General features: G+C 46.5%; 45 protein-coding genes and 1 pseudogene (1 of these 46 only partly in view). 26 read left to right on the top strand and 20 right to left on the bottom strand.

The window, feature by feature from the left end:
* On the bottom strand, positions 1-4,200 hold a 4,200-nt coding region (locus tag QUA01_RS13035; protein WP_333133081.1), incomplete at its 3' end, for a cadherin-like domain-containing protein.
* Between the two features lie 1,534 nt (positions 4,201-5,734).
* Between QUA01_RS13035 and QUA01_RS13030 the strand changes: the two genes are divergently transcribed.
* The 4 genes from QUA01_RS13030 (at position 5,735) to QUA01_RS13015 (ending at position 10,242) form a co-directional block, all read left to right on the top strand.
* On the top strand, positions 5,735-5,989 hold the full coding sequence (locus QUA01_RS13030; protein WP_194008558.1) for a hypothetical protein: 255 nt from the start codon (positions 5,735-5,737) through the stop codon (positions 5,987-5,989).
* 4 nt (positions 5,990-5,993) lie between these two features.
* The gene (locus QUA01_RS13025) at positions 5,994-7,658 is read left to right on the top strand and encodes a CHAT domain-containing protein (RefSeq protein WP_194070009.1); all 1,665 of its coding nucleotides are present in this window, start codon (positions 5,994-5,996) and stop codon (positions 7,656-7,658) included.
* A gap of 1,616 nt (positions 7,659-9,274) precedes the next feature.
* Complete coding sequence (locus QUA01_RS13020) at positions 9,275-9,685, top strand: AbrB family transcriptional regulator (RefSeq protein WP_194008561.1); 411 nt, start codon at positions 9,275-9,277, stop codon at positions 9,683-9,685.
* A gap of 89 nt (positions 9,686-9,774) precedes the next feature.
* Positions 9,775-10,242 carry a regulatory protein RecX gene (locus QUA01_RS13015; protein ID WP_333087002.1) on the top strand — a complete coding sequence of 156 codons (468 nt, stop codon included), beginning with the start codon at positions 9,775-9,777 and terminating at the stop codon, positions 10,240-10,242.
* Positions 10,243-10,475: 233 nt separating this feature from the next.
* Here QUA01_RS13015 and QUA01_RS13010 read toward each other — a convergent pair whose 3' ends face one another.
* From QUA01_RS13010 to QUA01_RS13000, 3 genes are read right to left on the bottom strand one after another with little or no spacing between them, the layout of a single operon-like run.
* Positions 10,476-10,991: a DUF4385 domain-containing protein gene (locus tag QUA01_RS13010; protein WP_333087001.1), complete on the bottom strand. Its 516-nt coding sequence runs from the start codon at positions 10,989-10,991 to the stop codon at positions 10,476-10,478.
* Entirely contained in the window at positions 10,988-11,413 is a 426-nt protein-coding gene (locus QUA01_RS13005) for a DoxX family protein (RefSeq protein ID WP_333086999.1), read from the bottom strand. Before QUA01_RS13005 ends, QUA01_RS13010 begins: the two co-directional genes overlap by 4 nt.
* A gap of 13 nt (positions 11,414-11,426) precedes the next feature.
* Complete coding sequence (locus QUA01_RS13000) at positions 11,427-11,789, bottom strand: hypothetical protein (protein ID WP_333086998.1); 363 nt, start codon at positions 11,787-11,789, stop codon at positions 11,427-11,429.
* 472 nt (positions 11,790-12,261) lie between these two features.
* Here QUA01_RS13000 and QUA01_RS12995 point away from each other — a divergent pair, with 472 nt between their 5' ends.
* The 7 genes from QUA01_RS12995 (at position 12,262) to QUA01_RS12965 (ending at position 16,097) form a co-directional block, all read left to right on the top strand.
* Positions 12,262-12,753, top strand: a complete 492-nt coding sequence (locus QUA01_RS12995; RefSeq protein ID WP_333086997.1) for a DUF4168 domain-containing protein — start codon at positions 12,262-12,264, stop codon at positions 12,751-12,753.
* A gap of 256 nt (positions 12,754-13,009) precedes the next feature.
* Positions 13,010-13,447: an urease accessory protein UreE gene (ureE, locus tag QUA01_RS12990; protein ID WP_194070002.1), complete on the top strand. Its 438-nt coding sequence runs from the start codon at positions 13,010-13,012 to the stop codon at positions 13,445-13,447.
* A gap of 16 nt (positions 13,448-13,463) precedes the next feature.
* Positions 13,464-13,586: a hypothetical protein gene (locus QUA01_RS12985; protein ID WP_333086996.1), complete on the top strand. Its 123-nt coding sequence runs from the start codon at positions 13,464-13,466 to the stop codon at positions 13,584-13,586.
* Between the two features lie 150 nt (positions 13,587-13,736).
* Positions 13,737-14,450, top strand: coding sequence for an urease accessory protein UreF (locus QUA01_RS12980; RefSeq protein WP_333086995.1), 714 nt, complete (start codon positions 13,737-13,739; stop codon positions 14,448-14,450).
* Between the two features lie 148 nt (positions 14,451-14,598).
* Positions 14,599-15,195 (top strand): urease accessory protein UreG, encoded by a 597-nt coding sequence (ureG, locus tag QUA01_RS12975; RefSeq protein ID WP_333086994.1) that lies wholly within the window; start codon positions 14,599-14,601, stop codon positions 15,193-15,195.
* Between the two features lie 55 nt (positions 15,196-15,250).
* The gene (locus QUA01_RS12970) at positions 15,251-15,700 is read left to right on the top strand and encodes a Panacea domain-containing protein (RefSeq protein WP_333086992.1); all 450 of its coding nucleotides are present in this window, start codon (positions 15,251-15,253) and stop codon (positions 15,698-15,700) included.
* Positions 15,684-16,097, top strand: coding sequence for a hypothetical protein (locus tag QUA01_RS12965; RefSeq protein ID WP_333086990.1), 414 nt, complete (start codon positions 15,684-15,686; stop codon positions 16,095-16,097). Before QUA01_RS12970 ends, QUA01_RS12965 begins: the two co-directional genes overlap by 17 nt.
* A gap of 39 nt (positions 16,098-16,136) precedes the next feature.
* Here the strand turns inward: QUA01_RS12965 and murG are convergent, their stop codons facing one another.
* A complete protein-coding gene (gene murG / locus QUA01_RS12960; protein ID WP_442921511.1) occupies positions 16,137-17,228 on the bottom strand; it encodes an undecaprenyldiphospho-muramoylpentapeptide beta-N-acetylglucosaminyltransferase in 1,092 nt (363 codons plus the stop codon).
* A 185-nt stretch (positions 17,229-17,413) separates the two neighbouring features.
* Here murG and QUA01_RS12955 point away from each other — a divergent pair, with 185 nt between their 5' ends.
* The gene (locus QUA01_RS12955) at positions 17,414-18,361 is read left to right on the top strand and encodes a nuclear transport factor 2 family protein (protein ID WP_333086987.1); all 948 of its coding nucleotides are present in this window, start codon (positions 17,414-17,416) and stop codon (positions 18,359-18,361) included.
* Between the two features lie 325 nt (positions 18,362-18,686).
* The gene (locus tag QUA01_RS12950; protein WP_333086986.1) at positions 18,687-19,475 is read left to right on the top strand and encodes an SDR family oxidoreductase; all 789 of its coding nucleotides are present in this window, start codon (positions 18,687-18,689) and stop codon (positions 19,473-19,475) included.
* 805 nt (positions 19,476-20,280) lie between these two features.
* Here the strand turns inward: QUA01_RS12950 and QUA01_RS12945 are convergent.
* On the bottom strand, positions 20,281-20,502 hold the full coding sequence (locus QUA01_RS12945) for a hypothetical protein (RefSeq protein ID WP_194008573.1): 222 nt from the start codon (positions 20,500-20,502) through the stop codon (positions 20,281-20,283).
* Positions 20,499-22,268 (bottom strand): S8 family peptidase, encoded by a 1,770-nt coding sequence (locus QUA01_RS12940; RefSeq protein ID WP_333087479.1) that lies wholly within the window; start codon positions 22,266-22,268, stop codon positions 20,499-20,501. Before QUA01_RS12940 ends, QUA01_RS12945 begins: the two co-directional genes overlap by 4 nt.
* 255 nt (positions 22,269-22,523) lie before the next feature.
* Between QUA01_RS12940 and QUA01_RS12935 the strand changes: the two genes are divergently transcribed.
* The 3 genes from QUA01_RS12935 to QUA01_RS12925 all read left to right on the top strand — a co-directional run bounded on the left by QUA01_RS12935 (position 22,524) and on the right by QUA01_RS12925 (position 25,355).
* On the top strand, positions 22,524-22,940 hold the full coding sequence (locus QUA01_RS12935) for a hypothetical protein (protein WP_333087478.1): 417 nt from the start codon (positions 22,524-22,526) through the stop codon (positions 22,938-22,940).
* 495 nt (positions 22,941-23,435) lie between these two features.
* A complete protein-coding gene (locus QUA01_RS12930; RefSeq protein ID WP_333086985.1) occupies positions 23,436-25,145 on the top strand; it encodes a pentapeptide repeat-containing protein in 1,710 nt (569 codons plus the stop codon).
* A gap of 78 nt (positions 25,146-25,223) precedes the next feature.
* A complete protein-coding gene (locus QUA01_RS12925) occupies positions 25,224-25,355 on the top strand; it encodes a hypothetical protein (RefSeq protein WP_333086984.1) in 132 nt (43 codons plus the stop codon).
* 62 nt (positions 25,356-25,417) lie between these two features.
* Here QUA01_RS12925 and QUA01_RS12920 read toward each other — a convergent pair whose 3' ends face one another.
* From QUA01_RS12920 to QUA01_RS12900, 5 genes are all read right to left on the bottom strand, one after another.
* Positions 25,418-26,371 carry a hypothetical protein gene (locus QUA01_RS12920; protein ID WP_333086982.1) on the bottom strand — a complete coding sequence of 318 codons (954 nt, stop codon included), beginning with the start codon at positions 26,369-26,371 and terminating at the stop codon, positions 25,418-25,420.
* Positions 26,372-26,694: 323 nt separating this feature from the next.
* Complete coding sequence (locus QUA01_RS12915) at positions 26,695-28,821, bottom strand: HEAT repeat domain-containing protein (RefSeq protein ID WP_333086981.1); 2,127 nt, start codon at positions 28,819-28,821, stop codon at positions 26,695-26,697.
* A gap of 219 nt (positions 28,822-29,040) precedes the next feature.
* Entirely contained in the window at positions 29,041-29,247 is a 207-nt protein-coding gene (locus QUA01_RS12910) for a hypothetical protein (protein ID WP_333086979.1), read from the bottom strand.
* 66 nt (positions 29,248-29,313) lie between these two features.
* Entirely contained in the window at positions 29,314-30,102 is a 789-nt protein-coding gene (locus QUA01_RS12905) for an ABC transporter permease (RefSeq protein ID WP_333086977.1), read from the bottom strand.
* Between the two features lie 247 nt (positions 30,103-30,349).
* Positions 30,350-31,330, bottom strand: coding sequence for an ABC transporter ATP-binding protein (locus QUA01_RS12900; RefSeq protein ID WP_333086975.1), 981 nt, complete (start codon positions 31,328-31,330; stop codon positions 30,350-30,352).
* A 103-nt stretch (positions 31,331-31,433) separates the two neighbouring features.
* Here QUA01_RS12900 and QUA01_RS12895 point away from each other — a divergent pair, with 103 nt between their 5' ends.
* Positions 31,434-32,243: a calcium-binding protein gene (locus tag QUA01_RS12895; RefSeq protein WP_333086972.1), complete on the top strand. Its 810-nt coding sequence runs from the start codon at positions 31,434-31,436 to the stop codon at positions 32,241-32,243.
* Positions 32,244-32,284: 41 nt separating this feature from the next.
* On the opposite strand, the gene QUA01_RS12890 is transcribed toward QUA01_RS12895, so the two are convergent.
* The 3 genes from QUA01_RS12890 to mnmG all read right to left on the bottom strand — a co-directional run bounded on the left by QUA01_RS12890 (position 32,285) and on the right by mnmG (position 37,247).
* Entirely contained in the window at positions 32,285-33,319 is a 1,035-nt protein-coding gene (locus tag QUA01_RS12890; protein ID WP_333086971.1) for an NAD(P)-dependent alcohol dehydrogenase, read from the bottom strand.
* Between the two features lie 350 nt (positions 33,320-33,669).
* A complete protein-coding gene (locus QUA01_RS12885; RefSeq protein WP_333086970.1) occupies positions 33,670-34,464 on the bottom strand; it encodes an SDR family NAD(P)-dependent oxidoreductase in 795 nt (264 codons plus the stop codon).
* Positions 34,465-35,330: 866 nt separating this feature from the next.
* Entirely contained in the window at positions 35,331-37,247 is a 1,917-nt protein-coding gene (gene mnmG / locus QUA01_RS12880) for a tRNA uridine-5-carboxymethylaminomethyl(34) synthesis enzyme MnmG (protein WP_333086967.1), read from the bottom strand.
* A gap of 179 nt (positions 37,248-37,426) precedes the next feature.
* Between mnmG and QUA01_RS12875 the strand changes: the two genes are divergently transcribed.
* The 6 genes from QUA01_RS12875 (at position 37,427) to QUA01_RS12850 (ending at position 43,899) form a co-directional block, all read left to right on the top strand.
* The gene (locus tag QUA01_RS12875) at positions 37,427-39,079 is read left to right on the top strand and encodes a DNA methyltransferase (protein ID WP_333086965.1); all 1,653 of its coding nucleotides are present in this window, start codon (positions 37,427-37,429) and stop codon (positions 39,077-39,079) included.
* Between the two features lie 218 nt (positions 39,080-39,297).
* Positions 39,298-39,627 carry a hypothetical protein gene (locus tag QUA01_RS12870; protein ID WP_333086962.1) on the top strand — a complete coding sequence of 110 codons (330 nt, stop codon included), beginning with the start codon at positions 39,298-39,300 and terminating at the stop codon, positions 39,625-39,627.
* Positions 39,628-39,824: 197 nt separating this feature from the next.
* Entirely contained in the window at positions 39,825-41,354 is a 1,530-nt protein-coding gene (psbB, locus tag QUA01_RS12865; RefSeq protein ID WP_333086960.1) for a photosystem II chlorophyll-binding protein CP47, read from the top strand.
* A 143-nt stretch (positions 41,355-41,497) separates the two neighbouring features.
* A complete protein-coding gene (locus QUA01_RS12860) occupies positions 41,498-41,593 on the top strand; it encodes a photosystem II reaction center protein T (protein WP_083622085.1) in 96 nt (31 codons plus the stop codon).
* A 266-nt stretch (positions 41,594-41,859) separates the two neighbouring features.
* Positions 41,860-42,417, top strand: coding sequence for a transcriptional regulator NrdR (gene nrdR / locus QUA01_RS12855; protein WP_333087476.1), 558 nt, complete (start codon positions 41,860-41,862; stop codon positions 42,415-42,417).
* A 267-nt stretch (positions 42,418-42,684) separates the two neighbouring features.
* Positions 42,685-43,899 carry a 30S ribosomal protein S1 gene (locus QUA01_RS12850; RefSeq protein ID WP_333086958.1) on the top strand — a complete coding sequence of 405 codons (1,215 nt, stop codon included), beginning with the start codon at positions 42,685-42,687 and terminating at the stop codon, positions 43,897-43,899.
* Between the two features lie 456 nt (positions 43,900-44,355).
* Here the strand turns inward: QUA01_RS12850 and QUA01_RS12845 are convergent, their stop codons facing one another.
* Positions 44,356-46,341: a HAMP domain-containing sensor histidine kinase gene (locus QUA01_RS12845; RefSeq protein WP_333086956.1), complete on the bottom strand. Its 1,986-nt coding sequence runs from the start codon at positions 46,339-46,341 to the stop codon at positions 44,356-44,358.
* Positions 46,342-46,605: 264 nt separating this feature from the next.
* On the opposite strand from QUA01_RS12845, the gene QUA01_RS12840 reads away from it, so the two are divergent.
* Positions 46,606-46,809: a hypothetical protein gene (locus QUA01_RS12840; RefSeq protein WP_333086953.1), complete on the top strand. Its 204-nt coding sequence runs from the start codon at positions 46,606-46,608 to the stop codon at positions 46,807-46,809.
* 319 nt (positions 46,810-47,128) lie between these two features.
* A pseudogene (locus tag QUA01_RS12835) lies at positions 47,129-48,297 on the top strand (RNA-guided endonuclease InsQ/TnpB family protein).
* A 47-nt stretch (positions 48,298-48,344) separates the two neighbouring features.
* Here the strand turns inward: QUA01_RS12835 and argJ are convergent.
* From argJ to QUA01_RS12820, 3 genes are all read right to left on the bottom strand, one after another.
* Complete coding sequence (gene argJ / locus QUA01_RS12830; RefSeq protein WP_194070209.1) at positions 48,345-49,586, bottom strand: bifunctional ornithine acetyltransferase/N-acetylglutamate synthase; 1,242 nt, start codon at positions 49,584-49,586, stop codon at positions 48,345-48,347.
* A 321-nt stretch (positions 49,587-49,907) separates the two neighbouring features.
* Complete coding sequence (locus tag QUA01_RS12825; RefSeq protein ID WP_194009217.1) at positions 49,908-50,048, bottom strand: hypothetical protein; 141 nt, start codon at positions 50,046-50,048, stop codon at positions 49,908-49,910.
* A 64-nt stretch (positions 50,049-50,112) separates the two neighbouring features.
* Entirely contained in the window at positions 50,113-50,307 is a 195-nt protein-coding gene (locus tag QUA01_RS12820) for a hypothetical protein (RefSeq protein ID WP_194009216.1), read from the bottom strand.
* 445 nt (positions 50,308-50,752) lie between these two features.
* On the opposite strand from QUA01_RS12820, the gene QUA01_RS12815 reads away from it, so the two are divergent.
* Entirely contained in the window at positions 50,753-51,847 is a 1,095-nt protein-coding gene (locus QUA01_RS12815) for a Get3/ArsA fold putative tail anchor-mediating ATPase NosAFP (protein ID WP_333086947.1), read from the top strand.
* A 212-nt stretch (positions 51,848-52,059) separates the two neighbouring features.
* On the opposite strand, the gene QUA01_RS12810 is transcribed toward QUA01_RS12815, so the two are convergent.
* Positions 52,060-53,521 carry the 3' portion of an elongation factor G gene (locus QUA01_RS12810; RefSeq protein WP_333086945.1) on the bottom strand. Its footprint extends 590 nt past the window's final position, so the window shows 1,462 of its 2,052 coding nt (coding positions 591-2,052); its start codon lies off the right edge, out of view — the gene reads right to left on this strand; it ends in the stop codon at positions 52,060-52,062.

The following is a 53,521-nucleotide window of genomic DNA, read 5'->3' as shown; positions in this document are numbered from 1 at the left end:
GGAATTGCTAATCGAACCAGTAAACAAAAAGTCTGCCGAGCCCAAACTTCCTGCTGCTGTACCCAAATTCGCAATTAGGGTAGAACCGCCCGCTAAAGTGCCGTTCGAGTCAAAATACAATACAGTCTCGTTCGACGCATTCGTAAAGGCGAAGAAACCAGCACTTGTAGAACTGCCGATGGCAGACGCTTGTGCAGCTTCCAAAGAGGCATAACTGCCGCCGGTGAAAATCACCAATTCTTTGCCAGTAATGTCAGGAGTTGAACCCGTCACACCGTCAAAGTTAGTAGTAGTCAAATTGCCAAATTCGCTGGCAGCAAACTGGAATTTATCAACCCCAAAGGTAAAGTCAGTAATCGTATCCGCGCCGTCGCCGGGAGCCTTGTAACCAAAGATATCTGCACCGGAACCGCCAGTGAGAATATCCGCACCTCCACCACCAGTGATGATGTCAGCAAATTCAGTACCGGTGACGCTGTTAGCACTCGCATCTCCGGTAAATAAAACAGGAGTGCTGAAATTGTAACCGCCAGCACCAGAACCGAAGTTGTTAAAGGCTACGGGGAAAGTGTTCCCAGCAGCAGTTAAATCGGCAACGCTACCTGAGTTGGTAGTAGTACCAGTTGGGGAATTGCTAATTGAGCCAGTAAACAAAAAGTCTGCCGAGCCCAAACTTCCCGTAGCAGTACCCAAATTCGCAATTAAGGTAGAACCGCCCGTCACCGTACCGTTCGAGTCAAAATACAACACCGTTTCGTTCGACGCATTCGTAAAGGCGAAGAAACCAGCACTCGTTGAACTGCCGATGGCAGACGCTTGTGCAGCTTCCAAAGAGGCATAACTGCCGCCGGTGAAAATCACCAATTCTTTGCCAGTAATGTCAGGAGTTGAACCCGTCACACCGTCAAAGTTAGTAGTAGTCAAATTGCCAAATTCGCTGGCAGCAAACTGGAATTTGTCAACCCCAAAGGTAAAGTCGGTAATTTTATCGCCGCCTTCTTTAGTTGTCGCGTAAACAAACAGATCCGCACCGCTGCCGCCGCTTAAGACATCCAAACCGAGGCCGCCGGTGATGGTATCGTTGCCGTCGCCGCCCTTGATGGTATCGTTAAAATTGCTGCCGACAATGTTGTCGTCGCCTCCTAAACCATCGAAATTAACGGCGGCAGGATAAGTGCCGAAATTAACATTGTCAGCGCCGGCAGTACCGACAGGAACATTTAGCGACGGGCCGCTGAAGACAAAGTTACTGACTTGCAAACTAAATGTCAGCGAGAAACTGGTGACAATTTCAAAGCGCGCCCCAACAGAAAATACCAGCACGGAACGGCCGGTAGTGGCATCTGTAAACTGACAGAAAACAGGTGCGTCGGTGTTGCCGCCCAAAGCTGCAAACCGCGCTTGCAAAGTGGCGATGCTGGTAACGCTGATATCCGCACTAAAGTCGAGCAAGTTAGCGCTGCCGATCGAGCCAACAGCAGAATTAGCAGTAATCGCCAGTCTCGTCAAGCTAGAAACGCTGAGATTACCAAAAGCTGCCGTAGAAAGCTCTAAAACATCGTCATTGACATTAAAGTCAGTAATTAAGTCAGCTTCTACAACTGTTTGAATCTCTTGGCGGGAAACCAGATAAATAAAGCGATCCTTTCCAGCACCCCCAGTTAGAGTATTGGTTCCTACGCCGCCGTCAATCTCGTCATCATCATCGCCGCCTTTAATTTTGTCGTTGCCCAAGCCTCCTTTTATTTTGTTTTTGCCTTTACCGACTTCGATATCGTCATCGTCATCGCCACCGTCGATATCGTTATCGCCATCGCCGCCTTTAATTTTGTCCTTGCCCAAGCCTCCTTTTATTTTGTTTTTGCCTTTACCGACTTCGATATCGTCATCGTCATCGCCGCCGTCGATATCGTTATCGCCATCGCCGCCTTTAATTTTGTCCTTGCCTTGGCCGCCGATGATTTTGTCATTGCCGCTACCGCTTGTAATGTCATCGCTGCCGTCGCTGCCTTGGATGTTGTTATTTAGCGTCGCCGAACCGACAATAACTTGAGGCGCTGTATTGCCCGCAAAATTAAAGACATTTTGCTCGACTTTCAAGCTAAAAGTCTGGTTGGCGAGTACATTTTTCCCGTCGCTAACTTCAAAACCAAAACTAGCGGCACCGACAAAACCTATGGCGGCTTGGAAAGTTAACAAACCGAGACTAATGTCTGCTTGAGTGAAGCTTAAACCAACTTGGGTTACGGCTACTCCCTTAAAGAATAGTTGCCCGGTTGTAGCATCAGGCAACTGCGTTACCTTAAAGACTGTGCCGCTAGCATTTGTTTCGCTATCGACAAACTTCAAGAAGTCAGAAGTAATAGTTATTTGGTTGCCGTCGGAACCGACAGTCAAACTCTTATTAGCTTCCGATCGCGGAGGGGCATTAACTACCGGGAGAGTTGGAATTCGAGTTGGAGTTGGAGTTGGAGTTGGAGCTACAGGAGTACCGTTAGCTCCCAAAAAGTCGCTAGCATCGAGAATTGTAGCGCTGACATTTAATAACAGCGCTAGCACAAAGCTATTGCTGCCCCGAATTTCGGTATTGATGCCGACTTGCACAAACGACAAGCTGCTAAAAATCAAGTCGCCAAATAGCAAAAACCTGTCGCTGCCGTCTGTGTAGTCAGTGATGACTGAACTGCCGGGACTGGTGGTGTTACTCATGACAAAAACGTCATTTCCAGCACCGCCGATACAGGTATGGTTGCCAGTACCGCCAACGATCGTATCGTTGCCGTTATTGCCCATCAAGGTGTCGTTGCCATTGCCGCCGCCGACAACGCTGTCGTCGCCGTCGCCACCGTCTGCCATATCATTGCCGTCGCCAGTCATGAGGGTATCGTTGCCGGCACCGCCCATCAAGGTGTCGTCGCCGGTGCCAGCGACAACGCTGTCGTCGCCGTCGCCGCCATCGCAAACGTCGTTGCCCGCGCCACCCATTAAGGTGTCGCCGCCGTCGCCGCCCATCACGCTGTCGTCGCCGTCGCCGCCATCGCAAGCGTCATTGCCCGCGCCACCCATCAAGGTGTCGCCGCCGTCGCCGCCCATCACGCTGTCGTCGCCGTCGCCGCCATCGCAAACGTCATTGCCCGCGCCACCCATCAAGGTGTCGCCGCCGTCGCCGCCCATCACGCTGTCGTCGCCGTCGCCACCATCGCAAGCGTCATTGCCGGCACCGCCCATCACGGTGTCGTTGCCGGTGCCGCCCATTACGCTGTCGTCGCCGTCGTCGCCGTCGCAAACGTCGCTGCCGGCACCGCCCATCACGGTGTCGTTATCTTTGCCACCGTTAACGATGTCGTTGCCTTCGCCACCGTTAACGATGTCGTTGCCCCGATCGCCCCTGACGGTATCGTTGCCTTCGCCGCCGTCGCACTTGTCGTCGCCTTTGCCGCCGTACACGCTATCGCTACCTGCGCCGCCGTCAACCTCATCATTTCCGTCGTTGCCGTTTACCCAGTCATCGCCGTCATCGCCAAAACAAGTATCTTGGTCGCTGCCGCCCAAAATAGTATCGTTGTCTTTGCCGCCATATACCTTGTCGTCACCTTGGCCGCCGTCGCAAATGTCGTTACCGCGATCGCCTCTTATTTCATCGTCACCATCGCCGCCGTCGCAATCATCGTCATCTTTACCTCCGTAAAGCCGATCTTTGCCACCGTTTCCTCTCATTCTGTCTCGGCCTTTTTTGCCGAATATCACCTCATCAGCGCTGGTGCCGACAATTAAGTCATCGTCATCGGTACCTTCGAGAGTCTGGCGAACGCTGCCGCTGCCATCTTCTGCGTCATCTGTGCGACCGGCACTTTCTTCGGGCATAGCGTTAAATTCAGCCATTGTGCTGTCATCCTCAGCAGTTGTTTCGGATCTGCCGTTAGACTGATTCGGAACTTGGCTGTTACTGTTGCTAGGGGTGTTTTCGGCGATTGCATCGTCAATTAACTTGGCTAAGTCGCTATCAGAATCGATCGCGCTGGCGCTGCGGAAAGCCGCGAGTCGATCGAGTTCGCTGGCGGAAAGCCCGAACTCTGGTTCTTCGTCATCTAGGGCGATCGGTGCAAACAAATTGGTTTCTGTCAAGTCAGAGATTTGTGTTCGATCGCGATCGGGAAAAAGTGTTCCCGATACATTTCCCAACAACATTTCTTCTTCCATCGTTAATATTCTCTCCAAAAGATTGAGATTCTTAGAATCAGTTTATCAGCAAGGAGGAGACAGCAGAACAACAAATTATAATTTTATATTTTGTCTGCTCTAGTGGCTGCTTTTCCACCTTTTTGTTATAGATGCTATTTAAACTGCCAGGGGTTATTTTGCTGTTTCTGCGAGTTCTCTCTCCGGCAATCGCGCACAAAAATAACTGAGCCACCACATACACAGCAAGTTTTGTACCGAAGTTCAGCTTGCTTTTGATGTTCTCCGTAATTTCTACAGTAAGCTGCGTATACTTGCGCTTAAGGGTAGATTTTCTACGTATTTTTACCGTGATTTAGCCTAATTTAAACTCGCAGATCGCAACTCCTAGACAACTACCTAAAATTTTTGTACCCCAAATTTTCCCCTGGCTTTTCTGGCGATCGAGCCTGGTGCGCTGAAGTTTTGTAACACTTCCAGCTCTGACAAATCCTTCCCTGACTTAAGGATTTGAATTCTTGATGTAAGTGACTGTACGCTTCTAATTTTAGTTCCTGATGATTAATTACAATTTTAAATAATTCGCCGTCGCAAATATTTGTTTTAATTTTCAGTCCGGCAATTCGATCTCGATCGCCCCGCTGCGATCGAACTAAAAAAAATATTTTTCCTGCAATATAAACAACTTAGCAAAAATCTATCTATCTTAAGACTGATTTGAAAAATCAGCAACCAACAGCAATCAAGGCAGGAGTTGTTTTTAGTGAAATTGACAAGCACAAAGAGACATTGCGATCGCAAATAATATCGTGTTGGCTCGCTTAAGCACAGTAATATTCGATGTGCTTGCGGACTTAAAGTCCGCACTACAAACCATATTGACTAGGCTTCGTTTTATCAACGATCAAAATGATTGTTGTTTGAAATTATGGGAATAATTTTATGAGAGTTGTATTGTTGAAAATTAAGATTTTTTAGCTTGCTCTTTTCTATTTAAATCTAAATACATTAATAGATTTTGATAAAGGAGAATATCATAAAAGTGGTAAAATAGCAACCCTCAATTAGAAATTATCGATAGTCGCTCTATCGATTGCCGATCGCCCCTGAGAGATCCCAGAAACAAGTACCGTGTCGCGTACTTCTGTCGGGAAGTCTCCAAATTTTAGAAGAAAGCTCTTACTAGCAGATTCAAAACCACAACTCAATCTCAAATCTTCAAGGGCCCAATCTCAAATCGACGCTGCAGATGAGGGATCGGGGCTTACAGATGAGGTTCCGAGCCGACCAATTCATTAATTGACACAAAATCTAGATTTCAGATGGGGGGATGATGGTAGAGGATAAGCGGTGAGTAGCGATCGGGCGATCGCCTCCCCGAAAAATTTACTCAAATTTATCTTTGATATTTCCCTGAAACCGGTGGGTGAGAGCTGAAGTTATTTTAATAAGAACTAGAGATCCGCTTGGTAAAGTACCTCCAATTTGACTTTACTCAACAATGAGAAACTCAAGTTCCCAAGGAATGTAAAGGGGTCTGCGGTAGAGGTGCAAAATGTTAAAGATAGCAAAATTGGAGAAAATTCCGCTTTCAATTAGCCGCAGGGCAATCAAAACTAATAAACTGTTATTAAAGTACAAGTTTTACACCCTCAAAGTGTTTGAACAAATATATTTGAGTTCTGCGTTCGCCCGATCGGGGGAAGCGCAATCAGAAAGTTTCATTCAAAGAGTAAAAATCAGTTTGTCGGTGGCGATTGCTAGCTGCAAAAACGCAGGCAAAATCAGAATTGAGGCGGGAGGGCGCTAAATCGGTGAACCAGGAATTTAAACTCTCAGTTACCCCAGTTGGGGACGATGAATATCTAGTACGGACAGAAAAGGTTGCACCCGGTGTACCCTTAGCAGAACAACAAGTCCGCTGGCCGATCGACGAATGGCTGGCGCTGTCTGCTCAACTGATGAACGACCCTTTGGTGGGCTTGCTCCAGGGAACTGCTACTGGCCGGGGACTGTCACGATCGGAAAAACACTCAGCGCCTTCTTTAGTAACCCTTGGGCAACAATTATATAGCGGGCTGTTTCAAGGAAACTTGCGCGACAGTTGGACTTGCGCTCAAGGCATCGCCCAGCACCGCCGAGATGTGCTGGAACTGCGGCTCGGGCTCAAAGGCAGGGACTTGCCGCGACTACCGTGGGAAGTTCTGCACGCGGGCGATCGCCCTTTGGCAACCGGCACCGATTTGGTGTTTTCTCGCTACCAACCAGGTACAAGTTTATTCAAACAAACCCGGATACTGCCAAGTGGCGGGCCGCTAAAAATTTTAATGGCGATCGCCTCTCCCAGCGATCGAGACAACTTGCAGCTTTCGCGAGAAGTGCTGCAGCTGCAACAAGAACTGCAAAACCGCAGCGCTAACCCCCTCAAAAACGGCTTCCATTCCCCGGAAATTCAACTGACTATTCTCGAACAGCCCGATCGAGAACAGCTTACCCAAGCCCTAGAACAAGGACATTACCAAGTCCTGCACTACGCAGGCCACAGCAACCCCGGTTCCAGAGGTGGCGAACTCTACCTAGTCAGCAGCCGCACCGGTTTAACCGAAACCTTGAGCGGCGACGACTTAGCGGGATTGCTGGTCAACAACGGCATTCAGATGGCTGTGTTCAACTCCTGCCGCGGTGCCTACGGCGGCCCATCAGGCATCACAGACGACAGCCCGGAACGCAACTTAACCGAAGCTTTAGTCAAGCGAGGCATTCCTGCGGTGCTAGCAATGGCAGAAAGCATCCCCGACGAAGTAGCCCTAACTCTGACGCGGCTGTTTTACCGGAATCTCAATCAAGGCTATCCAGTCGATCTCAGCTTGAGTCGGGCCAGGGCGGGACTAATTTCTACCTACGGTTCTCACCAGTTATATTGGGCTTTGCCCATTCTCTACCAGCACCCGGACTTTGACGGCTATCTGACGGGCGCTCCAACCCAAAGTACCGCATCCAGTCTCGGGCTGCAAATAATCGCGTCTGGAATGCCGTCGGCGGCCTCGTCTGGCACAGAATGGAAGAGGCCGTCTTCGGTGGTGGCGATCGCCCAAAACCCTCCACAGCCAGCCTATCAAACGGATGAGTCAGACAGTGAGGACGGCGAAGTCTGGGAATATTGTCCTGAGCAACTAAAAGATCGCAGGGATTGGATGAACCCGAGCGATCGACCATCGGCGACTAATTTACCCAACTCTATTTCCGATCCAAATTCTTCGGTTATTTCACCAAACCCTGTCGCTCAAAAGGCTCAGAAAGCGTTAAAAAAACCGGGATTAAAAAAATGTCTGGCGCTGACGCTTTGCTTGTTGCCGATTGCTTTGAGTGCTGGCTTTGCTGGGTTGCGGTACTTGCAGCACCGCAGCGCGAAACCGGAACAGTTACTCCCGGAGATGCGGACTCCTCTGTCGCAAAATTATATTCAACAGATAAATTAAAATCGATTGCCCGATGGCAGGTGAGAACTTGTATCGCTCGATCGGATTGTGAATCGAAACCATACTATTTACCATTGGCGATTTGAGATTGGCGATCGGGATTTATATCATGTCCGGTCAATTTACCGCAATCAGTAAGGTTCGTAGTGCGGACGGTCGTCCGCACTACGAACCGTTTTTGTGATCAACCGGATTTGATATTACGCACTCGCGATAAAGAAACTGGGTTTTTTACCCTTACTGCGGATTGCAGCGAAGAATTTTGTCAAAAAACCCGGTTTCTGGCCCCCGGTGCGTAAGTCCTATTAATAAAGATTGACTTATTAGATCAGGGTTGGGAGTTGCCCTGCTGCTACATTCTTTGGGTGAAAATGGTATCAAAATCTGGTATAAGTCGCGAAATGCTCGATCGAGCATTCGTGGTGCGGCGTGCCGCCAATCAAACCCAGAGCCTTAACAATTAACAACAGAGTAACCGTCTGGAGCGAAAATGGTATGAACCTGCGGTGGCTTTTAAATTGTATATTTGCCTGACATCGCAAAAAATTCTCTCCCATCAGACCCTCAATCACCACACACAATTTAAATACCCAACAGCTTATTTCCTTCTTGGTGGCTGCGCGATGTTTCTGCCGCGCCGGTGGAGTCTGGTTTTAGGTGACGCTCCTACACCAACCGCAAGCGGTATGTTGTAGGCATCTGAGTTCGGTCAAGGATATCAATATCTTCCTTCATCGTTTCGCTCTACGGCGTTTTATAGTGAGGAACACGTCCCGCCCCACTTGTCACATCAAAGCTGTTTTATCTAGATATAGATTGTTATTCTGCGATCGAAGATATGAGTATTTTACCACAATTATTACAATGAGTGCTCGTCTCGTCGCCATCTTTAAGAATGCTGGTTGGCTGGGCCCAACATCGCGGAGGGAGGATAGCTCCTCACAAAAGCGCGGCTCTCATCCCACTCGCCCAAAGATTATGGGCTGGGGATTCCCGCCTGTCTAGCTAAAACCCGTTCAACGAACAGGTGAAATTTGCTTGAATTTTTACCGGATTGCGATCGTCGGACTGTTTTCTGTGCGAGTTATATGCCGAACACCTTAATAGAAGATTGGGACTCGGTATTTGGGGTTTTGAGGGGATTGGCCGCCCGAAAAACAGGGTTTATAAGTAGCTAGCTGGTAGGGGGATCGAAAATATGTGCGACCTCGCCTTGTTGAGGTAAAAGTTAACCCCGCGCAGGTAAATGCTTTGGGCAGATTTGCAGCGATCGCGCTCTAGGTATTTCCATTCATGTCTGTCTTGTTTTTTACTTTGACTGCAGACAGGAGCTGGATTGGTGAACGCAGGGAACAGACTTTACTGTAAAAAAGTAAAGCATTTAATTTGCGACAATAATTCCTGCTGCGATCGCTCCAAGGGTTCAGACAACCATTTTAGTCGCCAGCAGCAAATAAATCGCCCTTCGAGCATCGACGAGTTGTACCCCCAGTTTTGAGGCTGCAGAAATTTATCCAGAATCCGATCTTTTTAATTCTTAGTATTGACAGTGAAACAAAGTTAATCTAATGTGTTGTAATTGATATAAGTAAACTCCAATAACCGAGGTAAGGTCAATGGCAGAAACAGCGACAGCACCCTTAACAGGAAAAGGTCTGCTTCAAAAAATCAAAGGCAGCGATTTGCCTCGCAGAGAACTTGCAAAGCTTTGCGGCTACTTCACCGTCAGCAAGAGTGGAGAAACACGGATTAACCTGGCTGAGTTTTACGATGCAGTATTAGCTGCTAAGGGCATTGAGCTAGAGAAATCTAAAGCAGACGGACGCGGACGAGAAGCGAGTTATCGCGCTAGCGTTCACAAGAATGGCTCGATCGTGATCGGGGCAAATTACACCCAAGAAATGGGATTAAAGCCAGGAGACGAGTTTGAAATTAAACTCGGATACAAGCACATTCGCTTGATTCAGATCGATGCGGACAGACCAGAGGTAGAATTGGCAGATGATGAGGAGGATACAGAAGAATAAAGGCGATCGCGATGCAGTCAGCCTAGGTTAAGGCTACTGGATTTGCATTCGTTACACGAGTATTTGCGCGCCACCATGCGATTTAACTGATGAGCTGTCTTGACTATTTCTATTTTCTCTTGTCTCGCAAAGACTACAGTGCCTCTGAACTTCGCAAAAAGGGGCAAGAGAAAGGTTTTGGCAATGAGGAAATATTGGAGGCGATCGCGCAAATTCAAGACCGGGGCTATCAGTCTGACACTCGCTTGGTGGCAAACTCGATCGCAAGTGCTGCGGGCAAATACGGGAAATCCGCCATCAAGCGCAAGTGCCTGCAAAAAGGAATTACTAGCGATTTATTCGAGCAAGTCTGGGAAGAAGAATTTGCCGAAAATCAGGATTCAGAAGCTCAAAAAATGGCAGAATTAAAAGCCAAAGTCATGCGGAAATACAAGATCGACGCGATCGATCAAGTAGATCCAAAAACTAAGGGCAAAGTCTTGAACTACCTGCAATACAGGGGCTTTAATGCCTTTGAACTTTTGCGACAGTGGCAAACAGAAGAAGATGATGAGTAAATTGTAGGATTTGGTAAGTCAATTCGCCCCCGATATAGGCAAGCACAACTGCATTGCTGCCCCGGGGGAGAAATGGTAATTTATAAGTAAGTTTTTTCAAGTTTATGCCATATGGCGCCTGCTCAATTAACCGCAGGCGTTAACGGTTCGCGCCCGAAAGTCTGCCGCCTTCAAGCAGACTCGCATTCCGCACTACGAACCTCGTTTTTTATGATAATCGACGGGACAGGATGTCAATCCTCGGATTTGCTGGAAGAAGATTCATACATCTGCCGGTGTCTGGCTAAAAGCAGGAGATATTTCTCATTGGTTTTGGCCAGCATCCATTTGTCTTTAAAAATGGCGGCGGATTCTGCTTTCACCGGATCTGCATCTAGGGGTAAAATATCTTGGCGAGCAGCGGTTTGCTCTGCAACAGACTCCATTTTTTGAGGGTTCTGCTTGTATTTTCGACCGCTTTTGTGGTTGGCGTAGCGGCGCGATCGAGTATACCCCATTTGCAAGAACTTGCGCGCCATATCCGCTCCCACAAAATCTTCGCCATCGAGATACTCTAAAAATAACGAGTAAATTTTGCTGCTGGACTCCCTGGCAATTTCAGGAGTCTTAAATCTCCAGAAAGGCAGAATTTCTCCTTTGTAGGGTTCCACCAACAGCACTCCTTGTTCTCCTTTCCCCACGCAATAAAGTTCTGGGTGCTGTCGAAAGTCGATGTTCTTAAAATCCACATGGTAGTCGAACTGCTTCATGGGGCGTTTTTTGTCGTATCTGAAATTATAGAAGCCCGTGGTTTACCTTCGTCTGGTTTGGTATAAACCCAGGCCCAAGCAATCAAAACGGCTTGAAAAGGCAGCCTGAACCAATACAATAATGGGTTGTCGGGAATCCCTTCGATGGGTATGCTGTTGACGGCTTGATTGATATTAGCTGGAAATACGGCAATAAACAAGGCAATTAACCCCCACGCCGCCGCTCTGCTGACTGGCGGAACTAACAACCCAATACCGCCCAAAATCTCGAAAAAACCGCTGATATAAACCAATGCTTCCGGGTAAGGAAGCTGGGGCGGCATGATTCTGATAAAGGGTGCGGGTACTGCAAAGTGCAGCACGCCTACGGTACTGATAGCTACTGCGAGGATGACTCGCCAAATTTCTTTTTGAGCTTTCATGGGAAATCGGTAATTAATAATTGTTAACTTGCGGCGAAAATGCTTGCAAAAATTCGCTGTTTGCGATCGATATGACAAGAAGGCTCAGGCACAAAAATTCCAGCCCTTCGGGTTTTTCTAGTCTTGCCGGCGGCTGTAACAATCTTTGGTAGAAAAACCTGGTTTCTCGATAAGTTCGAGAAGTTTTCCCAGCCCGAAACTTGAGGAAGCGGGGCCGAATTGAAGGTTCGCAGGTGATGGCCGAAAACAGATAGCGCGGGTTTTGATAACAAGATTTTAGTCTGTAGTTCCCGAATGCTGCCTCTGTCTTGGGGTAGTAATACCCTGTGCGATCGATATCGATTACGATAACAAACCAGGTTCGCGCGTGCGTCATATCGTTTCCGGTTGCATCGGAATAATAAAATCGAGTCAACAGTCAACAGTCAACAGTCAACAGTCAACAGTCATGAGGAGTGCAACCGGAATTGATATCATTTCCAATTCCCCAATCTAAAATCGTCTGATGGGCGATAGCACCTAAATACGAGTCATTTGTCAATGAGTTTTAGAATTATTTAATATTTGAGCGGTGAGAATTATTTGTAGAGGGAATTATGAAACGCACCGCAATGAAAATGAGCGTCTAAATACTGTGCTCTGTCAACTTCTGGTGAGATGTTAGGATGGATCTAACGATCGAGTTTGCTAAAAAGTCGATCGCCCTAGCAACCGCGCAAATCCTTCTACTTGAATTAAAGATTGTTACGCTTGTCGGCAGGAACTTTTTCGCCACCACATGATTCACAAATATTGAGCCTCCCAGCGCTGTGTCATTTTTATTTACACGCAAGCAATCACCGACGACCATGAACACCTTAACCAACAACTCTAAATTTCGCCTAAACCCGATGCTACGGCAATCGCTGTTCTCCGTCATCATATCTGCAGGAGCTTTGGCTACCGGATGGGCCCCTGGCTTGTACGGACAATCCCCAAACCTCGTTTTCGGAGCTGCAGCCCAAGCTCAAGCCATTAGCAACACCGAAATTACTAACTACGCTCGCGCTGTCTTGTCAATAGAACCCAGACGGGTGCAAGCTTATCAGGAAATTAAAGGAATGGCTGGAGGCTCGGTACCCAGAGTAGTGTGCAACGAAACTCAGGAAATTAACAGGCTGTCGGGAGGCGTTCGCGGCGTGGCTGTGAATTACTGCGACCAAGCTAAAAAAATTATTGAAAGCAATAACTTGACAGTTAGACGCTTCAACGAGCTCACTTTGCTGCAGCAAAGGAATCCAGAAGTCAAACAGCAAATTCAAGCCGAGCTGCTGCGGCTGCAACAAGCGGGAAATCAATAAACATCGAGTGTTTGAGTCTTTCTTCCTCTCCCGTTCTGTTGTTAGAGTTACTGGGCGTTATGCGAAAATAGTTAAGAAAGGGATCTCGCCTGTAATAAAGTGCTTGACAAAACGAGCAAAACATGGTATGCAAGGACGGGAGCGGTTCAGAGAGATGACAATTTTGTAACTCGCTGTCAGTCGTTATTAAAGATAAAAAAGATATTCCTCAAAAACTAGATGTGAAGCGAGTTAAGTTGAGGAATAAAATAAAAAAATGCTAACTTTTACCAAACATTTGCCTGCAAATCCCGATGCTGCTGTCAGCTTTACTTTAGCAATGACAGCCGACGATCGCACTCGCAGCCGCCACCAATTCGAGACAGAAGGTGGGGAAAAACTGCACCTGAGTTTACCCAGAGGTACGGTATTGCGCGATCGAGATTTATTGCAGTCGGAAGACGGTAGCTGTTTGGTACAGGTAAGTGCAAAACCCGAACCGGTAATCACAGCGCGGGCCTCGACTAAGCTGCTACTGCTGCGGGCGGCTTATCATTTAGGAAACCGTCACGTAGCTTTAGAAGTTACCGATAATTATTTAAGGCTTTCTCCCGACTCTGTTTTGCAGGGAATGCTCGAAAAAATGGGTTTGGAAGTTATAGAAGAAATTGTACCGTTTCAGCCGGAAACTGGCGCTTACGGCCACAGCCATTAGGTATTGGGAATGGGGAATGGGGAATGGGGAATGGGGAATGGGGAATGGGGAATGGGGAATAGGGAATGGGGAATGGGGAATGGGGAATGGGGAATGGGGAATGGGGCATTGCAAACAACAAATAACAAACAACAAATAACAAATAACAAATAACCACAGTCAACAGTCAACAGTCAACAGTCAACATTCAACATTCAACATTCAACATTCAACAGTCAGTAGGGGCGGTGCCAAGAGTGCCCGCCCTCTTAACAGTCAACAGTCAACAGTCAACAGTCAACAGTCAACAGTGAACAATCAACTTTTATGTTTGTTGCAGCTAGCTTTTGCGCCTGTGGGAGCTTATAGTTATTCTGAGGGAATTGAAAGTCTGGTAGAAACCGGTGCGATCGACAGCGAGATTAGTTTGAGGAATTGGTTGGAAAATTCGCTGCAATTTGGGGCGGTGCGAGTAGAAGCTGCTGTGGCGATACGGGCTTTGAGGGCGGCAAAAATTGGGGATTTGAGGGCTTTAAGTTACTGGAATGCTTGGGCGACTGCTGCTAAGGAAACTGAAGAGTTGCGCTTGCAAAGTTGGCAGATGGGACGGACTTTGACGCGGTTGTTGCTGGATTTGCGTGAAGCGAAGCTATCCCGCAGGGAATCGCCCGTTGTTTCTGATTTAACAACTATTGTCAAAGATTTGGTGGAAGTTGGGGGCAATCCGTGCAATTTTGCGATCGGCTTTGGGATAGCGGCGGCTTGTTGGCAGATTGAAGAGGAAGCGGCCGTGGTAGGATATTTGTACAGTTGGGCTGCAAATTTGGCGAGTGCGGGCGTGAAACTGATTCCTTTGGGTCAAACTGCAGGCCAGCAGTTGCTGTTAGATTTGCATTCTCAAATTAACTCTACGGCGCGAGAAGTTTTAAGATTAGAAGATGATGATCTTGCTAGTTGCAGTTGGGGATTGGGACTGGCGAGTATGGCTCATGAAACTCAGTATACTAGATTATTTCGGAGTTGAAAATTCGCCAGGGTAAAATTTTACAAAACATGGTGCGCACTGCGCACCCTACAATATAAAATCTTCTTCCTTCTTCCTTCTTCCTTCTTCCTTCTTCCTTCTTCCTTCTTCCTTCTTCCTTCTTCCTTCTTCCTTCTTCCTTTTACTTATGAGTGCTTTTCGTGTAGGAATTGCTGGCCCGGTTGGTTCGGGGAAAACTGCTTTGCTTGATGCTTTGTGTAAGGCGCTGCGACAGCAGTACCAGATTGCTGTGGTGACTAATGATATCTATACTCAGGAAGATGCACAGTTTTTGGTTCGGAGTCAAGCTTTGGAGAGCGATCGCATTTTGGGCGTAGAAACTGGCGGATGTCCCCATACAGCCATCCGCGAAGATGCTTCGATCAACTTGGTAGCTATAGAAGAGTTAGAACACAAATTTACTGATTTAGATTTAGTCTTTGTCGAAAGCGGCGGCGACAATTTGGCGGCAACTTTTAGCCCGGAGTTGGTAGATTTGACAATTTATGTAATCGATGTCGCTGCGGGTGATAAAATTCCGCGCAAGGGCGGGCCGGGAATTACTAAATCGGATTTATTAGTGATTAATAAGATAGACCTCGCGCCTTTTGTGGGTGCAGATTTGGGCGTGATGGAACGGGATGCTAAAAAGATGCGCGGGGAGAAACCTTTTGTTTTTACTAACTTGAAGACAAAGGAAGGATTAGCGTCGGTGGTTGATTTTGTGAAGCTGAATGTCGCCTAGGGCGATCGCATCTAGTATCATGGAAATAAGCCGTTTAATGATAACTACGTAAGTTATGCTGAGTTGTGATGATGCAGCCAAATACTTTTTGGCTCAGGTAAGTGAAGATGCTGGCGATCTGATATCTAATCTCAAACTTCAGAAATTGCTTTACTATGCTCAAGGCTTTCATTTAGCTTTGTACGACGAAGCGCTATTTCCTGAAGCGATAGAAGCATGGACTCACGGGCCGGTTGTTCCTGATTTATACCGTCACTATAAAAAGTATGGTGCTGGTGCAATTCCATGTCCTGAAGATATAGACTTTTCGATTTATGACGAAAAAACTAAGAGCCTGCTTGATGAAGTTTACTCCGTGTTTGGGCAGTTTGCTGCATGGAAGTTACGCAACATGACGCAAGAAGAATATCCCTGGAAACTTGCCGCTCAAAATAGCGGTACAATTACTCATCAATCGCTTCACGAATACTTCAAGACTCAACTCAATTGTGAAGAAGCAGTTTAAGGCAAATCAACGCCAAGAAAAAGGGAAAAGGATTTCACCTAGAGAAATTGTTGATTTACCGCCAGAGCAGGAGTCACCTCTATTTTCTTTGGGATACATGAATAAAGATTACTCTCTTTCTCAGTGTACAAAAGATGAAAAGGCAGCTTTTGCAGATACTCTCTACAAGTTAAGTCAGCTTACCTGGAGCCAGATTAATGCTTCTGGCCGTCACGGCTCTGGCTATGAGAAGATTGCTAAAAGTTCCATTAGAGTGGCTATTCCTAACCATCTTAAGGATGATGCAAATTTTATTGCTTTTCGGTTTTGCGGGATGGCTCCGATGGTTGGTTATCGAGATGGGGCTGTGCTTTATATTATTTGGCTGGATAGAGATTTTACGCTTTATCCTCATTAAAATATATCTCGTTAAATTAGTAGCGATGTCAAATTTGCGCTACCGACTCAACAATTCCCTGACCAAATTTGCCAAACGTTCCGTACTGTCTGTCACCGCTAAGTGAGCAGCAGCTTGAGACATTTTGGCCAAATATTCGGAATCTTTTAACAGATACAGCACTTTGCTTTGCAATACTTCTGCTGTGAGTTCGCTTTGACGGAATACTGCGGCGGCTCCTGATGCTGCAAATACTTCGGCATTAAATCTTTGGTGGTCGTCAGCGGCGTAAGGAAAAGGAATTAAAATAGAAGGTACTCCGGTAACAGCTAATTCTGTCAGAGCACTAGCGCCCGATCGACTAATTGCTATATTTGCTCGCTGCAATAAACTCGCCACATTGTCGTAAAATGGCATTGACAAATATTGCTCGTGCTTCAAACTCTCAGCATCCGGGTCATTATTTCCGGTGAGGTGAATTACCCAAGCACCAGCCTCAAACCAAGCCGGAGCACACTCGCGCACTAACTGATTTACTGCGACAGCACCTTGAGAGCCGCCCATGACTAAAATTACAGGTACGCTGTCAGGAATTGGTAACTTGAGAGGTTGAGGGGCGAGGAATTGCGATCGAACCGGCGTACCAGCAACCACGGTTTTCGCGCGGGGTAAATGCTTGGCTGCTGCTGCAAATCCGATCGCCACAGCACTGCAAAAAGGACTAAACCACCGCGTCACCTTTCCAGGAATTGCATTAGATTCGTGGAGAATCACCGGCAAACCCAAAGAGCGAGCTGCCAAAATTGCAGGTGCTGCGATGTAACCGCCGGTAGTAAACAGTCCCTGAAAATTTCCTTCTTTGAGCAACTTTCGCACCTTAAGGATCGAGCCGAGCAGTCCGCCCAAAATACGCGCTGTACCGAGTCCAAATCGCTGCTGAAAGCCTTCGACGGCGATCGTGTGGAGGGGATAAAGCGATGAAACTAACTGCGTTTCCATGCGGTCTGGGACTCCCAGCCATTCGATGTGACAGTCGGCCAACTCGGCGGCGGTGGCGATCGCTGGAAATAAATGTCCTCCGGTACCGCTAGCTGCAACCAACAACCGCAGGGGGGCTTTTGTCAAGGTATTTGTCTCTTTTACAAGTTCCACAGGTCGATCGATTTTAGATTAGAGGTTTTAGATTATTATGCTTATTATTCCGGCAGTTTCAGCCAATTTTCAATCAGCCATCTAAAATTAGATTGTGCCGTGTCCCTCCTTCCGTTGTCAGTTTTCGTTGCAGGCGAACAATTGCCCGCGCCGCGACCCCTGACAAATAACCAAAGTATCATCTAATGCGTAATTTGTTGAATTTAGTGCCAAGTGTATCTCAGTATTTTTGCAGCCGTCGGGACGAAAAAGCCGATCCTCTTCGTTGGCGTAGCCCCCGTAGGGGCGGGCTGCGCCAACGCCCGATCGTTTTTGGCTTTAACTGCGGGCTGTCGATCGCTCAAATGTTGTTATGTTTAACAGCGGTAAGTGCTGGCGTGCTGCATCCGACTGCTGTAGCGGCGATCGCGCCGATGGGGGCTACTCCCAGGGCGATCGTCCAAACCCCAGCCAATGCGCCCGCCCCCCTCACCAAACTGCTAACAGAAATTGACGCAGCAGCCAATCGGCGCGATGTCAAAGCAGTCATGGCATTTTACAGCGCAAATTTCACCGATTCTGACGGCTTAAACAGCCGCATCATGGAAAAAGCCCTCACCCAACTCTGGGATCGATATCCGAGTTTAAATTACCGCACCGATCTCAAATCTTGGAAAACCGAAGGTAACGCCATTATCGCCGAAACCGTAACTACAATTACCGGCACTCAGAAAAAAGATGGAATCGACTTAAATCTCAAAGCTACCATCCGTTCTCAGCAGCGCTTTGAAGGTGAAAAAATAGTTAAGCAAGAGATTTTAGCAGAACAAACTGAGCTGACTTCTGGTAAAAATCCTCCCACAATTCAAGTAAGTTTTCCCGAACAAGTGAAAGTCGGGGAAGAGTACCATTTTGACGCCATTGTTCGAGAACCAATCGGCGACGATATTTTAATAGGAACTGTTTTGGATGAACCGATTAGCGAAAAAACATTGTTTAATCCGTCAGAAATAGACTTAGAGTTGCTGAATTCTGGGGGTATTTTTAAAGTAGGTAAAGCCCCGGCCACGCCAGAGAATCGCTGGATATCAGCAGTTTTGATGCGACAAGGCGGAATTGCAACGGTTAGCGTGCGCTTGCGGGTTGTCAAGTAATAAAAATAGGTGTTATGGGAATTGTTGAGTGTTGAGGGTTGACTGTTGACTGTTGGCTGTTGACAGTTAGCAGTTGACAGTTAGCAGTTGGCTGTGAATATTAATGTTATTAGTTATTAGTAGCCCCAAGCGAGTAACTAAGCTGTCACGCATTTAAATTGTATGTTCAGGGCGGGCGGGACACCCCACAAGATTTAGATGTTTTTTGACATTAAATTTAACTGCCACAACAGCTTAATAACAAATAACCAATAACCAATAAGAAATAACAAATAACAAATAACCAATAACCAATAACCAATAACAACTAACCAACTACCAAAAAATGATTTCTATCCAAAATCAAATTATTTTCATTACGGGTGCGAGTAGCGGTATCGGAGCGGCTTGTGCCCAGATATTTGCCAAAGGTGGAGCGAAACTAATTTTAGCAGCCCGCCGCGTTGAAAAGCTCGATCGACTGGCAAACGAACTTGTAGAGGCAAAATTGGTCGCATCGGCGAACGAGATTTACCTGCTAGAATTGGATGTGCGCGATCGCCCGCAAGTCGAATCGGCGATCGCTGCGCTTCCCGATGCGTGGAAAAACATCGATATTCTGATTAACAATGCCGGATTGAGCCGCGGTTTAGACAAACTGCACGAAGGCAACTTTCAAGATTGGGAAGAAATGATTGATACCAATGTGAAAGGCTTGCTTTACATGACTCGCTACATCGTACCGGGAATGGTCAGCCGAGGCGGCGGCCACGTAGTGAATATCGGCTCAATAGCAGGCCGCCAAGCTTACCCGAAAGGTAGTGTTTATTGTGCTTCCAAAGCAGCGGTGAGAGCGATTTCTGAGGGGTTGAAACAAGACCTTTTGGGAACAGCGGTGCGGGTGACGGAAATAGAACCGGGTTTGGTGGAAACAGAATTTAGCAATGTCCGGTTTCACGGCGATTCAGACAAGGCGAAGAATGTCTATCAAGGACTTACACCTTTGACGGCGGATGATGTAGCCGATGTAGTATATTTTTGCGCCACGCGATCGCCCCACGTCAATATTAGCGAAGTCTTGCTAGTTCCGACAGACCAAGCTACCGCAACTCTGGTTCATCGAAAAGAGTTTTGAGTTTTCAGCGGTAAGTTTCCGGATGGCGATGGAATTCTCAGGAAGCTTAATTGGTAGATGCACCCTGATTAATTAACTCCCGACCAATTTTGGCCGGGTTTTTTTTTGAGCGATCGCACATCCAGCCATAAATTCCCGCAAATTTTCCGAAACTGTCCCGAAAGAGGTGGGGTGCTACCGGAGACTCAATTAGTAGATGCACCCTGATTAATTAACTCCCGACCAATTTTGGCCGGGTTTTTTTTGAGCGATCGCACATCCAGCCATAAATTCCCGCAAATTTTCCGAAACTGTCCCGAAAGAGGTGGGGTGCTACCGGAGACTCAATTAGTAGATGCACCCTGATTAATTAACTCCCGACCAATTTTGGCCGGGTTTTTTTTGTCGATCGCACTTTCGCCATAAATTCCCGCAAATTTCCCAAACTATCCTGAATTTGGTGCGGTGGTATCGGAGATTAAATTAGTAGATGCACCCTGATTAATTAACTCCCGACCAATTTTGGCCGGGTTTTTTTTGTTTTAAGGCTGATGCTGAACAAATTTGAGGTGAGTTTCCGGATTGTGGTGGAATTCTCAGGAAGCTTAGTTGGTAGATGCACCCTGATTAATTAACTCCCGACCAATTTTGGCCGGGTTTTTTTTTGTCGATCGCACCGCCAAAAATTATCGCAAATTCTGCCAAACTTTCCTGAATGAGGTGCTGTCTGGCCGGACATTAAATTAGTAGATGCACCCTGATTAATAAACCCCAGCCAATGAAGGCCGGGGTTTTTTTTGATCGAAAGCTGGATTAGTCGATCGACCTACAAGACTTCAAAGGACTGCACCTCAAGCACCGGGCCGATCATCGCAAAAGTCATTATATCCTTGCGGACTGTACCTTTGACACTGACTTTCAAACCATCTTTTTTCAAGTCAGAAGGAGCATCCTTAAGTTCATAAGTTTCTCCATTTTCGCCAACCAAAGCCCAGGTACCAGGGCCTAATCCTTGGCGTTCAATTTTGCCTTTGACTGTAATACTCATGCTGACTGCGCCTCTGTTTTAAGTGCTAAATGTGCCAATCCAAAACACAACAAAGCATTGACAATCAAGAATGTTTGTGCTACTAAACCAGTTCCCAATCCCCAAACTGCAGGAGAGATTACAGCATTCACTGCTAAACAGCTAGCAAAGCCGATCGAAGTGGCGATCGCAATCCACTTCCACTGTTGATGTCCCAACAGCAAAACAATCAAAATCCCCGGAATCAAAACACTAGCAAATAAGGGATTCAGCATATTGCTGCCGTTAATTGCACCGCCGAGTTCGGGAATAGAACTGCCCATGATTCTCATCGGCCACTGCGGTAAGTCAAATACAAACAAGTTGCGGAGGAAAAAGAACCCAGAACTTCCAGCCATCAAGCCGCCGGAAAAGCCCCAAGTCCACTGGAACGGAAAATAATTCCGCATAATGAAAGCCAGCAGGTAAGAACCGAGTACCATTGCAATTTTCGGCAACAGGGCGACTGCACCGCCGTCGATCCAGAAGCGGGGGCTGAGATAGCCGTTGTCGCGCAGCCAGCGGAAGAAGTCGCGGAAGTTGATTTGTCCGCGCTGGGCTAGCTGAACTGCTGCGCCTGCGTCTAGGTGTCCCGAACCAAAATGGTTTAAGGGATCTTCTGTGACATTTCGCGAGGACTGCAAGAGTATGCTGCGAATTTGGTCTGGTTCTGTGACACCGGAGGCTTTGATCAGCGCTGCAACGCCGGCAACGTGGGGCGCAGCCATGCTAGTGCCTTGGTAGCCTTCAAAGATTTCGGCACCGGTTTCTGGGTCGATCGTACTTTGGAGAATTTTGCCTAGTTCAGAACCGCCGGGGGCTGAAATGTCAACACCCGCGCCGAAATTGGAATAATCGGCTTTTTCTTCGTTGGGGCCGAGGGCGGAAACGCCGATGACGTGGGGATAGCGGGCGGGATAGGATGCCGAACTGTCGCCGGAGTTGCCGGCGGCGGCGATGATGACAACCCCTTTAGAGTAGGCGTAGTCGATCGCTTCTTCCATTAATTGACTTTCGCCGCCGCCGCCTAAACTCATGTTGATGACATCTGCGCCGTTGTCAGCAGCAAATTTAATTGCTTCGGCAATGTCGGAAACTGTACCGCCGCCGCTGCCGCTTAATACTTTCAGCGGCATTAAAGCTGCTTCGTAAGCGATGCCTGCAACGCCGTAGTTGTTGTTAGTTGATTGGGCGACAGTACCTGCGACGTGAGTGCCGTGGCCGTTGTCATCGTAGGCTTCGGCGCGATCGTTTACAAAGTCGTAGCCCGGTACAAATTTGGTTTCTTTTAAGTCGGCGACGGGAGTGATGCCGGTATCAATTACCGCTACTGTTGTGCCGCTGCCTTTTGTTTCGTTCCAAGCCGATTCTACGTTGATGCTGCGGAGATTCCACTGCTTGACATACATGGGGTCGTTGGGAATCTCGTAAGCGCTGTAAATGTAGTTCGGTTCAATGTATTCGGTATCTTTAGCCAACTTTGATTTTCTCAGGGCGTTTAGCAAAGTGCGATCGCCCTTGACAACATACACATTATCCTGTTTAGAAAACTCACTGTTGAGTTGCGGTGCGATTTGGTACAACTGGGCGAGTTCTTCTACTCGTTTTGCAACAAGAGGATTACCGATATCTTCGCGGAAATCCAGCACAATCGAGTCGTAGGTGCCTTGAGTAGCAAGTCCTGGGAAATTAGAAATTGCCCAGCCAAGCCCGATTAAAAATAAGCACAGAAAGAAAAATTTTTTCATTGCCGATCGTCCGTTGAGGGAAGGCTTGTTCACCACAATAACCGAATTTTCATCGCGATCGCCAGTTTTCTTAGTTGTGGCTGCGGTCAAACTCGCGGGCGGGCTTTTGGTATGTGGTGGCGGTGGCTACCCGCGCGATCGCAAATGGGTGTAATTTCTAGTTTAAATTGCCAAGCAAGTTTGAGTAGTTCAATAAATTGTATCATTAAAGCAGATGGCAAAGAAAACCGGGAGTATTTTTCACAAGGATATTGCATGGAAAGAGGTTTAATGTGGTTGCCGCTGCTAGCAATTTTTATTGGGCTGGCTTGGGCTGGATGGAACGAGTATCAAAAGTTAGAAGCCTATCGCGTCTGGGCGGAACAATTCGCCAAGGCCAAGTACGATATTTATGCTGTACTCGGTCAGCAAGAAGACTGTTTGACTTGGGGGAAACCTACTCGCAGCGGGCCTGTGAATTTGCAAACTTTTTCTTTAAAAAATGTGCAGTCGCTCAGGTTGTTAGTTAACGGCGCTGTGGTAGATTTAGAGTCGCCACCAAATTCGGGAAGTGCGATCGCCCTAGAATTTTTGTTGAAAGATGCTGCGGCGGTGCAGGTTCCTTTTACAGAAGTTTCTCTAGCGACTAAATGGGCAAAGTATTTGCAGGGAGAATTGCAGCGATTCCTCTAAAAAAATCCTATTAGCACAAATTACGAATCACATAAATTCCGTGGTTATAGCACAATCAAAATGGTTGCTCGTGAGGACTTGAGTCCGCAAACAATCAGAGGAATAAATTCTTAATTACTAACTTAAAAATGGTTCGTAGTGAGGAATGTATTCGGGAGCATCTCAGTTGGGCATTTGAGCGTGCGAGCGTCCCCGAAGAGCGAGTATAATAGACGAGTTGCGAGTATAATAAGCGAGCGGGGAGTATAATAAGTGAGGGTGGACGCTCGCACTACCATAAAAAAATGCTTTTTGCAAAACTAAAATACTCCCATATATTCTGCAATAAAATAGAAAACCCAATTCCCAACTGGCAACCTAAAAATGATTTGTAATGAGGAATGTCTGCGGCAATAAATTAGAGGAATAAATTCCTCGCTGCCAACGCGATAACAGTTATTTTACCAGACTAGAGATAGTTTTTTCATTCCTATTCCCCTTCCCCTTCTCCTCCGAATGCAAGTACAAGAATTTTTGCTGCGCTATCAAGAAGGAGAGCGCAACTTTGCTCACATTGACCTCAGCGGTGCTAGTTTAAGCGGTGTCAACCTGCGAGAAATAAACCTCACAGGTGCTAACTTGACCGGTGCTAATTTGAGCTGGTCTTTTTTGAGCAATGCTAAGTTAATTGGAGCTTGTTTGCGCCGCGCAGATATCCGCAATGCAGTGATGTCCGGGGCAAATTTGAGCGGGGCAAATTTGAGCGGGGCAAATGTTGCGAAAGCGGATTTGCGCCTTGCTTGTTTGGAAGGTGCAGAACTCAATTGGACGGTGCTTTCTGAGGCGGATTTGGGCGGTGCTAATCTTCAAAAAGTTAAATCTGACCAAATTAATTTGGAGAAAGCTAAACTCGACGGCGCGCACTTGATGGGGGCGAAGTTGATGGAGGCGAATCTCAACCGCGCCAGTCTTGTTGGTGCTAATTTAACGGATGCTAATTTGCGGGAAGCGCATTTGGTGGAAGCAAATTTGCGATCGGCAATTTTGAGCGGTGTAAATTTGATTGAAGCTGATTTAAATGGTGCTCAAATGCGATCGGCAAATCTGGCGGGCGCTGACTTGCACCGAGCTGTGCTGGCGGGGGCAGATTTGACGGAGGCTGTACTCGATAATGCTGATTTGAGTCGAGCTAATTTGGCTGGTGCTTATTTGTTGAAAGCGAGTTTTAAGAAGGCGCTTTTGCTGCGAGCTAACTTGCAAGGAGTGTATTTGTTGCGGGCGGATTTGAGCGAGGCTAATTTGCGCGGTGCTGATTTGCGGAAAGCTGATTTGAGTGGCGCTTATTTGATGGATGCGATGTTAGGTGAGGCGGATTTAAGAGAAGCTTGTTTGATTGAATGTCGTTTGATTCGGACGAGTTTGGAGGGGGCGCAGCTTACGGGTTGCTGCATTCAAAATTGGCAGGTTCAAGATGTGGATCTGTCAAAAGTTGACTGCGGGTATGTTTTTACTCAGTTTGATTATACTGCGAAAGTTGCGGCAAATCGCTTTCCGGCGACTCGCGATTTTGAGTCTGGGGAATTGGGGCGGCAGAATCAAGAGGAAAGTTCTATTGTGGAGGTCTATTTTGCTGATTTTCCTAATTGGGAGGCTTTGGTGTTTACGGTGCGTCGGGTGGAGTTGGAGAGTTGGCAACTTCAGTTGAATGTTCAATTTTTTGAGTCTGCTGGAGAACAAAATTTACTGCGGCTGAGCGCTAACCGTTTGGTGAATGGCAAGATTTTGGGCGATCGCATTTTGGCGCTTTATCCAGATATGTTGGAAAAGGTTTTAGCCAAGCGGGCAGAAATTTGGGGTTTGCTAGATTTGGCTGTTGCTAGTAACAGTGTGGAGCCGCAGGAGCCAAGTCGAAATGAAGTGTTGGTCAGAAAACAGGAAATCTACCAGCGAATGGTGCGTCAAATTTCGTTTATTTTGATGTCTCAAACACCGGATAAATTCTCTGAAAGTGTGCAGCGGCTGTTGGATTATTTGAAGCAGCAAGGTATTCCAACTATTCAGATTCAGAGGAAAGTTATCAGTCAGGCGATCGTGCAGCGGGCCAAGCAAGACCCTGGTTTTCGGGAACAGTTGATTTTGTGGGAGAAAACGGCGCCCGCGAACGTTCGCGGCTCGATGATGGGGGAAGCGGTGCGGGGTGCGATCGGGCTTTTGATCGATGATTAACAGTTAATTGTTAACACTTGAAGCCGGAGAGCGGCTAATACCCGCACTTGCTCTTCTGCGTCGGAAATTGCAAGCCTCGTGCAGCGGGCCAAGCAATACCAAGCTTTTCGGGAACAGTTGCTCAGGTGGGAGAAAACGGCTTCGGAGTGCGATCGTTGTTCGGTAATGGGGGAAGCGGTGCGGTTTGCGATCGGGCTTTTGTGGCAATGAATAGATATAGAAGTGAAAAGCCAGTCCAGGGAGGGCTGGATGCCTGTCCCCCAAAAAACGAACTATATCAAATTTTTTATAATCATCAATTCGACAATCAAAAGCATACAAGAAGAGAACATCATTTCATTACATTTCTGCAAATATTCAGTGTAACTAATGGTATTTAATGCTCCCGTCCCTCCTGAACGATACTGAATAATGTTTGAGTTTATTTGCAGTTTCATCGCACCATGATGCGAGGCATTTCTTAGCGTACTATCTAAACACTGAACGACAGGAGCAAAGCTGTGTCTATCTTTAAAAGGGTTAGCTCTATTAGCCTTATTTATAGTCATATATTTCTTCATATCCATCTCTTCAAAAATATCAAAATTACGACCACTTAATATGTTATTTATACCTGCCAAAATGAAAAGACTTGAAGTTATGTGTTCGTAGATATTTCCATAAAACATCTTTAGGTTTCTAAATTTATTGGATGACAGTGATATATCCTCTGGAATTTTCTGTTTCTGCTTTGCATACAGATAGAGCTGAAGTAGGTCGTCATAATTTTTCAAGTAATCATTAAAACTTTCTAAATGGCGCTCTAGGCAATCTTCTACGTGTTTCTCCAAATAGTATGAGCGAAGATTGTAATATTGTAAGGAATTTTTGCTTTTGGCTTCCTTAATTTCATTCAATATAGTTTTCATTTCTTCGCTCCGCTCTTCACCAATAAACAAAGCACTAAACATTAGAATTGATTCGTGCAAAGGATAAGATTTATCAAATAAATCCTCGGCAAGTTTATCTAAGTATTCAAGTGCAAGATTCTCTTTGCCTCTGTTGTGAAGAGACCAAGCTTTAATCAAAAATTCCAGCTTCTCTCTTAAATTTCTAAAGCCTCCTACCAATGAAAAAATATCTAGTATTTGCTTTTCTGAGAAGTAATGTTTTGTTTTTTCAATTCTTTCAAAAGCACCCAATCGCTCAGCTTGATGAATCGAAGAAAAGTAATATTTATTATGCAAAAATTTTTCGGCAACTAGGAAATTGGGGTCTAAATTTATAACGGTTCCTTCAGTTTGACAAACTTCACAGTTGCTAACTGTAGAAAACTTAGTTTTTGGAGCCTTGAAGCCGGCAAATTATCAAACCTACGCCAGTCATCAAAATCAATGTCCAAGCGAACAGACATATCCTCACCACAATTTACGCAAGGGAAGGTATGCTCTTGATAACGATCAGTTCCCAGTGAGATGCGTAGAGTATGGTTTGTTTTGCAGGTTCCGCAACTAACTGTCCAACGCTGAATAACCATAATTTTCGGAAAGGTCTAAAGGATTATTTCTGTTTACCAGTCTTGGCTGCAGAGTCGGCGGCTCGCTAAAGCCCGCACTTGCTCGTCGGCGTCGGAAACTGCAAGCGATCGCACCAGAGGCAAAGTTTCCGCATTTTCGGGATAATGTTCGATAATTGCTTCGAGTGCTGTAAATCTGGGATTGTAAGCAAAAGAACCTGTTCTATCGTAGGAGTCAGTCAGAGCTCTCTGGCGCAAAAACTCAAACATTCCCGGCTCGTCTTTCCATCCCCGCATTAACTCTACCAGAGCGATCGCCCGCACCTGAGAATCTTCATCCTGCACTGCCCGAATTTTCAGCCACTCAAAAGTTTGAGGCTCATTTGTCCGCCCGCGAGCTAACTTTTGCAAAGCGAGTTGCCTAACCGCCGGACTCTCATCGCCCTCTGCTTTAGCCTCCAGCATCCTCCAAGTTTCAGCACCCGAAGGCCAGTTGCGAGCGAGTTCCTGCACCGCCACTTCCCGCACCTCCTCCTCCCCAGAATCAAGCTGAATTTTCAACCAAAGCAATGTTTCCGGCTCTTCTGGCCATCCCCGCGCTATTTCTCGCACCAGCACGCTCAGCAGGTGAGCATCCCCCTCCGACTCCGCCAGTTTTTTGAGAAAAGGCAAAGTCTCGTCCCGGTGTCCCCAGCCTCTTGCTATCTGTTCCACCGCAGTTTCTCGGACGTTGAGGTGTCTGTCTGACTCGGCGAGATTTTTCAACCACTCAAAGACTTCGAGACTGGCTGACGGTAAGGTGGCTGCAGCTGCTACTACTACTTGGCGCACAGTCCAATAATCCTCTGAGGCCGCTATTTTTTGCAGCAGGGGCAATGTATCCGGGCTGTCGGGCCAACCTGCGGCAATCTGTTGCAGGGCTATTTCGCGCAGTTCGGCGTCGCGATCGCCCGCAGCTATATTTTGCAAAAAAGGCAGAGTTGCGGGGTTAGACGGCCAGCCAGAGGCAATTCCTTGGACTGCTGCCTGCCGGACGGTGGAACTCTGGTCGGACTCGGCGAGACTTTTGAGCAGCGGATAAATCTCTGGTTGGGCCCGCCAGCGCGAAGCTAATTCTTCGATCGCTGCTGTCCGCACTTGTTCGCTGCTGTCGGATACGGCTAGGGTTTTCAGCAGCAGGCCAACTTCTGCCACGGCCTGCCAGCCCGCTGCCAACTCCCGCACAGCTAATGTTCGCAGGGTAGAAGTTCCTGTCTCGGTCAAGTTTTTGAGCAGGGAGAAAGTACCTAAAACGCTGTGCCAACCTCTGGCTATTTCTTGCCACGCTGCGACTCGCACTCCCAAATTTTCGTCGGATTCGGCGGCGGTTCTCAGCTGCAGTAAGGTATCTGTTCGATCGCGCCAACGACGGGCCAACAGTTCCAGCGCGCAGGTGCGGACGGTCGGACTGCGATCGAACTTAGCCAGGGCGGCCACCAGTTGCAAGGTATCCTTTTTATCGGGCCAACCCGCGACCATTTCTGCGATCGCAGCCGATCGCACTGCCCAACTTGTATCGAATTTAGCGAGTTTTTTGAGCATCAGGTAAATTTCTGGCTCGTCAGACCAACTGCGGGCTATGGCTTTGACTGCTGTGGCCCGGACTTCGCCGCTGTCGCTGGAGTGTGCGAGTATTTTCAGCCAGGGCAGGGTTTCCGGGTCGTTTTTCCAAGTTTGGGCGATCGTGGCGATCGATCGATCGCGAATTTGATAAGTTTCCTGCAATTCTTGAGCGCTTTGATAAAGAATCAGGAAAGCCGTCCCGTATTGTGATAGCTTTTTTAAAGCATTTAACAGTTTTTTTTCGGTGTTTTTATTGATGCCATTTTTGACTTTTAACAGGCAGCCCGCTGCTAAAAACAAATTAATAAATTTTTCCGGTTGACCGTTTTGATCTGTCAAATATTCTATCAGTTCGCTCGCTGTTTCTCGATCTAATTTAGCTGCAATTTCTGTGAAGACTTCCTGCAAAGATTCATCCCGCCAGTGCTGCTCAAAAACTTGTGTTTTGAGTTGAGTCCAAGTCAGTTGACCAGTTTTGAGTTGTGTGTCGATTAACTCTGCAACTGTCTGGGGATTATTTTCGCAAACAAGTTTTTTTAACAACATACCAATATCTTGTCCCCTAGAGTTTGTTTGCATTGAAAAAAGACTCGGCGGTTGACATCAGGTTTATACAGGCTTGCACCCGAAAAGAGCGGCTTGAAGAAAGGGCAATTAAAATTACCTTATTTTCTTTACACCGCAAAGGTGTTCGCCCTCGATGGCCCAAGCAAACGCAAGTTTGACGCTGGCGGGGTTTCAACCTTTTTCTGCTCCGTATTGTAGTATGCAGCCGATCGACTCTATTTTATACCACAATTATTTACCAGCGTCGCGCCTCAATGCAAAAGCCGCCAGCACCCACAGAAATATTGGGTTTTGGCGGAGGGTTATCGAACAATTCAGGCGGTAATTGCTCAAAGCATTAACTTGATAACCGTTTCCGACTCGCAACATCCCCACTTGTTTTGCAGCAACCAAAGCACAAACACCTGTATTAAGGACGATCGTTGGATGCGATCGCACACCTACCCAAAACCATCGATATCTTACTGGGACGCACTCTACAATTTTTTAAATTTTAATGATTATTTAAGCTCCCATGCTGGAATACTGCTTCAAACCCTGCCGCCACAGCCAGCGATTCCACACAAAAAACACCATACTCCAACCCAACATTACCAGTAAACCGCGGCCTACATCTACGGGCAATCCTATCAATATTGAAGCGGGAAAATGAATCAAATAAGGAAACGGTGTCCACAAAACTACTTCCCGCACGGCTGGGGGAAATACTTCTAGCGGCGCGACAAGTCCCGATAAAAACAGGTACATTAAAAACCAGAATTCTTCGATCGCACTTGCCCTCTCGATCCAAAAAGCAAACAGCGCAAAGGTATACTGAATCAGGAACCGCAAACAAAAAGCGAAAACGAGAACCAACAAAAATAACAAAAATCTGCCCAAACTCGGCAGCCAAAAAGACTGCGGGTAAAGTGCAAAAAATAGCAGCACTAATCCTAATACAAACGGTAGCCTCGCAAACCTTTCGGAAACGTGAGATGCGAAGTGATGCCATACGGGATCGAGAGGCTGCAACAATCTATTAGATAACTTACCTTCCACGACTTCTTTTTCAAACTCCCAAATCACCCAAACTACATTAGTTTGTCTGACTATGAAAGCTGCTAAAAAGTAACGGGCAAAGTCGATCTGCTTCAGCCCAAATTCACCACTTTCGGCCGCTTGCATCCACACGCCCATCAAGATAAACGGCAAAGCTCCCGACAGCGCCCACAAAAACAATTCCTCCCGGTATTCGAGCATATAAGCGTAGTAGGTGACGAGCAAAGTTTTAGCAATTTTAATGTTTTTTTTCATATTCATTCTCACTGAAATAATACTGAATTTAACTCAAGGAAAAAAGAAATAGGTAGAAATTTTTAATGTGCGTTACTAGGCAGATCTTGGTAACGAGACACGAGCAGCGTAAAAAGGCTGGTAATAATAAATCACGATCCCAATAAATCCCCTTTCTTGAAAGATAATTGATATTCTTTTTGCCTCTTAACAAAGAAAATATTTGACGGTTGTTGGCTCCCTTTGTCAAGGGAGATAGGAGTAATATCTACACTTTACCCGTGCGAAAAACTCGACCGATTACTTCTTCAATTGGCGGATCGGTAACACTCAAATCGATAACTTCTAATTCTGCTAAAATCTTCGACACGCTTACCGTCAGTTCCTCCCTTTTTACCAAAAACCGCACGGAATTACCTTCAATTGATTCTACCTCGCCGTAACCAAAAGCGCTATCTTTGGCCAAGGGTTCGGCTAATTTTACTTGAACTTCCCGATAAGGTGCAAACCTGTCGAGCAATCCGTCCAAACTACCATCATAAACTAATTGCCCTTCATGGATTAACAAAACGCGCTTGCACAAAGCAGTAATATCAGCCATGTAGTGACTTGTCAAAAGTACCGTTGCTTGATAGCGCTCGTTATATTCCCGGAGAAATTGCCTGACGCTAAACTGTGCGTTGATATCCAAACCTAAAGTCGGTTCATCTAAAAATAATACCTCCGGCTGGTGCAGCAAGGCAGCCATGAATTCTGCTTTCATGCGTTCGCCCAAAGATAGCTTTCGCACTGCTTGATTTAACTTGCCTTCTAGTGACAGCATTTCTGTCAATTCTCCGACTCGTCGCCGATAATCTGCATCGGAAATTCCATAGACAGCGGCGTTGATTCGCAGAGAATCGAGCACTGGTAAATCCCAAATTAACTGTTGTTTCTGCCCCATCACTAAGGTGATTTTTTGCAGAAAATCTGCTTGGCGGCGGAACGGAGTGCGATCGCACACTGTCACTGTACCATCAGAGGGATAAATCAAACCAGTCAGCATTTTCAGCGTCGTAGTTTTGCCCGCACCGTTAGCGCCGAGAAACCCCACCACTTCTCCAGGTTCAATACTGAAAGAAACGCTGTCAACTGCTTTGATGTTGCGGTAAGTGCGGTTAAAAAAGTGCTGGACTGTTCCCTTAAGTCCCGGTTGTTTAATCGCTACTGGATAAACTTTGCTTAAGTCTTCTACAAAAATAATTGGCATCGGCTTTAATTTTAACTTTTATTTTAATCTGCGATTTTGCGATCGACTGTGCCAAGATGGAAATAATTATCAGATATCCATTAATCGCAAAAAATTTACAACTATGGTACTCACTCCCGATCGTTCACGCATCTCTCGTTTGGTAGGAGACAATTCTCCTGAAAATATTACACTTGTACCGGGACAACTTGCTAGTTTTTCTGGGGGAGTTTGGATGCTGGGCGGCAATGATACTGTAACAGGTTCATTAGATGCAGAACGGATTTTCGGCAACGATGGTAAGGACAGTCTGTCAGGCGGGCCCGGCAATGATTCTATTTACGGCGGCAAAGGTGATGACGATATTTTGGGAAAAAGTGGCAACGATGTTTTGACAGGGGATAGAAATAGCGATTTTATTGATGGCGGTGTGGGAAATGATTTGCTGCGCGGCGGTCAAGGTGTTGATTTGTTAGTTGGCGGTGATGGTAACGATACTTTAATCGGCGATAGAGATGTGGATATTTACAAAGGAGGTGCGGGGAGAGATGTTTTTGTTTTTCGAGTCGATCAAGCGGGAATGGGAGTAGGGGGAATAGAAGTTCCTGATGCAGTAATTGTGGACTTTGATAAGTCGAATGATTCCATCGGACTTAGTGTGGATTTTAGCACTACTCTTGTCTTCTTGGAACAGACAAGTTATAGCTTGGACGATCCGAGACTGCTGCTGCTAAATCCTGGAACTATAACGGGGGGAACGAATTTGTTAGCCAAGGGCGGTATCTCGCAGGAAAGTCTCGATCCAGACAGCAACGGGCGCGTGGAAGCTACTAATATTAGATTTGGTTCTAATCAGGCTTTGTTGGGTACTGTGTTGAATGTAACGCCTGCTGATTTAACCGGCCGTTTGATTAATGCTAGTTCTCTGCTGTAATTTGTAGATCTGGGGTGCGAATTACGCACCTTACTAAGGATCTAACTTACTGTCAAAACTGCGCGATAGCGCACTTTATTGTCGCGGACTTTCTGGATTGCTTCATTTGCTTGTGCGATCGCAAAAACTTCGACAATCGGCTCAATCCCAAACTTCTCTGAAACTGACAGCATTTCATAAATCATAGCACGACCGCCGATCGGAGAAGCCGTAATTCGGCGGCGCTTCGCCAGCAGCGCAAATAACGGAATACTCAAAGGTGCGTCGGGAACTCCCACAAAAGCAAGGGCACCGTCAGAATCGAGAAAATCAATGTAGGGAACCCAATCTAAAGCAGCAGGAACAGTGCTCAACAAAATATCTAATTTACTGCTAGGCGGTTGAGGAACTTCGCCTTTTTCTACTACAATAGCTTCGTCCGCCCCCATTTTATGGGCAAATTCTGCCTTATCTTGGGAAGTAGTAAAAACTGTAACGCGGTTGCCTAATTTTTTAGCAAATTGCACGGCTAGGTGTCCCAAACCGCCGATACCGAGAATGCCGATTTCTTGCCCCGAACTCATCCCCGCGTTTCGCAAACCGGCGTAAACAGTAGTTCCGCCACACAGCAACGGCCCGGCTACTTTGGAATCGATGCCTTTGGGAATAGGAAAAGCAAAGCGGGAATCTACCATTAAATAATCGGCTAAACCGCCGGGCCCTGTAACAATTAATCCCTGGTTTTCATCGCAGAGATTTTCGTTACCGCGCAAGCAGTCACGACAATGCAAGCAAGACGACCTTTGCCAGCCGACACCAACGCGATCGCCTACTTTTAAATGAGTCACTTGCGATCCTATTTCTGCCACTTCTCCGATAACTTCGTGACCGGGAACCAGGGGATATTTTGATTGACCCCAATCGTTATCAATCATGTGCAAATCCGAGTGACAGATGCCACAAATTAACACTTTTATGAGACATTCGTGCACCTTGGGCGCTGCGACATCAAATTTGTATTCTTCAAGCAACCCGCCTGCTTTTTTTGCTGCTAATGCTGTGATTTGCATGGTAATATTTTCTGGTTTCTTTGTCATTATAATAGTATTTGGGGCTGGTTGAACCCTCTATTTTTTTAGAAACTTAAATTTAATAACTCAAAGTATCTGCCACACTCCTCTATCCCGAAGCCGAGGGGTAAACAGAGGCTTTTTTTCGCCCCTGAAGCGCGATCGGGATCTGACTGGTGACAAGCACTTAGGATCGAAAACTTAATAACTTAAACACCTCCTACAGTCCTCTATCCTGTAAGTTGCCAGATAAAAGGAGGCATATCCTCACCTATCTGCATTACTAAGCAGAGCCTGGTAAGGAGCAACAGTTAACAGTTAACAGTTAGCAGTCAACAGTCATTTGCTACTAATAACTAATAACTAATAACCAATGACTAATTACCCATGAATAATTGCATCAAACCGGGGAATAATCGATGGGCTTCCGATGCAAAGAAAGCTGGGCCGACAGTAACTTCTGCACGCTGATTCTTCACAGCATCCCAGATTGCTTTAGCAATATCTTCCGGCTGAGAAGCCCAGTTAGATTTCAACATTTCGGTCATTTGTTGGCGGCGCAATTCGACTGCTGGTTCGTCTCGATCGCGAAATTGAGCTCTTTCCAAAAAATCGCTGTTGATCAAACCCGGATGTACGGCGCAAACGTGAATGCCTCGGGGTGCTAATTCCAATCGCAAAGTTTCTGTTAAACCGGTTACTGCATATTTGCTGGTGCAATAAGCGGTCATTTGAGGCAAGGGCATTTTGCCGCCTATGGAGCCAATATTGACGATTGTACCCGTTTTGCGATCGAGAAAATGTGGTAAAAGTTCTTGAATTGTGTTAACGCAGCCCCAAAAATTGGTATTCATTAATTGCTGCCAATCTTCGGAGGTGGTTTGCTCGATCGCCCCCGCGAGACAAATCCCGGCATTATTCACCAAAACATCAATGTTTCCGCAAGTATCTAGGGCTTTTTGGACGATCGCCCGCACTTGTTGAATGTCGCCCACATCCCCCGCAATAGGGAAAGCGGAAGTGCCTTCACGCTGCACCTGAGCTGCTGCCGCTGCCAATCTCTCTGGCTCGCGAGCCACCATCACCACATCGTAACCTTTACTGGCAAATAACAGTGCCGTTGCTTTGCCGCTTCCTTGAGAAGCGCCTGTAATCAAAACTGTAGGAGCCATAGATAGTTATACTTTGTAAGTGGGGGTTTTGTTTGCTGCTGTATGGAAACTATAACAGATTTAAGGTTATTTTAGGCCCGCTCTACATTGATAGTTGTTTTTGAGTGTGGTAATTTTTAAGGATTGGCGATCGGGCTTTTTGAAGGAACCGCGAAGACGCTAAGAACGCGAAGGCTAGAACTCGAAGGCAGAAAGAATAAGAGTGGACAAGATAAGATAAAGTATTCTGATTTTGTACGAAATTTCCATGGCTACAGCCTAGGTCAGGTTTATGATGCACTCACTTCTAACCTGGTTTGTTTACAGTTCAATTTTATAGCTGTAAACTGATGGGTGTTCCAGAAACTATATTTCAGGCGTACTGCACCTACATGGAATATGCTGTAATCCTTTCAAAAACATATTGAATTATATCAGAGTAATTTTGACTTGGTGAGGATTCTTTCCAATTCCCTGCAATTCGATGTTGGGGGTTTTGACTTTCCTCTTCTTTTCTGGCTAACTGGATCAGCATTTGAGCTAAACGCAACTTCTCCCTGTATCCAAGCTGCTGACACAAGCCAGCGATCTCATCATAGTTTATGACCAATTTTGGTTTGTTAGCTTAATCAAGATCGGTAATATTTTACCATATCTAACCAGTTGCTTTTGCTTCGGGTAGATAGATTAAATTCAACTCGCAAATAAAACCTCCTGGGAGCATCTCAGTTGTGCATTTATAGTGTTGTCCCCGATCGCGAGTACAATACGGGATCGGGGACGATCGCACGCTCAAGAAAAGAACCCAGCGCCGTTTCCCTACGGCAATCGCGTACAATTCAACCAACAATTAAGACAAAGCCGAGCAATTTTTGGGTTTTATTAATTCAATTTCCCACAGCAGCCGGCTGCTGACGATTTCGCACTTCCAGATAAATCAACAAAGCATTAACATCAGCCGGATTAACCCCGCCAATTCTCGCAGCTTGGCCAATAGTCAGCGGCCTAATTTTAGTCAATTTTTCCCGCGACTCCTTCGAGAGAGTTGTAATTGCCATATAATCCAAGTCTCCAGGCAATTGGCGGCGTTCGTGTTTGGCAATGTCATCAATTTGATTTTGCTGTCTTTGCAAATAACCGGAATATTTGAGGTCAATTTCTACACCATTTTTCTCGGCTAATTGTAGACTGGAATCACCTAAATTGTAACGTTCCAAATCGACATAATGAAAACCGGGACGGCGCAGCAAATCAGCGAGAGTAATTGAACCTTTAATCGCTTGTTGAGTATCGACCAAAATTTTCTTCCCAAGCTCTTCGTGTTCTTTGACGCGAGTCGAGTACAAACGGGCTTTTTCCGCGATAATATTAGCTTTTTTGCGCTCAAATAACTCCCAACGGCGATCGCAAATTAAACCAATTTCTCGTCCCAGCGGAGTCAAGCGTTGATCTGCATTGTCCGATCGCAATAATAACCGATATTCCGATCGCGAAGTCAGCATCCGGTAAGGTTCCCGCAAATCCTTCGTACACAAATCATCAATCAAAGTCCCGATATAACTTTGCTCGCGAGGAAACACAATCATCTCCTGATTTTTCGCAAATCTAGCCGCATTAATCCCCGCCACAATCCCCTGTGCCGCCGCCTCCTCATAGCCAGTCGTACCGTTCACCTGACCCGCGCAAAACAGTCCTTCAATCTTCTTCGTCATCAGCGTTGGAAAGCACTGAGTAGCCGGCAAATAATCGTACTCCACAGCATAAGCAGGGCGCATCATCTCGCACTTTTCCAAACCAGGAAGAGTCCGCAGCATTTGCAATTGCAAACTTTCCGGTAAACCCGTCGAAAATCCTTGGATATAAAGTTCAGGAATATCCCTACCTTCCGGTTCAATAAAAATCTGGTGGCTTTCCTTATCTGCAAACCGGACAATCTTATCTTCAATACTCGGACAGTAGCGCGGCCCCTTCGCATCAACCCAGCCGCCGTAAACCGGAGAAAGGTGCAAATTGTCTCTAATTAACTGGTGAGTTTCTGGCGTAGTTCGAGTTAGGTAACAAGGCATTTGTTCCCGTTCCACCCAAACTTCAGGATCGAAACTAAACCAACGAACTTCTGCATCTCCCGGCTGCGGTTCCATGTTGGTGTAATCGAGAGTCCGCTTGTCAACTCTTGCCGGAGTTCCAGTTTTCAATCGTCCAGTTTCAAAGCCCAAACGGTTGAGAGTTTCTGTCAAACCGACGGCGGCAAATTCTCCGGCACGTCCGGCCGGCATCGACTTATTGCCCACCCAAATTGTGCCGCCTAAAAAAGTTCCAGTGGTGAGAATTACGGCTTTGCATTCAAAGGCAACGCCGAAGTATGTTTCAACACCGATAATTTCTTCATTTTTGCCTAAAACTAAGTCTGTAACCATCGCTTCGCGGACGGTCAAGTTCTCTTGATTTTCGACAATATTGTTCATCACGGCGGCGTATTCCCGCTTGTCTGTCTGTGCTCTGAGAGCCCAAACTGCGGGGCCTCTCGAAGCGTTGAGGACGCGCTTTTGTAGATAAGTGCGATCGGCCATTTTACCGATTTCGCCGCCCAAGGCATCCACTTCGTTAGTAAGTTGAGTTTTCGCGGGCCCGCCGACAGCCGGATTGCATGGTTGCCACGCAATTTTATCGAGATTGAGGGTGAGTAAAAGCGTGCGACAGCCGAGGCGAGATGTGGCGAGGGCGGCTTCGCAGCCGGAGTGTCCGCCACCAACTACGATGATGTCGAAACTATCTTGGAATTGTACTGTGGTTTGTGCGGTCATTCGATTTTAGATTTTAGATTTTAGATTTTAAATTGAAGGATTAATTCCGTCTTGAGTCTGGGAAGTAATTAATCCAGGAGCTTGTTTAGTGGATACCATTATATAGTATAATTCAAAATATGTCGTCAAATACAGAGATCGCCAGCAGTTATACCAGCCATTTAAAGGAAATAGCGAAAATGGTAAATCAACTATTTTACGGTGACAATCTTGATGTCTTACGCAGACACATCAAAGACGAATCAGTAGATTTGTGCTACATTGACCCGCCTTTTAACTCAAAACGCAACTACAACCAAATTTACAACAACATTGGCAAGGAAGACCAAGCCCAAGCACAAGCTTTTATTGACACTTGGACTTGGGACGATTATGCAAATCAGGGTTTAGCTGAAATCTTGGAAAATTACCAAGGTAAATTTACATTACAAAGTATTGATTTAATAGCGGGTTTAACAAAAGTCTTAAGCAAAGGCAGTTTATTAGCATATTTGGTTCACATGACTTTGCGAGTAGCTGAAATTCATCGAGTCTTAAAACTTACTGGTAGCTTTTATCTACATTGCTATTCTACAGTTAGTCACTATTTAAAATTAGTATTAGATGCAATTTTTTGTCCCCAGGGCGGAGATTTTATCAATGAAATTGTCTGGAAGCGGACAAATGCTCACAGCGATACTAAACAAGGCCGCAAAGCCTACGGAAATATTAGTGATGTGATTTTATACTATAGTAAAAGTAAAAATTATAAATTTAATACTCAATTTCTAGCCTACACTCAAGACTATGTAACAAGCTTTTATAAACATACTGATGCTGATGGGCGACGGTATCAACTTGACAACCTGACTGGTCCTGGCGGTGAAGCAAAAGGCAATCCTTACTATGAAGTTATGGGCGTTAAGCGTTACTGGCGTTACAGTCAGGAAAAGATGAATCAGTTAATTGCTGAAGGGCGAGTAATTCAGACTAAACCGGGAACAGTACCACGATACAAACGCTATCTGGATGAAATGTCAGGTACGCCATTGCAGAATATTTGGGATGATATCAAACCCATTCAGTCACAGTCAGCAGAAAGACTTGGCTATCCCACACAAAAGCCTTTAGCTATGTTAGAGAGAATTATTCAAGTTAGCAGCGATGAAGGTGATGTAGTTTTAGATGCTTACTGCGGTTGCGGTACTACCGTCTGCGCCTCTCAACGCCTCAACCGCCAATGGATCGGAATTGACATTACTTATCAAAGTATTAGTTTGATTCTCAAACGCCTTGAGGATTCTTTTGGGAAAGGTGTACTTGAACAACTTAAGTTAAATGGCATTCCTAAAGACATGGAAGCAGCAGTTGCCCTTGCTAACAAAAAAGACGATCGCACTCGCAAAGAATTTGAAAAATGGGCTGTGCTTACCTATACTAATAATAGGGCAACTATTAACGCCAAGAAAGGTGCAGATAAGGGAATAGATGGCATTGCTTACTTTCAAGGTGACAAAGATGAACCAGAAAAGATTATCGTGCAAGTCAAGTCAGGGAAAATGCAATCAGGAGACATCCGCGATTTGCAAGGAACAATTACGCTGGAACAAGCGGCGCTGGGCATTTTTATTAGTTTGAAAGAGCCAACTAAGGACATGATTAAAACTGCCAAATCAGCCGGAATATATCAAAGCAAATATATGAATCAAAGTTCCGATAAAATACAGATTGTTACTATTAAGGAAATGTTAGAACAGAAAAAAAGGCTCGATGTTCGCCTGAGTTTTGAAGTAGTGAAGTCAGCCGAAAAACAAATGGAAGTTAAATCGAAACAGTTAGAACTAGACATTTAGAAAATAGTGATAGAGGAGTTACGGACTGTGCTGCTGCAAAGGTTTGAGATTATTCGTTTCACTCAAAATGACAGAATTATGTCTAAATGCGTCCTGGACTACTATTCTCTTCTCTGCTCTTCCTTCGCGTCCTTAGCGTCTTCGCGGTTAAATAATTCCGTATTGTGGCAATTTTGCGCTATGTTAGACAAAAAAAACTTAACAACCGTACACAGCAAATGAAATATTTTTTCTTATCCGACGGCTGGAAAGTCGGGCGCGTCTGGGGGGTTGGTGGCGAGTGGACAGCCGCCGCCTGGAGACGACAGCCGGATATCCAACAGCTCAACCTCTGTCTTTCGGATCGAAATGAAAAAATGTGGCTCTACCGCGTAGAAGACGCTGTACTCATGGTAGAAGTCCAGCCCGGAACCCCCCTAGATCCGGCAGATCCAGGAAAAAATATTGGCAACGTCACCCTTACCAGACTCATCGATGCCGAGCAAGTTCTCGAACGCCTCGGGGCGATCGCCGCCCGCTGCTCGATCGATAGCCCACAGTTAATGTAATGTCGAACATATTGCAATCGGTTCTAACACTCGATACACTTCTTTAAATAACTTTCATTTTTATACCTCCTCCTGTGAAGGTAGAAAGGATTCGGCAAAAGGCAGAATTTAAACCCCGGACATCACCGCTCGGGATGGAAAATCTGAATTTTCCGTCAAAATGACATCATCACTTACACCTTGGAGAACCGCAGTCAATGGGACTACCCTGGTATCGCGTACACACAGTCGTCTTAAATGACCCAGGCCGATTGATTTCTGTACACTTAATGCACACTGCCCTCGTGGCAGGTTGGGCCGGCTCGATGGCCCTTTACGAACTAGCAATTTTCGATCCCTCAGACCACATTCTGAACCCGATGTGGCGTCAAGGGATGTTCGTGCTGCCCTTCATGACTCGCTTGGGAGTCACCGGTTCTTGGAACGGTTGGAGCGTCACGGGCCAAGGTAACGTCGATCCTGGCTTCTGGTCTTTTGAAGGCGTTGCGATCGCTCACATCATCCTCTCGGGTTTACTGTTCTTAGCAGCAGTCTGGCACTGGGTATTCTGGGACTTGGAGCTCTTCAGAGACTCCCGCACCGGCGAACCCGCCCTCGACTTGCCAAAAATGTTTGGCATTCACCTGTTCCTCTCCGGCTTGCTCTGCTTCGGCTTCGGCGCATTTCACCTTTCGGGACTTTTCGGCCCGGGAATGTGGGTGTCCGACCCCTACGGCCTGACCGGTCACGTCCAGGCAGTGGCGCCTTCTTGGGGCCCTGAAGGCTTCGATCCGTTCAATCCGGGCGGCATCGTGGCTCACCACATTGCAGCGGGCGTAGTCGGCGTAATTGCCGGTTTGTTCCACTTGAGCGTGCGGCCGCCGGAACGTCTTTACAAAGCCCTGCGGATGGGGAATATCGAAACTGTACTTTCTAGCAGTATCGCTGCTGTGTTCTTCGCCGCCTTTGTGGTTGCGGGTACGATGTGGTACGGTTCTGCTGCTACTCCGATCGAACTTTTTGGCCCTACTCGCTATCAGTGGGACAGCAACTATTTCCAACAAGAAATCGATCGCAGAGCCCAAGCTAGCTTAGCCTCCGGCCAAAGCTTCCAACAAGCTTACGAGCAAATTCCCGAAAAATTGGCTTTCTACGACTACGTGGGCAACTCTCCGGCTAAAGGCGGTTTGTTCCGCGCTGGCCCGATGGTCAACGGTGACGGTATCGCCAAAACCTGGCTCGGCCATGCAGTATTTACTGACAGTGAAGGTCGGGTATTGTCGGTGCGCCGCCTACCGAACTTCTTTGAAACTTTCCCAGTCGTTTTGACGGACAAAGATGGAGTCGTTCGCGCTGACATCCCCTTCCGCCGTGCTGAATCAAAATACAGCTTTGAACAAACGGGAGTTACTGTCAGCTTTTACGGTGGCGAATTTGACGGTCAAACCTTTAATAATCCTCTAGATGTGAAAAGGTTTGCTCTCGCCTCCCAAAAGGGTGAACTCTTTGAATTCGATCGCGAAACCTTGAAGTCTGACGGTGTTTACCGCACTTCGACTCGCGGTTGGTTCACTTTCGGACACGCTTGCTTTGCTTTGCTGTTCTTCTTCGGCCATATCTGGCACGGTTCTCGGACAATCTTCCGTGACGTGTTTGCTGGAGTTGAGGCTGACCTCGAAGAACAAGTCGAGTGGGGCTTGTTCCAAAAACTGGGCGACGTGACCACAAGAAGAGAAGAATCTATCTAGTTTTCGCCAGCCCCACGGGCAGGCCGGAAACTTCCCCGGTACAAAAAACCCGGTTTCTTGAAGAAACCGGGTTTTTTTAGTTAAAAATAAAACCAGCAATTAAGATAAAATAAGACTGCAAGGGAAGATAGGGAAAATTTAACATGGAAAGCGTTGCTTACATTTTGATTCTGGCTTTAGCTTTAGGTGTACTATTTTTTGCGATAGCCTTTCGGGAACCACCCCGGATTGGCAAATAATTAGCCCTACGGCGGAGGTCAAGGGGTATCAACAACGGTCTAAAAACCTTTGTATCTCTCGTTTATAGCCCAGGATCGATCCCCTGGCATACTAAGCGGGAATCGGCTCTAGTCATCAAACAGTAGACTGATACTAGGTTTTAGCTCTAGTTGACACATAAACTCACTGCCGGAGTGCCGAGTCATTTTTCTAGTCCAGTCATTCATCTAACCGCGCGGTCAGATGAATGGCAATTTGCTGGCAACGCCTGTTAAAATCAGCAATCATGCGCTGTTCCTCCTGCCAACATACAAATAGTCGCGTTCTCGAATCGCGTTCAGCCGAATCAGGTCAAAGCATCCGTCGGCGGCGCGAGTGTTTGAGATGCCAGCACCGCTTTACAACTTACGAACGCATAGAATTTGTGCCGATTACAGTGATCAAGCGGGACGGCAAGCGCGAATCTTTTGACAGGTCAAAATTAGTCAGGGGACTGGTTCGGGCCTGCGAAAAAACTGGTTTGTCCTCCGGGCAGCTAGAAACTCTGGCAGAAGAAATTGAAGCGCAACTCCAAGGTCGATCGATCCGAGAACTCGCCAGCTCAGAAATTGGGGAACTGGTATTGTTGCACCTGCGACCCCTGAGCGAAGTCGCTTACGTGCGCTTTGCCTCAGTATATCGGCAGTTTCGAGGTATCAGAGATTTTGTAGATACCCTAAATCACCTTCAAAATCCGCTCAACGAAGCTCTAGAGCCAGAAAATCAGCCTGATTGTGACGCAGATTCCCTCGATGGCGATCGAGTCGATCGAGAAAGCCCCGCATCCTGCGCTACTGGCAGCTAAACTCCCTTAAATTAATTTATAAAGCAGTATGCAGGTAAGTTATAATGATTTACTTGACTCTGAATGTTACGATTAAACGTTTTAACGTAGAGTTTGCACCAATAGCAGTGGCAAGCCCGGATGCAAAGTTGCACCAGGCAAAAGTTAGCAAAAACTGACTTTAGTAAAAGATTTTGCAAGAAGTTAACCGCTTTTTCACCAAAATCTCTCATATTTGCCGGCACAAACGAAAAACATGAAGGAGAGAAATCCTAGGAAACTATTCGCATGGTCAATCTCAAAACCACAGTCAAAGACATCGGCTTTACTCACGAAGATTTTGCAGCCCTACTCGATAAATATGACTATCACTTTAGCCCGGGCGATGTAGTAGCCGGTACAGTTTTTAGTATAGAACCCAGGGGCGCTCTGATTGATATCGGTGCTAAAACAGCAGCGTACATTCCCATTCAGGAAATGTCGATCAATCGAGTGGAAAGCCCTGAAGAGGTATTGCAATCAAACGAAACCAGAGAATTTTTCATCCTCACCGATGAAAATGAAGACGGACAATTAACCCTGTCCATCCGGCGCATCGAGTATATGCGGGCCTGGGAAAGAGTACGACAACTGCAAGCAGAAGATGCCACGGTGCGATCGCAAGTATTTGCCACCAACCGCGGCGGCGCACTCGTCAGAATTGAAGGGTTGCGAGGCTTTATTCCCGGTTCTCACATCAGTACCCGCAAACCGAAGGAAGAATTAGTCGCCGAAGAATTACCATTAAAATTCTTAGAGGTAGACGAAGACCGCAACCGCCTAGTGTTGAGCCACCGTCGCGCCTTAGTTGAGCGCAAGATGAACCGCCTCGAAGTTGGGGAAGTGGTCATCGGTACAGTACGCGGTATCAAGCCTTACGGTGCCTTTATCGACATCGGCGGCGTCAGCGGCTTGCTGCACATCTCGGAAATTTCGCACGATCACATCGATACGCCTCATAGCGTCTTCAATGTCAACGACGAAGTGAAAGTGATGATCATTGACTTGGATGCCGAGAGGGGCCGGATTTCTCTCTCCACCAAGCAGTTGGAACCGGAACCGGGCGCGATGGTCAAAAATCGCGAATTGGTTTATGAAAAAGCTGAGGAAATGGCAGCTAAGTTCCGCGAAAAAATGCTCGCTCAAAAGCAAGCTAAAGCAGGCATAGACATTCCAGCAGACTCAACAGATGCCTTGGATCTCTCCGACGAAATACTCGAAGACGTACCCTCAGCAATGGAAGAGGACGTGCCGGAGGTAGCAGCCGAAGCAGCACCCGAAGCAGTAGAGGAAGCAGCACCCGAAGCAGCAGCCGAAGCAGCACCCGAAGCAGCAGCCGAAGCCGCACCCGAAGCAGTAGAGGAAGCAGCAGCCGAAGCCGCACCCGAAGCAGTAGAGGAAGCAGCAGCCGAAGCCACACCCGAAGCAGTAGAGGAAGAAATCCCTGCTGCGACTGTCGAATAACATCGCAGTCACCGTTACAAAAAGAGGGATTATCCCTCTTTTTTTTGCTTCAACCTCGCAATTACCAGATACATCTTGTCCAGTCGATTGACAACAGAATTATGTAGCGCCATCGAGAACCCGCGACCTCGCGGGACACTTCCCCGACAGCACTCTCGACAATTCAAATATATAGGGCTTGCTGAAAAAGTCCACAAATCGAATCTAAGTGTCAAACAGCTTGAAAAATGGGAGATTCGGAGATCGGTTCCCAAATTTACTCCACAATTTTCCACCGAAATCCAAGGATTTTGAGCCGACAAACGTCATAACGAGAGCACTTTTTTGTGTTTAAAAATCTTGCAACCCTTGGCAGTCATAACTTCTAGTTCTATTCAGCAAGCCCTATATAATTCCGATGCAGCCGGAAACGATACGACGCTCTAAACCAACATCGCCATCGATTCGCATTAGAGATTAACCATCTCCTGCAGGTATGCGGACAGTAAAAATTGACCCTTTTCCCTCCTCGCTTTCCACCAAAATCTCGCCGCCCATCATCTGACAGTAATGGCGGCTAATTGTGAGTCCCAATCCAGTGCCGCCGTACTTGCGCGTCGCCGAACAATCAGCTTGCACGAAGGCTTCAAACAATTTGTACTGCTGTTCCTCAGACATTCCAATGCCGGTATCTTGAACTCGGAAACAAATCCAATCCGATGCTTCAGCACTAGCAATTGGACAAGCAATCGAGCCTGTAGCAATTGAATTTTCAACACCCGACAGCTTAGCTGCCTTAGATTTTCCGGTTCCCTCAATGCGGCTGACGCTGATTTTTACCAGACCGTTTTTAGTAAACTTAGCAGCATTGCTCAGCAGATGCAGCAGCACTTTCCGCAGTTTCGCAAAATCTGCGTGCATTGTGCCGACAGTTTGAGGATTGCACTCTATTTCTAAAACATTGCCATTCTTTTTTACAGACAATTTAGTCGCAATCTCCACATTATCAACCAGGGATGCAATGTCAAATTCTTCGATTTCGAGTTTCACCTCCCCCCCTTGAATTTTAGACAAATCGAGGATATCGTTAACCAAACATAGCAAGTGCGTACCAGCATTTTGAATCTTGTGTAAGTCTGGAACAAAATCCTCTCCTTCAAGCTCTGCCGCCTCTTCTAAAAGTAGTTGGCTGTAGCCGATAATCGCGTTTAAAGGCGTCCGCAACTCGTGGCTCATATTTGCTAAAAACTGGCTTTTGGCAGTGCTAGCAACTAAAGCCTCTTCCTTGGCTTGTTCCAATTCTTTTGTATGTTCCGAAACTCGCTCGATTAGGTGATTGAGAGACACAGCTAATGAGCCTATTTCGTCTTGCCCGGTGACTGGTACTCGCAAATCAAAATTTGACTCTGTGGCTACTTTTTCGGCCACCTGAGTGAGGCTGACGACTGGTTTGGCGATCGCCCGACTGGTGCGGTAAGCCACCATTCCCGCCACTGCTACCGACAGCAGCATACTCATCATAATTATGCCCTTTTCGATGCCTTGAGCGTCCTCCATAACTGCACCGCTTTGCCGCTCTTGCCGCTGGGCAATATCGAGGATTTTGCTAACTTCCTGAAAGCGAGCTTCGAGTTTTTTTGCACCTTCTCCACTTTCTGTAGCCAACAATTTTCTGGCTGACTCTATCTCGCGAGGCGACAGTTGCGATTGCTGGATTTGCTGCAAAGTTAAAGAAAGAGTATCGGCATAGGATTCTAAATTTTTCGTGCAATCTTGTAGTAAAGTTTTGATAACTTCCGGCTTTGCCGCCAGCCATGCGGGTTCGCTATCGGCAAATATTTCTATGTCCAGCCGCAGGTTTTTTGCTTTGACAATACTGTTAAAAAACTGCTGTTTTTGGAGATCGAGTTTGGCGGAATTATCTACAAAAGAATCTAGCTGCGCTCCCTGCAATTGTGCCGCCAAGCCTGCATCTTTAAAATTGCCGAGCAATTGCGCTTGTACGTGAGCGTCATGGAACTGTGTTAATCCTTTTCCTTGGTAGTAGTCGGCAATCACCAATCCGCTCATGGAGCCAAGAAAGCCGATTCCTATTGCTAGTAAATACCCGACACCAATTTTTTGATGGATGGGCAACCCCCCAATTTTAGCTGGCAATATTTTATTGAGTTTCAAGGATAATCTATCGACCAAATCCTGAATGTACGAGTTTTGATTGGCGGTTTTTACAGAAGCCAGTTGTTCGGAAAAAAAGAGTGGCATCGGCTTACCTGCATTGCTATTTTTGGGGTTAAGTTTTTGCGTTGCTACAGGTTTTACCTGCTGATTTAATGCTTCTAACTCTGGATTTGACTCGCCGTTGCCAAACCAAGCCGCCATCGAAAATTTTTCTTTGTTTTCTGTTTTTTTGAGCAAGTTAATTCTTGACATATGCAACCGCTGTATTGTGTTAAAATCTACCACGCTCTTAAGTTTTCCAAACGGAAAAGCTTGTGGGTTTTCCAGCAGACATCTGTGAAAAAGTATCTTTCACTCTTGTCGAGTCAAAAGATCAACTTAAATTCGGTTGATGTCTAATAGATAATTAGGCTGTTGATGGCTGTTCCAAATTACTTGTTCGACTTGTAAAAGTCTGCGACAGGCAAAAAATGAAATATTTATCCCGGCAGTGAATTATCGCCGCAAAAAATATTACAGGCAGAAAATTCTGTCTGATGAGTTTTGCTTGTGAATTGTCCAAAGCTGAAATTGTCTGTTGACAATGCACCCGATTCCTCAGCTTTGGAGCTTTGCTGTCAGCAATGCGACGATTGCTTGACGGTTTTTGTTGAGCACGAACATCCGACGACTTCGTACTACAGACTGTCACAAATGCGGCTGCCGATCGAACTTTTGCACCCTGGGGCGATGGCTTATACCCCGCTAGGCTAGGACTTTTGGCACTGCGGCCCCGCTTTTGAGCAGTCTGAGGCAAAGTCATGCAAGTCAAGTATAGCTTTTTGGGTACCGCTTCCGCTGTCGGGGGAGACACAAAGCCTTAGTATTGCTAAGTTAGAGCAATTTACAGTATTTTCCAAGCCACCAAATCACTCTCCCAACGATGATGGATTTATTGGCGCGAGATTAGGGAGCATCTGGTGTTTTGTATTTATAGAACCCAAACTCGTGGTGAAAATAAATTGAGCAACAGCGAATCAATTTTGTGGTAGTGCGCTATGATTTTTTTATCTGTATTCGGCAATCTTGATAAATGTATAAAGCCTACAAGTACAGAATTTATCCCACAGGTGGGCAAGAAGTCTTGCTTGCAAAGTCTTTTGGCTGCGCGAGATGGTTCTGGAACTAGGCTTTAAATCTATGTCAAGAAACTTACAAGAATACTGGGAAAGGACTGTAAGCGGGCATACATACAAGGCTTACTCCCTAACCTCAAAAAAAAATACGAATGGTTAAAAGAGCCTTATTCTCAATGTTTACAGGTGGTTGCCCTCAATTTATCTACTGCCTATTAAAATTTCTTTGACAAGAGGGCGATGCCGCCCAAATTCAAAGCTAAGCACGGCAGGCAGTCGATTAGTTATCCTCAAAATGTTAAATTTGACGGTGACTATATCCATCTACCTAAGATTGGTTTAGTTTTCTGTCGGCGACATCGTAACTTTGAGGGAAATATTAAGACTGTTACCGTGTCTCGCAACCCGGACGGTAAACATTTTGTTTCTGTTTTGATCTCGGATGGGAAAGCTAAGCCTGAATTAGTGCCCGTTCACAAAGCTATTGGTATTGATGTCGGATTAACTCATTTTGCGATCGCCAGTGATGGTTCTAAGTTTGGCAATCCCAAACATTTTGTCAAGGGTCAACGAAACTTGAAACGCAAGCAGCAAAAGCTTTCTTGTAAAAAGAAAGGTAGTCAAAACCGTAAAAAGGCAAAACTGGCAGTGGCAAAAGTCCACTCCAAAATTGCCCGATGCCGCGAAGATTTTCTGCACAAGCTATCCCGCAAGATAGTTGACGAAAACCAAGTTATTGCAGTGGAAAATCTCAATATTAAAGGCATGGTAAAGAATCATAATTTAGCCAAAGCTATTAGTGATGTTGGTTGGGGTATGTTCTGTATGATGCTCAAGTACAAGTCCGAGAGTGAAGGAAAACGATATGTCGAAATCGATAGATGGTTTCCTAGCTCTAAGACTTGCCATATATGCCTAAATCGAGTTGATAATCTCACTCTTGATATTAGAGCATGGAGTTGTCAGCATTGTGGTCATCACCACGATCGCGATGTCAACGCCGCCATCAACATTAGGAATGAAGCCTTGCGGATTTTGGCGTTAGGAACTAGCGCTTCTGCCGGAGGAGGGGATGTAAGTGGACAAGAGTAAAACTTCGGTTTTGTTGGACGCCCCGCCCCGTTGAATCAGGAAGCTGGCGCTGTACCACTTAAGTGGTCAGCGTCTGGTAGTTCACGTCGTATACTCGGCATTAATCTTCACGTAATCGTAACTCAAATCGCATCCCCAAGCCTTCGCAAAACCGCCGCCATTCCCGACACCAACCTGAATTAAAACCGTGTCTCCCTTCAAATATTCTCCCGAAGCGGCCGCTTTCATATAATTACTCGCAGCAGATTTATCGAACTCTTTGGGTTGGCCGTTTTCCATCATCAAAAAATCTCCCAATTGAATCCGCAAATTCTCCTGTTCAAAAGGAACACCAGCGCGCCCCGCAGCCGCCGCAATCCTGCCCCAATTGGGATCGCGTCCGAAAATAGCAGCTTTCACCAAAGAAGAACCGACTATTGTTTTGGCAATTTTACTGGCAGAAACTTCGTCGGCGGCACCGCTAACTTGCACTTCTACCAAACAAGTTGCACCTTCGCCGTCGCGGGCGATCGCCTTTGCTAAATGCACGCAAACTTCTGTCAGCATCGCCTCTAATTTTTCAGCCTCCGGGCCCATTTCTGTAATCGCCGGGGTGCGAGATTGACCGTTGGCCAAAGCAATGAGCGAATCGTTGGTACTGGTATCGCCGTCAACTGTAATTTGATTGAAACTTCTGTCAGCAGCTCGACTCAGCATTTCTTGCCACAAATGCGAGGATACTGCTGCATCACAGGTTACAAATGCTAGCATTGTTGCCATATTCGGGTGAATCATTCCCGAACCTTTGCAAATGCCGCCGACGCGCACGGTGCGATCGCCAAACACAGTTTCTAGGGCGATCGTTTTCGGCACTAAATCAGTCGTACAAATAGCCTTCGCCGCCGCATCGGAACCAGTTTCCGATGCCTCAGCAACTAATCGCGGAATTCCCGCCCTCAGCGGTTCCATTTTAATCCGCTGTCCGATTACTCCTGTGGAGGCCAAAAGAATCGATTCTGGAGGAATATTTAGCGCTTCTCCCAACAATTTGGCACTTTCTAGGGCATCTGCCAAACCTTGTTCGCCAGTAGCGGCATTTGCTTGTCCCGCATTGCACAAAATTGCTTTGGCGCTGGGTTTAGTTTGCAAACGCTGGCGACAGTAGTCCACGCAAGCGGCCCGGACGGTGGATGTAGTGAAGACTCCTGCGGCGATCGCGTCTACTTCTGACAAAATTAAGCTTAAATCCGGCAAGCCTGAAGGCTTCAAACCCGCTGTAATTCCCGATGCTCGATATCCTCTGGGTGCTGTAACTCCGCCGTCAATTACTTTCCACTCCGACATGATGACCTCCCTAGTAGCCTTCAATCTTCTGAAGAGGGATTATATCATTTTAGATTTTAGATTTTAGATTTTAGATTTTAGATTGCCCGCGACTGATAATTTGGTAAGGGTTGCTCGTTTTCCGGTTTTTCGGCGTGGAAATGCCGTTAAGCGAGGCTGTGCTTTACTTTTTGTATTTAACTAGCCAAAAAAAAATTAATCGCGACTTCCTTTCTAGAGATCGAACTCAAGAAGAAGTCGCGACGGTTTTGTAACTGTCATTATTAATTTTTAGCTAAAAACAACAAACTCGATTCAACTGTCTCGCTGTTAAAAAACGAGTTATTTGCGATCGATACTCGCTGGAGAACCAGCATCTAAACCAACTTCAGCAGCCACACGGCTCAGCATGGATTCCTGACGGTTTTTGACCACGTGTTGGTGGCGCATCATCAGGCTGCGGGCTTGTTCTTGAGTTGACATAACTGGTTTCTCCAAAAAATTATCGGTAATAACTTCGTAGACAATTAGGGAATTTGAGCTTGCCTTAGCTCATGGTGGCGTTGCTGCGATCGTAACTGGATCGAAGGCTTGGCTGCGCTTTGCCTTGAATGTGGCCCCAGTAGTTGGTATCTTCCATTCCGACTTCGCTAGCGGTGCGGTTGAGCATGGATTGCTGCCGGTTCTTCACCATGTGGTGGTGGCGCATCATCAGAGAGCGGGCTTGATTTTCGGTAGACATATGCGGTTCCTCCGTATTTTTTTATTTAATGTTGAATTATTTTTTTAGTCTTATTTATAACTATAACAGATAATTCTGTATCTAATGCTACCGAATAAAAAATGTCACAAAATTTTACAATCGCTCGGTAGATCGAGAGTGCAGAAAGTGCGATGGGGCTTTGGGTAATTGATTCAGCCTGCAATTTCAAGCAGCGATCGTTCCTTGAGGTTGTGAGTAAAGGCTGGACGGGCGATCGCAAATATTGACCGACAACCAAACTCTAGAATATTGCTAGATCAGTTTGCTTGTAGGTCAGCGACAGGTGAGTGACACTGTAGGAAGTCTGGTAAAAAGTTATTTCGGTAAACTGGCTTGCTAGATAGTTCCTAGAAAACTAGCCAGTGATGGCCGAAAGCATTGATAATTCGTAATCTTACTGAAAATTTGGCACTGAGAACAGAAAATGGCTTTGATTTTGACATTTTTGGGCAAAGGCGGCACTGGCCGCAGCACGATCGCGATCGCAACAGCTAAAAAATACGCAGCTCAAGGCAAGCGAGTTCTGCTGCTCGGCCAAGATCCTGGCCCTGCATTGGGTATTTTGCTAGGAGTTCCCCTGACTCCGAACCCCCAGGAAATCGCCCCCAACCTCAAAGCAGTTCAGGTGCAAAGCGCGCCGCTGCTAGAACGCAGGTGGGACGAAGTTAAAAAACTGGAAGCTCAATATGTCCGCACCCCGTTTTTTAAACAGATTTACGGTCAAGAATTGGGAGTTTTACCGGGAATGGACAGCGCCCTAGCGTTGAACGAACTTCGGGAATACGAGGACAGCAAACAATACGATGTAATTGTATATGACGGCAGCGGCGGCATGGATACGCTGCGGATGCTGGGAATGCCAGAAATTTTGAGCTGGTACATCCGTCGCTTCCGCCAAGCTTTGGTAGATTCGGATTTGGGAAAAGCTTTGTCGCCTTTTATTCAACCGGTTGTCAGTACCGTGTTGACTGTGGATTTGTCGGGAGACAATGCTTTTCAATCTACCAAGCAAGTCGATAATCTGTTGGATAAGGGTAAGGAAGCGCTGGCAGATCCGAACCGCACGGCGGCTTTTTTGGTGACGACTGGGGATGCAAGTGCGATCGCCACGGCCCGCTATCTTTGGGGAAGTTCTCAACAAATTGGTTTGACTGTGGGCGGTGTAATTGTCAATCAATCAGCGGTTACAGAAACAGTTGCGGCAGATTTCGATCCTTTGACAGCGGTTTCGGTTCCGGCACACAGCGACAATAATTGGCAGCCACTAATTGATGCTTTGCCAGATTTTTCTGAGGCGGCAAAAGCTCCTAAACCGATTAACATAAACATTGCACAGCGTCAAGTTAGTTTGTTTTTGCCTGGGTTTGACAAGAAAGAAATTAAATTGATTCAATCGGGGCCGGAAGTTACGATCGAAGCGGGCGATCAGCGGCGCAATATTTTGCTACCTCCGGCGCTGACTGGGAAGTCTGTTACGGGTGCTAAATTCCAAAACGGTTACTTGATGGTTTCTTTTTAAGAGTTAAATTCCATGTTCGCCGTGAGGAATTTAGTCCTTGTTAACTAATGGGAATAGGACTGAATTTCCCAGTATAAATACAGGTTCGTAGTGAAGATTTTAGTTTTTCTCGCTCCATTATAAAGAGATGACTGAAGCCCACACTACTAACCTATTTTTTTTCTGAAAATTTTAGTTTTTCTCGCTCCACAAAGAGAGGACTGAAGTCCCCACTACGAACCGTTTCCATTGCCGCCAGTTGTTAGCAAAACCCGCTTAGCTAAAGGTTCCGGCACTTCTTGCAATCGATCGAACTCCCAATTAAAAAATCCGACTCCCATTGTCTGCGATCGCAATTCTACGATCAAATTCTGCATTTCGGCGATCGGCAAATAAGCCGAAACAGCATCCCATCCCTTCCAGTCTTTTTTACCTTCGTAGCCGAGAATTTGGCCGCGGTGTCCGCTGACCAACTGCAACACCTTTGATGTACACTCGTTCGGAGCGCAAATTTCAACTTTGGCGATCGGCTCCAGCAATGCCGGTTCGCACTTCGCCATTCCTTCCTGCATCGCCAACCGCGCCGCTTGCTTAAAAGCTTGTTCGGAACTGTCAACCGAATGGTAAGAACCGTTCGTCAGCGTCACCGATACATCTACCACCGGGAAACCCAGCGGGCCCCGATCCAAATACTCGCGCACTCCCACTTCCACGCCGGGAATGTACTGTTTGGGTACGACTCCGCCAACTATTTTGTCGCTGAAATTGAAGCCTTCTCCGCGAGGCTGCGGTGCGATGTCGAGATACACGTCGCCGAATTGTCCGTGCCCGCCGCTTTGGTGTTTGTAGCGCCCGTGGATGGAAGATGCCGATTTGCGGATAGTTTCTTTGTACGGCACTTGCGGTAAGTGAGTTACCATCGGCAAGTTATACTTGCGGCGCAACCTGTCTAAGGCTACTTTCAGGTGGATTTCGCCTTGACCCCAAAGTATAATTTCGTGAGTGTCGCCGTGCTGTTCCCAGACTAAAGATGGGTCTTCTTCGAGCAATTTAGCTAAAGCGGAGCTCAGCTTAACTTCATCGTTGCGCTTTTCCGGGACGATCGCCAGCGCGTAGACAGGCGAGACAATTTCGGCTTTTGGCAATAATTGGTCCGAACCCAGCACATCGCCTGTTCTCAAGCCTTCCAGCCTGCCCGCAGCGACAATTTCCCCAGCACTGACGGACTGCAAACTTTGCGTTTGTTGACCGGTCAAGCGGTACAAACCGTTAACTCGAATCCCGTTCAAAACTGCTCCGTCTGCCAGCGTCCCCCGCCACATTCTCACTAACGATAGTTTGCCTCCCTGCGGCGTGTAATAGGTTTTGAGGATTTGAGCCAGAACTTGGTTCTCACTTAGTATAATGCCGCGGCGATCGGCTGTAGTTTCTGGTGTCGGCGCTTCTCTGAGTAACGCTTCCAGCAGAGGGCGCACCCCGAAATCTTGTTCGGCGATGCCGATAAATACGGGCACAATTAAATCAGCGCCTAATTCCATCTTCAAATCGCGGGTAATTTCTTCAGCGTCGGGATTGATTTCTTCGAGCAATTCTTCGAGTAAACGATCGTCAAAATTTGCCAATTCTTCCAGCATTTCCTGTCGCGCTGCGCTTTCTTGTGATTTGAGGTGTTCGGGAAGCGGGACTGGATCTGCG

Source organism: Microcoleus sp. S36a_B3 (assembly GCF_036700745.1).
Classification (GTDB): domain Bacteria; phylum Cyanobacteriota; class Cyanobacteriia; order Cyanobacteriales; family Microcoleaceae; genus Microcoleus.
The sequence above is the reverse complement of the archived record's forward strand: the minus strand, read 5'-3'. Positions and strand labels throughout refer to the sequence as shown.

Coding starts and splice junctions, on each gene's coding strand:
- QUA01_RS13030 (WP_194008558.1), top strand. CDS start 5,735: ATGTTAAAGATAGCAAAATTGGAGAAAATTCCGCTTTCAATTAGCCGC.
- QUA01_RS13020 (WP_194008561.1), top strand. CDS start 9,275: ATGGCAGAAACAGCGACAGCACCCTTAACAGGAAAAGGTCTGCTTCAA.
- QUA01_RS13015 (WP_333087002.1), top strand. CDS start 9,775: ATGAGCTGTCTTGACTATTTCTATTTTCTCTTGTCTCGCAAAGACTAC.
- QUA01_RS13010 (WP_333087001.1), bottom strand. CDS start 10,991: ATGAAGCAGTTCGACTACCATGTGGATTTTAAGAACATCGACTTTCGA.
- QUA01_RS13005 (WP_333086999.1), bottom strand. CDS start 11,413: ATGAAAGCTCAAAAAGAAATTTGGCGAGTCATCCTCGCAGTAGCTATC.
- QUA01_RS13000 (WP_333086998.1), bottom strand. CDS start 11,789: ATGACGCACGCGCGAACCTGGTTTGTTATCGTAATCGATATCGATCGC.
- QUA01_RS12995 (WP_333086997.1), top strand. CDS start 12,262: ATGAACACCTTAACCAACAACTCTAAATTTCGCCTAAACCCGATGCTA.
- ureE (WP_194070002.1), top strand. CDS start 13,010: ATGCTAACTTTTACCAAACATTTGCCTGCAAATCCCGATGCTGCTGTC.
- QUA01_RS12985 (WP_333086996.1), top strand. CDS start 13,464: ATGGGGAATGGGGAATGGGGAATGGGGAATGGGGAATGGGGAATAGGG.
- ureG (WP_333086994.1), top strand. CDS start 14,599: ATGAGTGCTTTTCGTGTAGGAATTGCTGGCCCGGTTGGTTCGGGGAAA.
- QUA01_RS12970 (WP_333086992.1), top strand. CDS start 15,251: ATGCTGAGTTGTGATGATGCAGCCAAATACTTTTTGGCTCAGGTAAGT.
- QUA01_RS12955 (WP_333086987.1), top strand. CDS start 17,414: ATGCGTAATTTGTTGAATTTAGTGCCAAGTGTATCTCAGTATTTTTGC.
- QUA01_RS12950 (WP_333086986.1), top strand. CDS start 18,687: ATGATTTCTATCCAAAATCAAATTATTTTCATTACGGGTGCGAGTAGC.
- QUA01_RS12945 (WP_194008573.1), bottom strand. CDS start 20,502: ATGAGTATTACAGTCAAAGGCAAAATTGAACGCCAAGGATTAGGCCCT.
- QUA01_RS12940 (WP_333087479.1), bottom strand. CDS start 22,268: ATGAAAAAATTTTTCTTTCTGTGCTTATTTTTAATCGGGCTTGGCTGG.
- QUA01_RS12935 (WP_333087478.1), top strand. CDS start 22,524: ATGGAAAGAGGTTTAATGTGGTTGCCGCTGCTAGCAATTTTTATTGGG.
- QUA01_RS12930 (WP_333086985.1), top strand. CDS start 23,436: ATGCAAGTACAAGAATTTTTGCTGCGCTATCAAGAAGGAGAGCGCAAC.
- QUA01_RS12915 (WP_333086981.1), bottom strand. CDS start 28,821: ATGCAAACAAACTCTAGGGGACAAGATATTGGTATGTTGTTAAAAAAA.
- QUA01_RS12905 (WP_333086977.1), bottom strand. CDS start 30,102: ATGAAAAAAAACATTAAAATTGCTAAAACTTTGCTCGTCACCTACTAC.
- QUA01_RS12900 (WP_333086975.1), bottom strand. CDS start 31,330: ATGCCAATTATTTTTGTAGAAGACTTAAGCAAAGTTTATCCAGTAGCG.
- QUA01_RS12895 (WP_333086972.1), top strand. CDS start 31,434: ATGGTACTCACTCCCGATCGTTCACGCATCTCTCGTTTGGTAGGAGAC.
- QUA01_RS12890 (WP_333086971.1), bottom strand. CDS start 33,319: ATGACAAAGAAACCAGAAAATATTACCATGCAAATCACAGCATTAGCA.
- QUA01_RS12885 (WP_333086970.1), bottom strand. CDS start 34,464: ATGGCTCCTACAGTTTTGATTACAGGCGCTTCTCAAGGAAGCGGCAAA.
- mnmG (WP_333086967.1), bottom strand. CDS start 37,247: ATGACCGCACAAACCACAGTACAATTCCAAGATAGTTTCGACATCATC.
- QUA01_RS12875 (WP_333086965.1), top strand. CDS start 37,427: ATGGTAAATCAACTATTTTACGGTGACAATCTTGATGTCTTACGCAGA.
- QUA01_RS12870 (WP_333086962.1), top strand. CDS start 39,298: ATGAAATATTTTTTCTTATCCGACGGCTGGAAAGTCGGGCGCGTCTGG.
- psbB (WP_333086960.1), top strand. CDS start 39,825: ATGGGACTACCCTGGTATCGCGTACACACAGTCGTCTTAAATGACCCA.
- QUA01_RS12860 (WP_083622085.1), top strand. CDS start 41,498: ATGGAAAGCGTTGCTTACATTTTGATTCTGGCTTTAGCTTTAGGTGTA.
- nrdR (WP_333087476.1), top strand. CDS start 41,860: ATGCGCTGTTCCTCCTGCCAACATACAAATAGTCGCGTTCTCGAATCG.
- QUA01_RS12850 (WP_333086958.1), top strand. CDS start 42,685: ATGGTCAATCTCAAAACCACAGTCAAAGACATCGGCTTTACTCACGAA.
- argJ (WP_194070209.1), bottom strand. CDS start 49,586: ATGTCGGAGTGGAAAGTAATTGACGGCGGAGTTACAGCACCCAGAGGA.
- QUA01_RS12825 (WP_194009217.1), bottom strand. CDS start 50,048: ATGTCAACTCAAGAACAAGCCCGCAGCCTGATGATGCGCCACCAACAC.
- QUA01_RS12820 (WP_194009216.1), bottom strand. CDS start 50,307: ATGTCTACCGAAAATCAAGCCCGCTCTCTGATGATGCGCCACCACCAC.
- QUA01_RS12815 (WP_333086947.1), top strand. CDS start 50,753: ATGGCTTTGATTTTGACATTTTTGGGCAAAGGCGGCACTGGCCGCAGC.